Annotated in this window: 46 protein-coding genes and 1 pseudogene (1 of these 47 running past the window's edge); 24 read left to right on the plus strand and 23 right to left on the minus strand. The window is 57.7% G+C overall.

What is annotated here, in order from left to right; translation table 11 throughout:
• Positions 1–1,536: 1,536 nt before the first annotated feature.
• From VN622_16680 to rlmB, 3 genes are all read right to left on the minus strand, one after another.
• Positions 1,537–2,970 carry an MBL fold metallo-hydrolase gene (locus VN622_16680; GenBank protein ID HWR37500.1) on the minus strand — a complete coding sequence of 478 codons (1,434 nt, stop codon included), beginning with the start codon at positions 2,968–2,970 and terminating at the stop codon, positions 1,537–1,539.
• Between the two features lie 104 nt (positions 2,971–3,074).
• On the minus strand, positions 3,075–4,823 hold the full coding sequence (locus VN622_16685; GenBank protein HWR37501.1) for a hypothetical protein: 1,749 nt from the start codon (positions 4,821–4,823) through the stop codon (positions 3,075–3,077).
• Entirely contained in the window at positions 4,820–5,578 is a 759-nt protein-coding gene (rlmB, locus tag VN622_16690; GenBank protein ID HWR37502.1) for a 23S rRNA (guanosine(2251)-2'-O)-methyltransferase RlmB, read from the minus strand. Before rlmB ends, VN622_16685 begins: the two co-directional genes overlap by 4 nt.
• Before the next feature lie 163 nt (positions 5,579–5,741).
• On the opposite strand from rlmB, the gene VN622_16695 reads away from it, so the two are divergent.
• The 5 genes from VN622_16695 to glmS all read left to right on the plus strand — a co-directional run bounded on the left by VN622_16695 (position 5,742) and on the right by glmS (position 11,200).
• Positions 5,742–6,926, plus strand: a complete 1,185-nt coding sequence (locus VN622_16695) for a thiolase family protein (GenBank protein ID HWR37503.1) — start codon at positions 5,742–5,744, stop codon at positions 6,924–6,926.
• 138 nt (positions 6,927–7,064) lie between these two features.
• Complete coding sequence (locus tag VN622_16700; protein HWR37504.1) at positions 7,065–7,835, plus strand: LytTR family DNA-binding domain-containing protein; 771 nt, start codon at positions 7,065–7,067, stop codon at positions 7,833–7,835.
• Between the two features lie 202 nt (positions 7,836–8,037).
• Complete coding sequence (locus tag VN622_16705) at positions 8,038–8,817, plus strand: hypothetical protein (protein HWR37505.1); 780 nt, start codon at positions 8,038–8,040, stop codon at positions 8,815–8,817.
• Positions 8,818–8,936: 119 nt separating this feature from the next.
• Entirely contained in the window at positions 8,937–9,182 is a 246-nt protein-coding gene (gene purS, locus VN622_16710; GenBank protein ID HWR37506.1) for a phosphoribosylformylglycinamidine synthase subunit PurS, read from the plus strand.
• Positions 9,183–9,325: 143 nt separating this feature from the next.
• Entirely contained in the window at positions 9,326–11,200 is a 1,875-nt protein-coding gene (gene glmS / locus VN622_16715) for a glutamine--fructose-6-phosphate transaminase (isomerizing) (GenBank protein ID HWR37507.1), read from the plus strand.
• 204 nt (positions 11,201–11,404) lie between these two features.
• Here the strand turns inward: glmS and VN622_16720 are convergent.
• Together VN622_16720 and VN622_16725 are read right to left on the minus strand one after the other, a co-directional pair.
• Positions 11,405–11,597 (minus strand): annotated as a pseudogene (locus VN622_16720) (site-specific DNA-methyltransferase).
• A gap of 332 nt (positions 11,598–11,929) precedes the next feature.
• Entirely contained in the window at positions 11,930–12,157 is a 228-nt protein-coding gene (locus VN622_16725; protein HWR37508.1) for a hypothetical protein, read from the minus strand.
• Positions 12,158–14,541: 2,384 nt separating this feature from the next.
• On the opposite strand from VN622_16725, the gene VN622_16730 reads away from it, so the two are divergent.
• Positions 14,542–15,645, plus strand: coding sequence for a cytochrome P450 (locus VN622_16730; GenBank protein HWR37509.1), 1,104 nt, complete (start codon positions 14,542–14,544; stop codon positions 15,643–15,645).
• 534 nt (positions 15,646–16,179) lie between these two features.
• Here the strand turns inward: VN622_16730 and VN622_16735 are convergent.
• Positions 16,180–20,748, minus strand: coding sequence for an IPT/TIG domain-containing protein (locus VN622_16735; GenBank protein HWR37510.1), 4,569 nt, complete (start codon positions 20,746–20,748; stop codon positions 16,180–16,182).
• Positions 20,749–22,417: 1,669 nt separating this feature from the next.
• On the opposite strand from VN622_16735, the gene VN622_16740 reads away from it, so the two are divergent.
• The 5 genes from VN622_16740 (at position 22,418) to VN622_16760 (ending at position 27,516) form a co-directional block, all read left to right on the plus strand.
• Complete coding sequence (locus VN622_16740; protein ID HWR37511.1) at positions 22,418–23,143, plus strand: FAD-dependent oxidoreductase; 726 nt, start codon at positions 22,418–22,420, stop codon at positions 23,141–23,143.
• Between the two features lie 195 nt (positions 23,144–23,338).
• Complete coding sequence (gene dnaK / locus VN622_16745) at positions 23,339–25,279, plus strand: molecular chaperone DnaK (GenBank protein HWR37512.1); 1,941 nt, start codon at positions 23,339–23,341, stop codon at positions 25,277–25,279.
• 188 nt (positions 25,280–25,467) lie between these two features.
• A complete protein-coding gene (locus VN622_16750; protein ID HWR37513.1) occupies positions 25,468–25,650 on the plus strand; it encodes a hypothetical protein in 183 nt (60 codons plus the stop codon).
• A 128-nt stretch (positions 25,651–25,778) separates the two neighbouring features.
• Positions 25,779–26,861, plus strand: a complete 1,083-nt coding sequence (locus tag VN622_16755; protein ID HWR37514.1) for a J domain-containing protein — start codon at positions 25,779–25,781, stop codon at positions 26,859–26,861.
• A 253-nt stretch (positions 26,862–27,114) separates the two neighbouring features.
• Positions 27,115–27,516: a helix-turn-helix transcriptional regulator gene (locus tag VN622_16760; GenBank protein ID HWR37515.1), complete on the plus strand. Its 402-nt coding sequence runs from the start codon at positions 27,115–27,117 to the stop codon at positions 27,514–27,516.
• Between the two features lie 86 nt (positions 27,517–27,602).
• On the opposite strand, the gene VN622_16765 is transcribed toward VN622_16760, so the two are convergent.
• Both VN622_16765 and VN622_16770 read right to left on the minus strand, forming a co-directional pair.
• On the minus strand, positions 27,603–28,046 hold the full coding sequence (locus VN622_16765) for an OsmC family protein (GenBank protein HWR37516.1): 444 nt from the start codon (positions 28,044–28,046) through the stop codon (positions 27,603–27,605).
• 83 nt (positions 28,047–28,129) lie between these two features.
• The gene (locus VN622_16770) at positions 28,130–28,558 is read right to left on the minus strand and encodes a hypothetical protein (GenBank protein HWR37517.1); all 429 of its coding nucleotides are present in this window, start codon (positions 28,556–28,558) and stop codon (positions 28,130–28,132) included.
• A gap of 425 nt (positions 28,559–28,983) precedes the next feature.
• Here VN622_16770 and VN622_16775 point away from each other — a divergent pair, with 425 nt between their 5' ends.
• Both VN622_16775 and VN622_16780 read left to right on the plus strand, forming a co-directional pair.
• On the plus strand, positions 28,984–30,765 hold the full coding sequence (locus tag VN622_16775; GenBank protein ID HWR37518.1) for a histidine kinase: 1,782 nt from the start codon (positions 28,984–28,986) through the stop codon (positions 30,763–30,765).
• Positions 30,758–31,441, plus strand: a complete 684-nt coding sequence (locus VN622_16780) for a response regulator transcription factor (GenBank protein HWR37519.1) — start codon at positions 30,758–30,760, stop codon at positions 31,439–31,441. The genes VN622_16775 and VN622_16780 overlap by 8 nt, the downstream gene beginning before the upstream one ends.
• Before the next feature lie 83 nt (positions 31,442–31,524).
• Here the strand turns inward: VN622_16780 and VN622_16785 are convergent, their stop codons facing one another.
• Positions 31,525–32,673, minus strand: coding sequence for a TIGR04053 family radical SAM/SPASM domain-containing protein (locus tag VN622_16785; protein ID HWR37520.1), 1,149 nt, complete (start codon positions 32,671–32,673; stop codon positions 31,525–31,527).
• Between the two features lie 235 nt (positions 32,674–32,908).
• Here VN622_16785 and VN622_16790 point away from each other — a divergent pair, with 235 nt between their 5' ends.
• The 5 genes from VN622_16790 (at position 32,909) to VN622_16810 (ending at position 36,228) form a co-directional block, all read left to right on the plus strand.
• The gene (locus VN622_16790; protein ID HWR37521.1) at positions 32,909–33,280 is read left to right on the plus strand and encodes a hypothetical protein; all 372 of its coding nucleotides are present in this window, start codon (positions 32,909–32,911) and stop codon (positions 33,278–33,280) included.
• A 66-nt stretch (positions 33,281–33,346) separates the two neighbouring features.
• On the plus strand, positions 33,347–33,619 hold the full coding sequence (locus VN622_16795) for a hypothetical protein (GenBank protein HWR37522.1): 273 nt from the start codon (positions 33,347–33,349) through the stop codon (positions 33,617–33,619).
• Positions 33,620–33,708: 89 nt separating this feature from the next.
• Positions 33,709–34,206, plus strand: a complete 498-nt coding sequence (gene nrfH, locus VN622_16800; protein HWR37523.1) for a cytochrome c nitrite reductase small subunit — start codon at positions 33,709–33,711, stop codon at positions 34,204–34,206.
• The gene (locus VN622_16805; GenBank protein ID HWR37524.1) at positions 34,203–35,606 is read left to right on the plus strand and encodes an ammonia-forming cytochrome c nitrite reductase subunit c552; all 1,404 of its coding nucleotides are present in this window, start codon (positions 34,203–34,205) and stop codon (positions 35,604–35,606) included. Before nrfH ends, VN622_16805 begins: the two co-directional genes overlap by 4 nt.
• Before the next feature lie 85 nt (positions 35,607–35,691).
• Entirely contained in the window at positions 35,692–36,228 is a 537-nt protein-coding gene (locus VN622_16810; protein ID HWR37525.1) for a ferritin family protein, read from the plus strand.
• 117 nt (positions 36,229–36,345) lie between these two features.
• Here the strand turns inward: VN622_16810 and VN622_16815 are convergent, their stop codons facing one another.
• The 5 genes from VN622_16815 to VN622_16835 all read right to left on the minus strand — a co-directional run bounded on the left by VN622_16815 (position 36,346) and on the right by VN622_16835 (position 41,810).
• Positions 36,346–37,338 carry an SDR family oxidoreductase gene (locus tag VN622_16815; GenBank protein ID HWR37526.1) on the minus strand — a complete coding sequence of 331 codons (993 nt, stop codon included), beginning with the start codon at positions 37,336–37,338 and terminating at the stop codon, positions 36,346–36,348.
• A gap of 93 nt (positions 37,339–37,431) precedes the next feature.
• The gene (locus VN622_16820; protein ID HWR37527.1) at positions 37,432–39,762 is read right to left on the minus strand and encodes a glycogen debranching N-terminal domain-containing protein; all 2,331 of its coding nucleotides are present in this window, start codon (positions 39,760–39,762) and stop codon (positions 37,432–37,434) included.
• A 14-nt stretch (positions 39,763–39,776) separates the two neighbouring features.
• Positions 39,777–40,538 carry a DUF72 domain-containing protein gene (locus VN622_16825; protein HWR37528.1) on the minus strand — a complete coding sequence of 254 codons (762 nt, stop codon included), beginning with the start codon at positions 40,536–40,538 and terminating at the stop codon, positions 39,777–39,779.
• A 17-nt stretch (positions 40,539–40,555) separates the two neighbouring features.
• The gene (locus VN622_16830; GenBank protein HWR37529.1) at positions 40,556–41,158 is read right to left on the minus strand and encodes a DUF1440 domain-containing protein; all 603 of its coding nucleotides are present in this window, start codon (positions 41,156–41,158) and stop codon (positions 40,556–40,558) included.
• Positions 41,142–41,810: a DUF4142 domain-containing protein gene (locus VN622_16835; GenBank protein ID HWR37530.1), complete on the minus strand. Its 669-nt coding sequence runs from the start codon at positions 41,808–41,810 to the stop codon at positions 41,142–41,144. The genes VN622_16830 and VN622_16835 overlap by 17 nt, the downstream gene beginning before the upstream one ends.
• A 247-nt stretch (positions 41,811–42,057) precedes the next feature.
• Between VN622_16835 and VN622_16840 the strand changes: the two genes are divergently transcribed.
• Positions 42,058–42,846 carry an SRPBCC family protein gene (locus VN622_16840; protein ID HWR37531.1) on the plus strand — a complete coding sequence of 263 codons (789 nt, stop codon included), beginning with the start codon at positions 42,058–42,060 and terminating at the stop codon, positions 42,844–42,846.
• 66 nt (positions 42,847–42,912) lie between these two features.
• Positions 42,913–43,311, plus strand: a complete 399-nt coding sequence (locus VN622_16845; GenBank protein HWR37532.1) for a hypothetical protein — start codon at positions 42,913–42,915, stop codon at positions 43,309–43,311.
• An 80-nt stretch (positions 43,312–43,391) separates the two neighbouring features.
• Here the strand turns inward: VN622_16845 and VN622_16850 are convergent, their stop codons facing one another.
• On the minus strand, positions 43,392–43,949 hold the full coding sequence (locus tag VN622_16850) for a hypothetical protein (protein HWR37533.1): 558 nt from the start codon (positions 43,947–43,949) through the stop codon (positions 43,392–43,394).
• Positions 43,950–44,069: 120 nt separating this feature from the next.
• Here VN622_16850 and VN622_16855 point away from each other — a divergent pair, with 120 nt between their 5' ends.
• Positions 44,070–45,839 (plus strand): TonB family protein, encoded by a 1,770-nt coding sequence (locus tag VN622_16855; GenBank protein ID HWR37534.1) that lies wholly within the window; start codon positions 44,070–44,072, stop codon positions 45,837–45,839.
• A 99-nt stretch (positions 45,840–45,938) separates the two neighbouring features.
• Here the strand turns inward: VN622_16855 and VN622_16860 are convergent, their stop codons facing one another.
• The 4 genes from VN622_16860 to VN622_16875 form a co-directional block, all read right to left on the minus strand.
• Positions 45,939–48,194: a hypothetical protein gene (locus tag VN622_16860; protein ID HWR37535.1), complete on the minus strand. Its 2,256-nt coding sequence runs from the start codon at positions 48,192–48,194 to the stop codon at positions 45,939–45,941.
• A 237-nt stretch (positions 48,195–48,431) separates the two neighbouring features.
• A complete protein-coding gene (locus VN622_16865) occupies positions 48,432–50,135 on the minus strand; it encodes a M28 family peptidase (protein HWR37536.1) in 1,704 nt (567 codons plus the stop codon).
• 184 nt (positions 50,136–50,319) lie between these two features.
• Positions 50,320–50,817: a TlpA disulfide reductase family protein gene (locus VN622_16870; GenBank protein HWR37537.1), complete on the minus strand. Its 498-nt coding sequence runs from the start codon at positions 50,815–50,817 to the stop codon at positions 50,320–50,322.
• An 81-nt stretch (positions 50,818–50,898) separates the two neighbouring features.
• Positions 50,899–51,882, minus strand: coding sequence for an A/G-specific adenine glycosylase (locus VN622_16875; GenBank protein HWR37538.1), 984 nt, complete (start codon positions 51,880–51,882; stop codon positions 50,899–50,901).
• A 102-nt stretch (positions 51,883–51,984) separates the two neighbouring features.
• Here VN622_16875 and VN622_16880 point away from each other — a divergent pair, with 102 nt between their 5' ends.
• The 3 genes from VN622_16880 to VN622_16890 are packed head-to-tail and all read left to right on the plus strand — an operon-like array spanning position 51,985 to position 54,094.
• Positions 51,985–52,530, plus strand: coding sequence for a hypothetical protein (locus tag VN622_16880; GenBank protein ID HWR37539.1), 546 nt, complete (start codon positions 51,985–51,987; stop codon positions 52,528–52,530).
• On the plus strand, positions 52,527–53,078 hold the full coding sequence (locus tag VN622_16885; GenBank protein ID HWR37540.1) for a hypothetical protein: 552 nt from the start codon (positions 52,527–52,529) through the stop codon (positions 53,076–53,078). The genes VN622_16880 and VN622_16885 overlap by 4 nt, the downstream gene beginning before the upstream one ends.
• Positions 53,075–54,094, plus strand: coding sequence for a matrixin family metalloprotease (locus VN622_16890; protein ID HWR37541.1), 1,020 nt, complete (start codon positions 53,075–53,077; stop codon positions 54,092–54,094). Before VN622_16885 ends, VN622_16890 begins: the two co-directional genes overlap by 4 nt.
• Positions 54,095–54,241: 147 nt before the next feature.
• Here the strand turns inward: VN622_16890 and VN622_16895 are convergent, their stop codons facing one another.
• The 4 genes in view from VN622_16895 to VN622_16910 are tightly spaced (at most 9 nt apart) and all read right to left on the minus strand, a layout consistent with a single transcriptional unit that may run on beyond the window.
• Positions 54,242–54,820, minus strand: a complete 579-nt coding sequence (locus VN622_16895) for a hypothetical protein (GenBank protein HWR37542.1) — start codon at positions 54,818–54,820, stop codon at positions 54,242–54,244.
• Positions 54,821–54,829: 9 nt separating this feature from the next.
• A complete protein-coding gene (locus tag VN622_16900) occupies positions 54,830–56,434 on the minus strand; it encodes a hypothetical protein (protein ID HWR37543.1) in 1,605 nt (534 codons plus the stop codon).
• 9 nt (positions 56,435–56,443) lie between these two features.
• Positions 56,444–57,244, minus strand: coding sequence for a prepilin-type N-terminal cleavage/methylation domain-containing protein (locus tag VN622_16905; protein HWR37544.1), 801 nt, complete (start codon positions 57,242–57,244; stop codon positions 56,444–56,446).
• Positions 57,245–57,250: 6 nt separating this feature from the next.
• Positions 57,251–57,671, minus strand: the 3' portion of a protein-coding gene (locus VN622_16910; protein HWR37545.1) for a hypothetical protein. The gene runs 116 nt beyond the window's last position; the window shows 421 of its 537 coding nt (coding positions 117–537); its start codon lies off the right edge, out of view; its stop codon occupies positions 57,251–57,253.

A 57,671-nucleotide genomic window follows, 5' to 3' on the forward strand; every position in this document is an offset into this window, starting at 1 on the left:
AGGTTACCTAAGTACCTTGACGATAGGTTACCAGTGTCACAGAATTACGTTCAATCAATTGTTCGCGGATTCGTAGTTCATTTGCAGTCCCGCGCTTTTCAGTCCGTAAGCATCCTTGGGCCGCAACGGAGGTCCTGATAAGGCGGTAGGAATGCCCCTCGTCTTAACCGAATATCTGCGACGTATGCGTGGCGGATCCCAGAGCCATTTGATGCGCGCAGAGGACGGCAAAGTCTACGTCGTTAAATTCCAAGGAAATCCGCAAGGGACCCACGTACTTTTCAATGAACTCTTTGCTGCACGGCTAGCTCAGAGACTCGGCCTCCCTACCGCGAACACTTGCGTGGTGCAACTTCCAGACACCCTGGCTGCCGACGACCGCTTACACTTTGAACTCGCCTCAGGTAAACAACAAATCCAACCTGGTCTTCACCTCGGTTCTGAAATAGTGCTTTCCACAATGCAGGGCCGTATATACGATATTCTCCCCATTACGCAATTTTGCAAACTGCGGAACGCGAGTGACCTTTTCGGCATCCTAGCGTTTGATAAGTGGGTCTGTAACATTGATGACAGACAATGTGTCTACTGGAGGCGCTCAGCAGACAAGAAATTCTCTATGACGTTCATTGATAACGGGCATTGCTTTGGCGGCCCAAATTGGATTTTTCGGGACGATCCGTTCAGGGGCATGTGTCGAAATCTTGATGTTTATCCCGAGATCCGTGGGTGGGATTGTTTTGAGCCTTGGTTGTGCCGTATAGAAGCGCTCAGTTCGGACGATTTGTGCGAGATCGCAAGTGAGATTCCGCCAGACTGGCACGACGAGAATCCCGTTTCTGTGCAGACGATCCTGAGTACTCTTCTGGAACGCCGCAGTCGAGTTCCAGAGCTGATTCGCGAGTTCCAGCGGGTCTGCGGTGCTAGGCTCAAGAGCGTGCAGTACTTGCCGATACACTCAAGATATGACGAAAGCTCAGTCGATCATGGGAGAACGGACGAGATGCAAGTACGTCTGTCTCAGCTACCAGCGTGACATCACGTCAGGCAGCTCTGTCCCTATTGCTGTCGTTTTGGTGGAAGAGCACCCTGGTAACTTCGCTTCCATTCGCGCAATCAGTGACTGGTCCACGGTCCTGGAGCATGACCCTGAGGCTGATCTAGAGTATCTGGTTAGTTTCATGGATCAACTCGCCAAGCAATTAAAACGCTCAGAGCCGCTCCTGATTGAGCAGCTTGCCGATTCCCTTTCAAACACCTTATGCTCGACTCCTCTCAAGCATTGCCTCTCCGAAAATCCCGAAGCTACACTCGAAAGTCTCGCAAGCGAGTTTTTTACCCAATCCAAGTAACTGACGTGCCGCATTCTCCGCACACGGGATCATACGGAACTTCTACTTGTTGACCATGAACTTGTCTGGCAGAACGCAGCCGCTCGCCGACTAATGTTGGACGCGTGAGTTACTTCCGGCCACGAAGAATAGACAAACCGACGTCGCGGGCGGCCACACGCTCGCGTCGTCGGTTTCGCATCAGCTACGCGGTTGTGACCTTCTGCATGTACTGAGCGATGTCAACGTTCCATCCGAGTTCCTTCTCGATGGCCGCCTTGAGCGCCGCTGCTGAGTCCGGTTCTCCGTGGACCAGGTGCGTCACTTCGGGCTGCTTCTTGAAGGTGCGGAGCCATTCCAGCAGCTCCGGCGTGTCGGCGTGATCGCTGAATTGTTCCAGTGCCGCAGTTTGCGCCCGCACGGGAACGATCTGTCCGAAGATCTTTACGGTTAGTGCGCCGTCCTTGATCTGGCGTCCGCGCGTTCCGACAGCCTGGAACCCGATGAACAGGACGAGGTTGCGTGGATCGGGCAGTCGCTGGAGCAGGTGATGCTGGATGCGTCCGCCCATGCACATGCCGTTCGACGAAACGATGACGCACGGTACGCGATGTTCGTTGATCTTCTTCGACTGCTCGGCCGTGATGGCGAATGAGAAGCCGGGCCACTCGAGTGGCGAGCCGTATTTCGCAATCAACTGATTCGTTTCATCGCTGAATTCTTCCGTGTGCTTGAGGAAAATCCTTACCGCCTGGATCGCCATGGGGCTGTCGGCGAAGACCGGCACACGCGGAATCATGCCTTGTTCCATCAATTCCTTGAGGAGGAACAGGAACTTCTGCGTGCGCTCGACGGCGAATGCCGGCACGACGACGCTGCCGCCGCGCTTGACGGTGTTGCTGATGAGTTGCGCCAGGCGCGGACGGGAATCTTCATGCGGATGCGTGCGGTTCCCGTAGGTGGACTCCATCACGAGCACGTCGGGCGACTCGCCCTCGGTTGGCCCGGAGTGAATAACCTTGCCGGGCGAGATGCCCTGGTTGCGAACCCGTCCGATATCGCCGGTGAAGAGCAGTTTGCGCGTCTGACCGTCGGCACGGACGGTGACCTCCGTCATGGCCGCACCGAGAATGTGCGCCGATCGCACAAAGCGGAAGCTAATTTCCGGACTCAGTTGGACGGTCTTGCCGAAGTCCACGGGCGTGAAGTGTTCGAGGCACTCGCGCGCTTCATCGAAGGTGTAAAGAGGCAACGCGGGAACGTGCTTCGATGATTTCCTCTTGTTGTGGAACTCGGCGTCTTCTTCCTGCAGGTGTCCGCTATCCGGCAGCAGAATGCCGCAGAGATCCACGGTAGCCGGTGTGGCATAAATGCGTCCGCGGAAACCCTCTTTCACCAGTTTGGGAACCCACCCGGAGTGATCGAGGTGCGCGTGCGTAAGCACGACGGCTTCGATGTCCCTGGCCGAAATTGGCGTCTCACGCCAGTTCCTTTCGCGCCACTCTTTGGGGCCCTGGAACATGCCGCAGTCTATGAGTGCCTGATATCCCTGTTTTCCGATGCCGTCCGAGGAAGTATTGACGAGGTGTTTGGAGCCCGAGACCGTACCAGCCGCGCCCAGGAATTGAATGTAACTCACCGGTTCGCCTTTCTCCGGACGCAGAGCGCGCGACCGGAAACCACTTGTGCTTGAAATCTAGGCTAGTTGTAGACCCGCGCGGCGCGCCGTGCAAGCTCAGAAGATCACTGCGAAGGCGCTGAGGTCTGTATCTTGAAGGTGTTGTTGTCCACGTTCATCTCCGGCACGCTGCCGTCATTCACGACGACTTCAATTGGTTCCTGTGGAAAAGGTATGCGTACGACACCTCTTCCCTTCGCGGGAACGCGCACCCTCGCCATGCGCTCGCCGCCCTTGCCGCGCACCAGCACCGGCACTTCGGCGGTTGCCGTGCCGATGTTCTCAACCGTCACAGTCACCGTGTAGGTCTTCAGCAGCGTTGCGCGAGCGTAGGCGGACTCGATGCGGAAGTCCGGCAAACCCTTGTCGCGATAGACCCAGTCGTCGAAAAACCACTCCAGGTCGCGCTTGGGCTGGCCAGCAAGAGCGGGAGCTTCCAGCAGAGACTGCACGTAGCCGGGTTGCAGGTCCTGATCAGCACGGTAGGCAGCGAAAGCACGTTTCAGCGCGTCATCGCCCACCAGGTCACGAAGCATCACCCAGACGAAGGCCGCTTTGCTTCGGTAGAAAAGCTCGTCGTTCGTGGACGCCAACGGTTGCGGCTGCATTTGGCCCTGATTCGCCGCATCAGCGGGTGCCAGTGCAGCCTTCTCCACCTGAACCAGCTGCGGCTGGAACTGGTCGAGATAGCGAAGCGACTCCGCCCTGCCCGCTTGCTGTTCGCGTGTGACGACCTGCATTAAATGTGCCGTGCCTTCTTGTATCCAGCTTCGATTTGACACGAAAGATGTGTGTACGAGTTGGTGCGCAACGGTGAGTTGCAGCCCTGCGGGGTCCATCTGGCGCAATGGCGTAAACAGAAATGCCCCCGTATCGAACGGAGCAGTAGTTAGATCGGGAAGCTCGATGATGCGAAGCTTTTCCCGCTGCGGCCCAAACCAGTCGATGATCGCCGGAGCTTGCTTCTCGGCCGCGACAGCGTAGTCGCGCGCCAGCGAAGTATGTTCCGCGAGATGGCTGATGCTGACCGCCGGACGCTCTAGCGACTGGAATGCCGCGATCACAAATGTCGGGACATGCGCCGCCAGTCCGCGAAAGGTAAGCTTCGTCGCTCCCGCTTGCCCATCTGCCACGGCATCGGCGTTGCTGGCGACACTCACTCCCGGCCGGGGTGCGATGGCAACTTCGAGCACCGTACTGCCGTGCCGGTGTTTCCAGGCTGCAAGCGCGTCGAAAACCGCGGTGCCGTCGCTCAAACTGACGGCGTCCATCGAAACCGGAAACCACGTCACGTAGCCGACGGAACGTACGGCCGTGAAAGTTTCGCCGATTTGATCCCAATCACTGCGGGTTGCAAGTTCTTCCGGCGTGCCTATGCGCGTAAGCCTGGTCGAGACGCGAGGCACGGCTCCACCGTATTCGAGATCGAGCGTCGCCGTGGCGCGGGGAGCGATGGGCTCTGGCAGCGTGACAATCGCTTCCGACAAACTTCCGGCGTGGTCAATGTCTGACGTGTATTCCTGCCCCAGCCATTGCAAGGCATTGCCGCCAACCGTTATCGATTGCCATGCCAGCGTCGATGAGATTTGGAGCACGACCTGGCGCTGTGCAACGTTTGAGTCGTTCCGTACAGTGACCTTCCCCCTTACCTCCATGCCCTGCTTCGCCGGATCGAGAACGACGTGCAGATCGTAATGGGTAAAGGTGAACGCCTGGCGATCGACGGCCCACGCCGCCTGTGTGCAGCAGGCAAACAGGACAACGGCGGCGAGCAGGCGGGCTTTCACGATGCGGAAGCAGGCGCGAGCGCTCATTTCTTCTCTTTGCTTTTCTTTGCTCCCGTGCGGCGCTGGCGTCCCACTTCATACATCACGATGCCGCCGGCAACCGAGACGTTCAGCGAGGAAACCTGTCCTGCCATTGGCAGCGAGATGAGCATGTCGCACTTCTTGCGGACGAGTTCGTGCAGGCCCTTGCCTTCAGCACCCACCACGAGCGCGCAATCCATGTTGTAGTCCACCTCGTCGTAGCTCTGGGTAGCGCGTTCGTCCAGGCCTACGGTCCACACGTTGCGGTCTTTAAGTTCCTCAAGCGTGCGTGCGATGTTGACCACGCGGGCTACGGAGATGTGCTCCGAGGCACCGGCCGAGGCTTTCACGACTGCGCCGGTGACTCCGGCTGCACGGCGCTCGGGAATGATGACACCGTCAACGCCCGCACCGTCCGCCGAGCGCAACAGCGCGCCGAGGTTGTGAGGATCTTCAACGCCGTCGAGCACGAGCAGGAACGCGTACTTGCCGGCCTTGTTTTCCAGCATCTGGTCCACATCCGCGTACTTCTTGCGGGATGTGACGGCCATAACTCCCTGGTGGCCGCTGGTCTGCGTGGTGCGGTCGATCTCCTCGCGCGGAACGAATCGCACCGACACGCCGGAAGCGCGGCAGTCGTCGATGATCCTCTGCACGCGTGGATCGGTGCGGTCGCGTGATACGGCAACATAGTCGAAATTCCGTTCGCGAGATTTCAGCGCCTCGCTGACGGAGTGGATTCCATATATGACGTCGCTCATTGGTACTCTAGTTTACGTCAGATGGCCTCTGCAGTCCGCATTGCGCAACAACCAGATCGCACAGACCACTCCGGTGATGATATGTACGTTGCTTTGTTACACTGATCGCAAGTCGTGTCCCGTCACCTTCTCACCTTGGACGGCGTTTCCGGAGGTCCCAATCTTGCAGCGTGGAGCGGTATACATTATCTCCGCTGTACGAACGCCCATCGGCAAATTCGGCGGCTCGCTCGCGAAGATGACAGCCGCGGATATGGGCGTCGTAGCCGCAACGGCTGCCATCGAACGCGCCGGAGTGGAACCAGCGCAGATCGAGCAGACCATTTTCGGCAACGCTCGTCAGGCTGGGGGCGGTCCCAACCCCGCACGGCAGATTTCAATCGGCAGCAACATTCCGGAAACCGTGCCGGCTTTCACGGTGAACATGGCTTGCGCAAGCGGCATGAAGGCGATTGCGCTCGGCTATGACGAAATCGCGAACGGAACTCTGCAATGCGTCCTGACCGGCGGCACCGAATCTATGTCGCGCTTGCCCTACTATCTTGACGGGGCGCGCTGGGGTTATCGGCTCGGCAACCAGGAACTGGTGGACGGAATGTATCGCGACGGGTTCTTCTGCCCGATGTCGAAACTGCTCATGGGTGAGACTGCCGAAGTCCTGGCCCAGCAATACGCCATAACGCGCGAGGAACAGGACAAGTTCGCCCTCTGTTCACAGCAGCGCGCGGAGCACGCTATCAACACTGGCCGCTTCGATGAAGAGGTCGTAGCTGTAACGTTTGAGACCAAGAACGGCGTGTTCACGCTCTCACGCGATGAGCATCCGTTTGCGGGCTCCAGCCTGGAGAAACTGGCCAAACTGCCACCGGTGTTTTCGGAGACCGGCACCATCAGCGCGGGAAATTCCAGCGGTATTACCGACGGCGCAGCCGCTATCGTCCTCGCCTCCGAAGGGTTCGTGCGCGAGCACGATCTGAGGCCGCTGGCGCGCATCGTGGCCGCGACCTCCGCGGGGGTGAATCCGCGCATCATGGGGCTCGGGCCCGTACCGGCGATCAGAAAGCTCAAAGAGAAATGCGGCCTCAAGCTGAATGACTTTGATCTTGTCGAACTGAACGAAGCATTCGCCGCGCAGGTGCTCGCCTGCGATCGAGAACTGCACTTCGACCACGAGCGCCTGAACGTAAACGGAGGCGCGATCGCGCTCGGACATCCCATTGGCTGCACCGGCACGCGAATCACCGTCACGCTGTTGCACGAAATGCTGAAGCGCGGATCCAGACGCGGCCTGGCGACTCTATGCGTAAGCGGCGGCCTTGGCATGGCGCTGGCAGTGGAAAGCTGCTGAGTAAGAGGCTGAACTGCTGAGCCATCCGAGGTATATGAAGTAGGTCGCTGAAGCACGTCGCGGCTCTCCACTCTGGTCCGCTCTTTTCCACAACGTACCTTGCCGCTATACTCGTTTGACCAACAGAAGGTGAAGAGCATGGCGTTATCGGTTGTCATCGTGGACGACGAGCAGCTTGCACGCGACGAACTCGCGTACCTGCTAACTTCCGTAACCGATGTTGACGTAGTGGCGCAGGGTAAGAACGGCGTAGAGGCCGTCAACATTATCCGCGAGTTTTCGCCGGATGTCGTATTCCTTGACGTGCAGATGCCGGGCCTCGATGGCTTCGGTGTCATCAAGAAGCTGCTCGACCGCAAGGTTCCGATGCCGCAGATCGTCTTCACTACCGCTTTCGACCAATACGCCGTTAAGGCGTTTGAAGTGAATGTCGTCGATTACCTGCTGAAGCCAATCGACAAGAAGCGCGTGGAACTCGCCATTGAGAAGGCGCGCAAGAACCTGGAGCCGGCCGCGTCTCCGAATGACAAGTTGGAGACGCTGGTTCGAATGCTCGAACAGCAGAAGCCTCAGACATCGAAGGTTCTGCTCAAGGCGGGCGGGCGTCTTTTCCTGGTGGACCAGAAGGACATCTGCTATGCCTCCATCGAAGACGGCGTCATCACGGTTGTCGCTCACTCCATGGAAGGGCAGTCGAATTGCCGTACGCTCGAAGAGCTGTTGGCGTCATTGGACCCCGCACTCTTCTGGCGTGCACACCGCTCCTATCTGGTGAACATCAACCGGATTAAGGAAGTAGTGCCGTGGTTCAAGAGTTCCTACCAGATTCGCATGGACGACCGTAAGCAGACCGAAATCCCCGTGAGCCGCGCGCAGACCAGGCGTCTCCGCGACCTCTTCGGGCTGTAGTAGCGCTTGCAGTCATACGAGCGCGTAACTCGCATCACTGCCGCAATCCGCTGATGCGGATTCACTGCACTATTCGTGATACAAATCTCGTCTCCCCCTGAATTGAGGCGCTATGCGTTCGAAGGCCTTGTGTGTCGCACTTCTGGTGTCTCTGCTAGTTTTGTTCTCTGCTCCGCCCTGCAGGTCGCAGGAGAAGTTGACAGTGGAAGACTTGGTGGCGCGGCATCTGGAATCGATCGGTTCAGCGAAGCAGCGCAGCGACGCAAAATCGCGCACGGCCGAGGGGCGCGCCAAAGTGGATTCCATTCTCGCGGCCAGCACACACCTGGAAGGCCAGGCTGCAATGTTCTCCTCCGGCAGAAAATCTAAGACCGTCATTCGCTTCGGCGCACGGGACTACCCTGGCGAACAGTTTGTGTTCGATGGCTCCACGATCAAGGTGGCCTTGACTGGCGTAAACACCCGGTCCTCACTTGGCGACTTTGTCAATCGCGAGCAGGCATTGCTCAAAGAAGGGCTGCTCGGCGGATCGCTATTCACATCCTGGGCGTTGCTCGACCTGCCTGGGCGGAAAGCACAGTTGAGGTATGAGGGGTTAAAGAAGGTGGATGGCCGCGAATTGCATCGGCTGGACTACATTCCGAAGAAGTCTGGCGATGCCTCAATCCATCTCTATTTCGAGCAGGATACGTTCCGGCATGTAAAAACCGAATACCTGTTGCGAGTCGATGCGCCGATGGGCAGGGCATCGATAGCTGGCAGGGAGTCGCTGGCCAGCCGGCAAACTGTGCACACGGAGGCGACGAAGTTTCGGCTGGAGGAATGGTTCGACGATTTCCGGCAGATTGATGCACTTACGCTGCCGGTGCACTGGCGGCTTCGTATGACGATCGAGCCGGCGGCAACCGCTATGCTTGAGTGGGACATCAAGCTCGCTCAGATCGCGACCAATCCGCCGGTCGACGAAAAGTCCATTTTCTAAGTCTTCCTTCTTAATCTCCGCGGGGCAGCCTGCGCTCACACCGGCTGCCCAGTTTTCCTCCCTCACTCCCCCATCTCAGAGATGCCCTGGCGGCTGTATAATTCTGCTTTCCGACCATCATGAAAGCTTACGTGTACGTTTCGCTGAAGAAGAGCGTGCTTGACCCTCAGGGCAAGACAATTCAGGGCGCGCTAACGAAAATGGGCTACAAGGGCGTTGGTGACATCCGCCAGGGAAAGTACTTCGAACTGACCCTCGACGGCAGTCTCGAGCGCGACAAGGCCCGAGCAGAGATCGAGCGCATTGCGCGCGAGGTTCTCACCAACCCCGTCATAGAGGATTTCCGCTACACGATTGAGGAGTAGCCGAATCCACGAGCAAAATCCTGAGAATCGGGACGGCCCCACGGGCAATCTAATGAAGCGGGTATGAAGCGGGTACTTACCCACGAATCTCCGAAACAAAGCGTTCGTGCCGTCCGGTACGAACGCAACAGGGGGAGTTCCAAGTGTGCGGAATTGTTGGTTACGTAGGTAAGAAGCGCGTCGTCCCCGTCATCCTCGATGGACTGAAACGGCTTGAATATCGCGGCTATGACTCTGCCGGGATCGCCGTCGCCGGGAACGGCGCCGGTCTACAGATTCGCCGCGCAGAGGGAAAGCTCCGCAACCTGGAAGAGGTAATCCGCCTCAAGCCGCTCGACGGCACGTATGGCATTGGCCACACACGCTGGGCCACGCACGGGCGTCCGACGGAAGAGAACGCGCATCCGCACCGCGATTGCAGCGGCAAGATCGTGGTGGTGCACAACGGCATCGTCGAAAACTACATGCAGCTCAAGAAGAAGCTGCGCGAAGAAGGCCACAAGTTCTCGACCGAAACCGACACCGAAGTTATCGCCCACCTGGTCGAGAAGTACCTCATCACAGACAACGGCGATCACAAGGTCACGCTCGAAGAAGCGGTGCGCAAGACCGTCCGTCAGCTAACGGGCGTCTTCGCACTGGCGGTCATCTTCGTCGATGACCCGAACAAGATCGTGGCGGCACGCAATGGCCCTCCTGCTGTCATCGGCCTTGGCAAAGACGAGTACTTCGTCGCCTCCGACGTACCGGCGATCCTGTATCACACGCGCGATCTGTTTTTCCTCGGCGATGGCGACCTCGCGGTCATTACGCCTGAAGGCGTGCAGCTTACCGATTTCGACGGCAAGTCGATCACTCGCCAGGTGCAGCACATAACCTGGGACCCGATCATGGCGGAAAAGGGCGGCTTTAAGCACTTCATGCTCAAGGAGATTTATGAGCAGCCGCGCGCCGTGCGTGATACCTGGCTGGGCCGCCTATCGCAGGAGTCCGGCAAAGTTTTCCTCGAGGAAATGGAGATTACCGAGGCCGAGTTCAAGCAGGTGCGCAACATTCAAATAGCAGCCTGCGGAACCAGTTGGCATGCGGCGCTGGCCGGGAAGTTCATGATCGAGCGCCTCGCAAAGGTGCCCGTGGAAGTGGACTACGCCAGCGAGTATCGCTATCGCGACCCCATCACCGGACCCGATGAAATCGCGATGCTGATTACCCAGTCGGGCGAAACCGCCGACACCATCGCTGCGCAGCGGGAAGCGAAGGCGAAGGGCTGCAAGACGCTCGCGATCTGCAACGTCGTTGGCGCAATGATCGCCCGCGAAGCCGCCGGCACAATCTACACACACGCTGGCCCGGAAATCGGCGTCGCATCGTCCAAGGCGTTCACTGCCCAACTCACCGCTTTGTTCCTCTTCGCGCTTTACCTGGCCGAAGTTCGCGGCACTATCACGGCGGACCAGGCTCGCGAATACATCGCGGAACTCACGCTTATCCCCGGCAAGTTGGAAACACTGCTGACGCGCGAGGAAGACCTTGAAGATCTGGCGAAGGAGTTCAGTCGCGCCCAGGACTTCCTGTTCCTCGGACGCGGCATTCACTATCCGATCGCGCTTGAAGGCGCGCTCAAGCTGAAAGAAATCTCCTACATTCACGCCGAAGGTTATCCCGCGGGCGAAATGAAGCACGGCCCCAACGCGCTGATCGACGAGAACCTTCCGGTCGTCATCCTCGCGACCAAGGACGAGAACGATCCGAACTCTGTCTTGCGCTACGAGAAGACGATTTCAAATCTCAAGGAAGTGAAGGCTCGCTCCGGGCGCGTCATCGCAATCGCAACCGAAGGCGATGAAGAGATACGCGACTCGGCAGACCACGTGATCTACGTGCCGCAAGCGCCGGAGCTGTTATTGCCCATCCTGGAAATCGTGCCGCTGCAACTGCTGGCCTATCACATCGCAGTGCGCCGCGGATGCGACGTGGATCAACCGCGCAACCTGGCGAAGTCGGTGACCGTGGAATAGCACGGTGCGGGAAAATATTAGCTGGTAGTGGAGAGTCCGAATAGTGTGCTTAACTCTTGAATAGTTTTCTTAACTTTCGAATAGTTTCCTTAACTGCTGAACCCGACAAACTATCTCGGGTACTGGCAATCAAAGTTGGCTACTAGCCATCCTTCCTCCAACCTTTCTTAGATCGCTGGTCTAGGCCTAGTGGCCTTCTCACGGGAACTCCTGCGCCAGAGCCCAAAATACGAGCAGGTTGGCGCCGAAGAGCATCCGGTTGTCGAATATGTCGTTCTTCGCCACGCGCTGTTTGGCGTGGTCGGTCTTCTCTGGGTCCTCCAAATGCGAGGCTCCAACTTCGGCCGGGTCTCCTTACCAATCACGTCAACTCCAACTTCTGCTTCTTATTTTGCATGATCATTAACCGCACACACGGGGCAAAGATACTTACCTGGATTGTCAGACGATTCAACACGATCTTGCTTCGCGAATAGGTTGTAGCATTGCACACAGGGTTCCAGATTCCGAATAGTCCGGCACTGCATGCATATCGGTCTGAACCACGTGCCATCTACATCAATGTCGGGAGATCCGCAGTTCGTACACCCTTTGGTGGGGGAATTCGGTGTTGGGAACTGCGGGCGACTGTCGCGGGAATCCGCATTGTAGTAGGGCGGTTCGAAATCCCCCGATCTCAGTCTGCGGTAGACGTCATTCACAACAGGCCCTAGATCGTCATGGAGCCAGTCACGGAAAGGATGTGAACCTGAAAATCTCGACACCCTTGTCGCCCCAAGTATTTTTTATGTACTGCTCTGCTTCTTCATTGTGCCCCTGCTGCTCTCGATGATCAGGTCCTTTGGCGCCGTCGATGTAGCCATTGACCGCATTGAACAGGTCTTGATCGAACCGGTCACCCATTATGTATTTGGTGATTTTTTCGTGTTCACGCTTGATAAATGCAATCTTAGACAATGGCAATTTGTGTCCTCACCACGCCAGCTTTGGCCGGTTCTCGTTGCAATCTACCTCAGTTTTCGACTGCTGCTTTTACCCCCTGCGACGGCGCCCTTTGCGGCCTCCGGTTCAACGTAGTCGTCGCCCATCATCATTTTGTAATGCTCAAGATGTTTGGATTTATCGAAGATGGCCCGAAAGACTCGCAGGTAGCCTTTCGACCAATGCATCGTCGACTGTTTGGTGACTCTGTAACAGGTATACAGAGATTCACGTAATGTGGCTATCTTTGTCCAAATCTCAATTCGAGCCCTTGTCCAGTTGAGTTCGACCTTGATTGGCCAGTCTGCAACGCAGAGGTCTCGAGACAGCGATGAGTTGCGTTCCGAGTCTGGCAGAATCATCAGTGAAGCCGTGGCTTTCTGGCTGGCGCGGACAGATGACATGCCGCCAGAAACCAGCGAGCCAAGGCTCCTTGCGTGCGTTATTTCTCGTCATCGCATGTACTGACAACTCTGTCGTCATACGAAATATTCTGAGACGGCCGATAGCATTCGACGAGGGTACGACACAGACCACCCGTTGTTAATGTTCCGACATTCCTAGTGAAGAGAACTTTTCAAGGGGTACCGTTCGTGAACAGTCTGCCATACAATTTGGAAACTCACTATCCAGTTCAGTTGGTCCACCTCGACTTGCACCAACCACCTCGAGGTGTGATATGGAGCGCAATAGACGACTATTCTCATGAAGCTACCGTGCAAGTTATCAGAATGATTTCAGTTCCCGGTCCGAGACTTAGCTTCATAAACTTCTTGGCTGGGATTGGCAGAGAGTTTTCTTATCCGATTCACACTGCTGTTCTTCACCAATGTTTCCTTATCAACGATGCGGCCATGAAACTCGACGGGGTTGTTCTGCTTCTTGCGCGCCAGCAATGTCCTGACCACATCGAGAAAGCGCTCGGCGCTCTAATGGGCAGGGTACAAAAGCGCATCGCGGAAGGGTGGTTTACGCGGAGAATCAGTCTCGGTGGTAATCTGGCGCTACAATCACGAACAGACACAGACACAACTCGGCGGGCAGCACACCCGCCCAGATCCGGCAAGTGTTTTTCGAGCAAGCTTCCATGCGTCGCAAATCCCCAACTCACGTACGAACATTGCAGCATAATCACAGCACATTGACCGCTTGCTTTGGTCCCTATGGGGTGCTGCCACGCCCAACCATTCTGGTTTGGAGATCGGTGCGGTAGTTCTTCCTCGGTTCCGGGCAACGCATTGCTTCCCTCCCGCGCCTAATGGTCATTACCCATCCCATCGTATGCCGGGAGTTCAGTAGTGCTTGGACACTTTCCGCCACCTCAGCCACCTCATCCAGGTGAGTGGTTCTATAGCGTTTGCGGGAGATACAAAGATCGAATGGGAAGGTCGGACTGGGGCGTTTCAATAGACTTCTTCGGTCGACAAATGAAGGGTCTCGCTGTCGATTTCCCAAGAAGTCTCCAAGGCCGAGATTGATGGAGCAATTGAGACGCGGCCGGAAAGAGCAGCTCGAAAGTTGATCTGGCTTATTTCGCGATCGCGCGAGCAATTTCCAAGGCTTGAGCCTTAGGATGCTGCTTAAGAAAGCGACTGTTAAACCTGATTGGGAAACCCATCCTGCCGTCGCGAAGGCATTAACCGGGCAAAGTTGTGGCTGAAGTTGCGATAACCCGGCGCATGATTCGCCCAGCTGTGGGTATTAAGACTATGTAGTGGGTGCGAATGTGTCGCTGATGATACATGTTGGGATTCAGCCCAGATACATACTTAGCGGCGACAAACGTCGGAATATTTTGTCTCTTCGCAGAAACTGAACACGCTCCCCCGAGAACTTTCTCCGGGGGAAGTACTAGGATCCACTCCTCTTCGGTTCAGAGTCTTTCGTTTTTAACCTGGCTCGACGCGTGTCTAGTACCTTTAGCGCCTCGAAGACCTCTGTTCTCTTCCGAGGTTTCATTACGTCTAGTGCGCGCTCTCTAAATTGCCTTCTAAATGCTTTGAGCTGCCTGACGGTAATTGTTTCTTTGAGATTGATTCGGCATGTGAGCAGCGCGTAATCGCCCGGTTCCGGTTCACCTACCCACACTCTTCTCACGTCATCGGGATCCCTCCGTAACGTCACCGTCGCAGACTTCTCACCTCCTGATACTTTAGCTGCCGCGGACGCATAAGCATCCAGAATGGGTGATGATACTGGACTCCGTCAATCATCACGCCTTTTTCGCTTACCTTTCGCTCAACTGAGGGCATGAAATCAATTCGGACACGATCCTGAAATTCAGGATCTCTGAGACAATCGTGGAGTGCTCTTGTTTCAGGAACACTGCTCTCGAATAAGGTTGGCGCGCCGCGTGTCCGGTGGCCAGGTCGCCGCGTGGCGTCACGATATTCAGACATGGCGACGTGGTCGCGGCGGCGAACGACGCGGACACGTTCTCCTCGGCGGTGTCGGTCCATCGCATGGTGCCGAACTCCCTAAACCAGCCTGAGCACACCGCGTTTCGGGAGGCCATCGACTCTTTCTTCACGCCCGAGCGCATGGAAGCAATCGAACCGCGCGTCCAGAGAATCGCTCAGGAAATCGTTGCCGCTCTAGCGCGTGGCACTACGTTGGATGCCGTTAGTGAGATTGGGTACCCGCTTGCCGTACGCGGACAGGCCGACTGGCTGGGATGGCAGGGAATCGAAGACCAACTTCTCGCATGGATGGCTGAGAACTATTCTGCGACCCGTTCCGCCGACCGGTCACGAACGACCGCCATCGCCACCGCCTTCGACGAGATTGTTGCGGCACAGGTGCAACGCCGGCGGCAGATGGGCAGTGCCGCTCCGAAGGATCCTACGACCGAATTGCTCGGTATCGCCGTTAATGGAAGTCCATTGCCGGATGCCGACATCGTGTCGATCCTTCGCAACTGGACGGCGGGCGACCTCGGTTCCATAGCGGCGGCGCTTGGTGTCGTCGTGCATTTTCTTGCGACGCAACGCGAGGTGCAGGAGGAGCTTCGGGCACATCCTGCCGATGTGGCGGCCGGAATCGACGAGATGTTGCGGATCGACGACCCGTTCCTCGTTAGCCGTCGCGTGACCAAGGCCCAGGCCCGTGTGGACGGATTCGTGATCGAGCCTGGCACGCGAGTTTATCTGAACTGGACGTCGGCTAATCGCGATGAGACGGTGTTCGGCGACCCAGATGCCTATCAGCCTGAGGAACACGCGCAGCATAACTTGGTTTATGGCACCGGCATACACGTTTGCCCGGGTCGTCCGCTCGCAACGTTAGAACTGGTTGTGGCTGTACAGACGCTGCTGGGAATGACAGCCGGTGTCGAACTTGCGCCCGACGCCGAGGCCGTCCGAGAGACATACCCTTTGGGCGGCTGGCGGCGGATGCCCGGGCGGACAGGGTCTTCCTCCATACCATCGCATGGCAAGAGCACAACTGAAATCAAAATGGGGTGATTAAGATGGCCCACGGCGAACGTGCAAGTGCAAGGACGCAAGACCCACTGGATCCTGTTGAGTTGATCACGATTACTCCCATCGATCAAAAGCGGCGGGAGACCGCCCTGGACGAGACATTGGCGGAAACTCTCCCGTGCAGCGATCCACTCTCCTCGATCCCGAATCCGCTTGATACTTCGAAGTAAAGTATTGCGGACGCAATCGTGAGTTCAATTCGAGCGGGCTTGCTGGCTTCCACTCTTCACATGTTTTGACTTGTTGGATAAACTGGTCGCCCCACCGCAAATCCTAGCGAAAGTGGCCCCGACGCTCGATCAGCAGCCTTCGTCCCATCCTACCGACGAAGAAGTCTACGATAGCGAGCGAGAACAGGGCTTTCGTTTCGGTATCCCGAAATGGGTCTCATCATTACCGAGTTCGGAGGCTAGCTATAGGATATTGGGCACGGTGCCAGAGACCGCATCCATGAAGATATGCTGGGTGCAAGAGAAAGCCCGGGCGTTGTTCTGCCCGGGCGCAACGATAGCACCGCTACTGTGAGATCGTGAACGACACTGGCGCAGACGCCACTGCCGAACCCGGATTGATCACGGTTATGCTCGCCGTTCCAGCGGATGCGAGATCCGTTGCTGGAATTGCGACACTCAGATGTGTTGCATCGACGAAGTACGTTGTGCGGTCGGAACCGTTCCAACGGGCAAACGCTCCGGCAACAAAACCTGTGCCAGTTACCGTGAGGTACAGATTTCTGCTACCTGCAGCCAATTGGCTCGGCGTCACCGAAGCGACGTTCGGAATGCCATTCGCGACTCCAATTTGTGGGATGACGAATGGCCCACGCAGTATGAACAATTCGCCAGTTCCCGCCGACCCGGATGAACTCTGAGCCGTGAAGGCCAGTCCATCGCTCCCCCACCTGATCAGATTCTTTCCACTCTGAGTCGTCGGGACCGTTACGGAATCTGTCTGCCGGAACGTGCGCTGATCGAAAGCAAGAAGCGTGTTGTTCGATGAGCAGTAATAGTTAACACTCTGGGGGCAGCCCAAGAAGAAGCTGCGACCGAGCCATGCATCCGGTGCAACCGACCCGAAAGCAGAGAACTGGCCCAACATGGATGGTGGCGTCGTGGACGGATCCGCAACACCTCCGCCTCCACCAAAGACGAGTCCACGTGAAAGTTTGAACGAACCGCTGAATCCTCCTATGCCGTTCAAAGTGGAATTGTCCAGAGTGGCTAACCCACTGGCGCCAACAGTCCAGCGTGAGAACTCGGCACCAGAGGTATCCGAGTCATAGGAGTAGAGATGCGTACTGTCGCCGAATGCGACTGACGAACCTGTATACGGTCCGGTGAAGATCGCACGATGCGTGGCCGTCGAACCGCTGATGTCATAGATCCCGATACCCGTCCAGGATCCTGTATCGACTGCTAGGAGGTTGGCGTTACCAGGGGCGACGGCGAAGGTCCTCGGCTTGTAGGTGTCACCGTAACTGCTACTGCCAAGCGAGAAGCTGAAATCCGTCGTGTTCGTTGCTAGGTTAAATCGCGCAATCGAATTGCTTCCATCCAATCCGACAAACAAGTAGTTGCCGTCGTCGGAGAGCGCCAGTTGGTTCGGTTGACTGCCTATGTTGACCGGATTAGAGAGCGCCCCGGTGGCAGGGTCGATTGAGACGATACTGTTGCCCGTCACCTGCGTCGCGGTGCTCGGAACGCTCACGTAGATCTTGCGTCGGAACGGCTCATACGTGATCTGGTTCGCATCGAGATTGATCTGCCTGTAAATCATGAGCGGAATGCTCGCCGACGTACCTCCACCAGGCGAGGGCGAAGAGACTGATATCCACGCATAACCGAGATTGGTAATGTGCGAACTGTCAACCGTCGCTGTGAGCGTACTTCCGTCAGTGAACGTTGTTGGCAGCGCGTTTCCGTTCCACTGCACCGTGCTGGCCATGTTGAAGCCGCCGCCATTCACGGTTAGCGTGAATGTATCTGCGCCGACCGCCACCATCTTCGGGGAGATTGACGCAATCAGGGGCACGGGGTAATAGGGGTTACCTGTAGCTGTCACCGACGTAGTCGCCGAGTTGTTTGCAGGCGTTGGATCCCCTTCGGTTGCACTCACGGTCGTGGATGCAGCCAAGCTGCCGGCCGCATTTGGTATCACCGCCAGTTGCACCTGAACATTCGAGTTAGCGGCGACGCTGCCAAGGTTGCAGCGTGACACTACGCCGACCGAGCAAGTGCCTTGCGCTGGAGTTGCAGATAAAACCGTGACTTCCGCAGGCAAGCTAGTGATCAAGTCAATGTTGTTTGCGGCGTTTGGTCCATTGTTCGTGACCGTTGCCGTGTAGGTGAGGCTTGCACCTGTCGCTGCAGAGGCTGGAGCGCTAAGCGTGACGGCAACATCGGCCAGCGTTGCACTCGTGTCCTTAACGATGTTCGACTGCAGTACGTAGATCTGCGACTTGGTACGGAACGCCAGCCCCTGCTGTCCCCATCTGACCAGGGCACGTGGGTTCACGGAAGTGTCCAGTCCGGTAACCGGAATCGAGCCTGTCTTCACGAACGCGTTTGTATCAAATGCAAGTACCTCGCTGGAACTCGAGTAGCTGGAAGTGACGATGAAAGCTTTCCCGATCGTCGAATCCGGCGCGACTGCTCCACTCGCGACGGAGTTAGGTTGCGAATAGAAGGTTGAAACCAACGATCCGGTTTCGGCGTCCAGCATGGTGCCGTTGCTTGTATATACGCGGCCATTGTCGTACTTCAGACCGTTAGTGGTGACACTCTGACCAACTACAGTAGAGCTTGCAATGCCACTCGAGTCGATCGTCAGTACGGCGTATCCTGAGCCCCACCCGCTCGGGGAAGCCATTGTGTAAAGCTTGTTGCCCATCGAATTGAACGCGAGATAACCGCCGCCGGTATACGCATTCGCGCGTGCGACGCCTGAATCGAAAATCCTGATAGTCGCGTTCGGAAATGCCTGAGTGTAAACGGCCACAGCCTCGGGAGAACCAGGCATTACTGCCAAGTCCAGCGCCGTCGCAGGCGGGTTGTATACTCCTTGCCCACCTCCAAGTCCGAACTGGATGCCCGCGGTCATGGTGACCAGGTCGACTTTGCGAACTGCGCCCGCCCCGTTGATGCCGACCCACAGAACCTTACCGTCGCTCGAAAGAGCGAGTTTATTGGGCTCACTGCCGACATAGACGGAGTTCATCACATTGCCGGTCACCGGATCGACGCCCACGATACTGTTGCCCAAGCTTCCCGCAGTACTCGGCACCGAAGCATACAGCAGCTTCGACCACGCGCTATAGACGAGATCGTTGGACGGTAGCGGCAAGTACGTCGAGAAGACGAGTGCAGATGATGTGCCGCCTCCGCCCGGACCCGGATTCGTCACCGTGACGTTGTAAGTCCCGAGCTTTTGAAGCAGAGCCGCGCTTAAAGTCGCGCGAAGCTGGCCGCTGCTCAATGTCGTCGGTAACGGCTTTGAATCCCAGTAAGCCGTTGAAGCATTGGTAAAGCCGGTACCCATAAGTGTCAGATCGATACTCGCTGAACCTGCTGGAGCCGCGCGCGGAGACAGGGAGGAAAGCACCAGCACCGGGTTCGCGATCACACCGATTGCAACCGCAGCAGAAGTCACGCCGTCCGGGTTCGCGACTGTCACCTGTCCGGTTCCCAACTGCGTTAATGACGAGGCCGGAACCGCCGCCTGGATGTGCGTTGAGGTTCCGAACGTAGTAACGAGCGCCGCACCATTCCACTGGGCGACGCACCCCTGCTGGAAATTTCCACCGTAGATGTCAATGAGCGTGTCGCGAGATCCTACGTACAAATTCTGTGGGTGGATATCGGTGATCGCGATGTTGTCGATTCTGAAGTTCACCGGCGTGGAAGTCCCTCCGCCGGGGGCCGGACTCATCACCGTCACTTGCGCTGTTCCAGTAGTGGCTATGTCGGCGGGCATGATGGGCACGGTCAATTTCGTCGCGCTGACGTATTGAGTCGGCTTCGCGACACCATTCCACTGCACCGTCGATGTCGGAAAGAAGCCTGATCCTTGGACGGACAGTACGAACGAACCCGCTCCTGCCGTTGCAGCTGGCGGGTTAAGTGAGGAGATCGTCGGCACTGGATAGACGACCGCAACAGGCAATTCGGTCGTAGTGCCGCCGCCGGGAGCAGGATTCATTACTGATATCTGCAGTGTTGCAATCGCGGCGACATCGGCCGCGGTCGTCGCGAACCGAAGCTGCGTCGCGCCGACGTAAGTTGTCGCCCTTGGTGCGCCATTTACTTGCACTACGGAGTTCGCAGCAAATCCCGTTCCTGTCACGGTCAGCGTAGCAGGCGTGCCAGCACTCACACTGCCCTGGGATATGGATTGCAAGACCGGGACGGGATTGTTCACCGTTACTGTCGTTGCGGATGACGCGACGGAAGTCCCGCCGCCGGGAGCGGGATTCGTAACAATTATCTGAAGTGTGCCAGAACCGGAGAAGTCAGTGGTGGGTAGTGTCGCCTTCAATTGCGTTGAATTGACAAATGTCGTCACACGGCTCGCGCCATTCACATTTACAACCGACGAAGCATTGAAACCCGTCCCGGTGATGGTGACAGTCGTGTCCGGCTGGCCTGCGTTCGCCGTGGTCGGAGTAATGGCGGAAACGGTCGGTACCGGGTTGTTGATCGTGAATGATGCAGAGGCGGTGCCGCCTCCCGGCGCCGGGTTCGTGACTTTCACCTGAACCGTCGCAGCCGTCGCTGTATCTGCCTCAGTTAGTGAAACATTGATCTGGTTTGCACTCACGAGTGTTGAAGCGTGAGACGCCGAATTCCACTGAACGGTCGATGCCGCTATGAAGCCACTGCCGTTGATCGTCAGCGTTGTCGCACTCGAGCCGGCGATTACGGACATAGGTGATAAGGAGGAAATCTGCGGGGCGGTGTTCGACGGATCCGAGGGGGACCCTGATTGCGAGCCACCGCCGCCACCGCAGGACACAAAGAACAGAGTCATAAGAAGATACGACAGAAAGTAAGAGAGCTTTCTGCTTTGCATTGAGACCGCCCGGTACATGGTGAATTCAACGACGCCGCTCCAGTAGGCCTTGCGACCAGATTCGAGTTGGGGGTACTCAGAAAGCGGCGAATTAGTGTACGACGGGAACTCTCAACTAATGAACACAAAAATGGCGGGTGCATTTCTCAACAGCAATGACCCTTCTTTCGGGCAATCTCTGCGGGGGCAGCGGAATTTATCGTCTGCGGTTGCGGATAATCTCGCGGAGGCCATCCTTCAGATTGTGTCCGTATTATCGCTCTCTATCGGTACATCGTTCGCGCGGCTCTCCTTCGGTGGACTGCGACGTGTTCATGCCGGTCAGTCGGACTCGCACACATCCCCCGCTTGCGGCATTCAAACGGCTTGCGACTCCGTAACTTAGAAATGCGTTTCGAACTGCCATCCTTTGAAAAGGCGATGAGCTCCGTGTGGCACTCGAATTCTGATCCGGCCAGCAGAATCGGTCTGGGTAGCGTAACGTGAATGCGTACGTGCGGCTTCGACCCGAACGCGAGGAGATCCCGATGTTCCGATGTTTGTGTTGATGGCGCCATGAATGACACCGAAACCGCTACGATCGTTCCCGACCGCAACAACTTGATTTAAGACTGGGTGCGTTCGTTCAGTGGCCCCGAGTTTCCCCTGCCTACAGTACCCAGCCGCCGTCTTCTTTCGAAAAGGATATGAACAGAAGATACTTGCGACCTTGCTTCCATTGAAATCCAGCACGCTCGTGCCGTTTGCTTCGTAGACTCGAAACGTCTTCGGAACCGATCCGCGCAGGACCTCGTCGGTTCTCAACGTCTTATGAACTCTGCAAGTCCTTCTGAATCATCTTTGTCCCTAACAATATCCGTGCCAAACAGACTCGCTTTCACGAGCGCTTCTTCCGCAAAGAACTTCGCACACACCAAAACGCGGCTGGGGAGCGCGGCCTAACACCTGCGATACAAGCAAGAACTGAGAAGAAAGTCAGAGCGGCTAAATCCGGGGATCGAGCCGTGCAAAAGGAGACATGCCAAGATTGAAAATCAAGCCGAGACTGTACGCCTGGGCCGAAGGAAAATCCAGAGTATCGCGATTAACGGCGGCCAATTCAAAGCCTTCCTCTGGGTCGAGGAAGTCCAGAGCTAGGTAGCGAGCGCGAACAGGGCTTGTATTTCACTATTCTGGAATGGGAATCGCGCAGCGCCACTACCGCCTTCATTCCTGCTTAATGCCCCGCGCCGGGTGTCGTACTTGGTGTCCGGGTTCCGTTGCTAAGGAGAGCAAGTAGAAAGGGTATTTTTGGGACGAGTTAATGAAACTTTTTCGGCGTCTTGAGAGTTCCTGAAGACGGATGCCGCGCGAGAGTTAGAATATGGCACGTTTCGCTCCACATGCTGGCTCCGAATTAAAAGATTTAGCCTGGCCGAAGTTAAGGACACTATTTCGCCTCTCTAGGTAGTACTAGCCGCGGATAACACGGATGGATGCTGACTAAAGTCAGTCATTATCCCGACAACCCGCGGCTTTCGTTTGCCCTTAGTTTCGAAACGCTCTACTTCCCTGCCTTTAACTCGTTGTGCATCTTCGGTACCCACGCTGGCGGGCGGGTTCATTCTTCATCCGAAAGAGCGGGCATTCTCATTGCTGGCTCCAGCCCTGTACAATGAAAGCACACCACCGGAAAGTGAACTGAGCATTGGTCGAACGCGAACTGATCACCGCCAAGCTGAAGCTGTCGCTCCAGCTCTCGGAAAAGACAAAGCATCTCGAGTTTGAAATCCCCGCTTTGACAAGGTTTGACTTCGCACCCGGACAGTTCATCTCCGTGCGCGAGCCTAAGCCAGACGGGAAAGAGATCACGCGCGCGTATTCCCTCGCTTCACCTCCGCGGAACGACAACACCTTCGACCTCTGCCTGAACCGCGTGGATGAAGGCTTCATGTCCAACTATCTTTGCGACGTGCCGCCGGGAACCGCTGTCCATCTTCACGGCCCGCACGGACACTTCGTCCTGCGCGAACCCCGCCGTGACGCAGTTTTCATTGCAACCGGCACCGGAATCGCACCCTTCCGTGGCATGGTGCAGTGGCTCTTTGCGGATCCCTCGCGTCACCATGGACACCATTTCTGGCTCGTTTACGGCACCCGCTACGCTGATGACATCTACTATCGCGAAGAATTCGAACAGATCGCGGCCGCGAATCCCAACTTCCACTACATCGTTACGCTGAGCCGAGGGGATGACGCATGGGCCGGCGCGCGCGGGTACGTGCAGCACCACGTGCGCGAGATTGTGGATGGCAGCAAGGATATGGAAGCCTACATCTGCGGACTCAATGATATGGTGTCCGCGAATCGCGCCATGCTGAAAGACGAGCTTGGCTGGGATCGGAAGCAGATCGTTTACGAACGCTACGACTGAGCCGCCCTGCCCAGCAACAACCCCGTCCGGCGCCACATGTCCCAGATATCTGCATCCTAGCCTGTAAAATCGCATCTAAAACGTTGACAGCAATGCACTCAATTTCTATTATAATCGCGTAGTTAAGGCTAAGCTGGATTGTAAGTTGTTAAGCAGCAAAGCTTTATTTGGTATTCAACGCAGGAGGCAGGTTCAATGGGAAAGATTATCGGTATTGACCTTGGCACCACCAACTCGGTCGTAGCTGTCATGGAAGGCGGCGAATCCAAGGTTATCCCCAACGAGGAGGGTGGCCGCACTACCCCTTCTGTCGTTGGATTCACGAAGTCCGGCGAACGCCTAGTCGGCCAGGTTGCCAAGCGCCAGGCCATCACCAATCCCGAAAACACGGTTTATTCGATCAAGCGGTTTATGGGCCGCCGATTTGACGAAGTTAGCGAAGAAATGAAGATGGTGCCCTACAAGGTCGTGCAATCGGGCGATCACGTGGCCATTGTCGCGCAGGGAAAGGAGCACACGCCTCCGCAGGTTTCGGCCATGATTCTGCAAAAACTGAAGAAGTCGGCGGAAGACTACCTTGGCCAACCCGTCTCGGAAGCTGTCATCACCGTGCCCGCGTACTTCAACGACGCGCAGCGACAGGCCACGAAGGACGCCGGACGCATTGCCGGACTCGATGTCAAGCGCATCATCAACGAGCCTACCGCAGCCGCGCTCGCCTACGGTCTGGACAAGAAGAAGGATGAGACCATCGCCGTGTACGACTTCGGCGGTGGAACCTTCGACATCTCGATTCTTGAAGTTGGCGAAGGCGTAATCGAAGTGAAGTCCACGAATGGCGACACGCACCTTGGCGGTGACAACATCGACCAGCGAATCGTCGATTGGCTCGTGGAAGAGTTCAAAAAGGACGAAGGGCTGGACCTTCGCGGCAAGGGTAACGAAATGGCATTGCAGCGTCTGCGCGACGCCGCAGAGCGTGCCAAGATCGAGCTCTCCACCACGATGGAAACCGAGATCAATTTGCCGTTTATTACGGCCGACGCAACCGGGCCGAAGCATTTGGTGAAGCGTCTCACGCGCTCCAAGCTGGAAGAGATGGTGCGAGACATCGTTGAGCGCTCCATGGCTCCCTGCAGGCAGGCACTCAAAGACGCAGGCGTCACGCCCGACAAGATCGATGAGGTTGTCCTTGTTGGCGGGCAGACGCGCATGCCGGTAATCCAGAAGTTGGTAAAGGATCTCTTCGGCAAGGAACCTCACCGTGGCGTGAACCCGGACGAGGTTGTCGCAATCGGCGCGGCGCTACAGGGCGGTGTGCTCGGCGGCGAGGTGAAGGATCTGCTGCTGCTGGACGTTACTCCACTGACGCTCGCTATCGAAACGCTGGGTGGCGTGGCTACGCCGATGATCCCGCGCAACACCACGATTCCAACGAAGAAGACCGAAATCTTCTCCACCGCGGCCGATAACCAGAACTCGGTCGAGATCAACGTGTTGCAGGGTGAGCGCCCCATGGCCGCTCAAAATCGGACGCTCGGCAAGTTCCACCTGACGGGCATTCCGATGGCGCCGCGCGGCGTACCGCAGATCGAAGTCACTTTCGACATCGACGCGAACGGAATCCTCAACGTCATGGCCAAGGACACCGCCACGAACAAAGACCAGAAGATCACGATTACGTCGTCTTCCGGGCTTTCCAAGGACGAAGTCGACAAGATGGCCAAGGAAGCCGAAGCGCACGCGGCAGAAGACAAGACGAAGCGCGAAGAGATAGAGACCCGCAATCAGCTCGACGGCATGGTGTACCAGATCGAAAAGATGCTGCGCGAGAATGGCGACAAGATTTCCGGCTCCGAACGCGGCGACGTTGAGAACGCAATCGCTGACGCCAAGAAGGCACTGGAAGGCGGCGAACTCAGCGCCATGAATACGGCGCGCGATCGCTTGCAACAGGCCTCGCACAAGCTTGCGGAAGCCATGTACAAGCAGGCAGCTCCGCAGGGTGAACCGGCGGGCGCTTCCGGCGCTGCCGGCGCAGCCCAGGCCGACGCCTCCGGCGCTGCCGGCGGCGCGAAGAAAGACGAGGGCGTGATCGACGCCGAGTACGTTGACGTGGACGAAAAGAAGAACTAAGGGCAGGTGCCGGTGGCCAGTTGCCAGTGGGCAGCTCAAGACAGTCGGCTCACGTCACCAGTCAACATCGGCTATCCACGGAGGGGCGCCCGACGGTGCCCCTTCCGCGCATAATGCCGCGGTGATTACGGGCGGGGGTCAACCCTGTGCTGGGTCCGAAAACGGGTCTGGCAGGTGAGGTAAACGTAGTGCAATTCGAGGTAAACGGTACGACATACTTTTTGAACTTTGTTCCGGACGATGACAAGTGGTATCTCTTGTCTCCAACAAAGCAGGGATTTAAGCAGGTACCGGTGGTGGACGCCGATACGGCTCCGTTCTTTGGCCCAATGATTTTCGCCGATGAAGAACAGGGCACAATCATCAATTAATTCTGTGCGCACTGATTCGTAAGAATTACTGACGTGTAAGAACTGATTGTAAGAACTAATGTGCAAAATACGTACGCGTCGGATCGCCTTGATTGGCGTTCGGCGGCACTGAACCCGAGAACCGATCAATGGCAACGACGCAGACCAACAAAGATTATTACGCGATGCTCGGCGTCAAGAAGGACGCCTCCTCGGATGAGATACGGAAGGCGTTCCGAAAGCTTGCGCGCAAGTATCACCCGGACGTGAACCCGGGTAACAAGCAGGCGGAAGAAAAGTTCAAGCAGATATCCGAGGCCAATGACGTTCTCAGCGACCCGAAAAAGCGCAAGATCTACGACCAGGTCGGCTTCTACTCCGACAATATCGACCCGGCCACGGCTGAGGCTTACGCACGCGCGGGTGGCGGCAACGCCAACAGCGGTCCGGGATTTGGCGCGGGCGGGTTCGGTGGCTTTCCGGGCGGAGGCCCGTACGGCGCTGGTCGCCGTACTCAACATCAGGACATCCCAATCGACTTTGAGAACTTCGACTTCAGTCAGGCCGGACAGGCCGGCGGAGGCGGAGGCAGGGGCTTTCGCGATATCTTCTCCAGCATCTTCAGCGGTGGAGGCTTCACGACGGAACCGCAGGGCCCCACGCCCGGCAGCGATCTTGAGTACCAGGTACCCGTCAGTTTCTGGGACGCTATTCGCGGACGCGAACTGAGCTTTAACATTCAGCGACCAGACGCACGCGGCTCCATGCGCACCGATACAATCCGGGTCAATCTGAAGCCCGGAACCCGCGACGGCCAACGCATACGGCTTGCTGGACGCGGCAATCCCGGGCCGCGCGGCGGGCAACCCGGAGACCTCTACCTGATCGTCAAGATAGAGCCGCACCCGGTTTTCCATCGCGACGGCGATGACATTCACATCACTGTACCGGTCACCGTGACCGAAGCTGCGCTGGGCGCTAAGGCCGAAGTGCCCACCATCGACGGACGCGCACAATTGCGGATTCCGCCGGGCACGCAGAGCGGCCAAAAACTCCGCATGCGCGAAAAAGGCGTGAAGTCGCCAACTCTACAGGGCAAGACGGGTGACCAGATTGTCACCATCAAGGTCGTGGTCCCACAGGTACACGATGAGAAGTCGAAGGAGATACTGCGCGAATTGCAGAAGCTGAATCCGGAAGACCCGAGGACGGAGTTATTCAGAAACGTGTAAGAAGGATGTCAGAAGAGTCAAGCTGGCAAAAGGGATCCTTCGACTCGGGCTTGCGCCCTCGCTCAGGAAGACAATTTCAAGCTGGCGAGGGAAGCGGAGCCTAGTGCAGCTGGCCAACTTGCGCGAGCAGAAAAGCCCTCCTAACGGGCAGCAGCCCTGAGCCCAGCACGTGAGTGCTGGGTCAACGCGAGAAAGAGAACAGTCCCGCAGGGACGGCACCTGAACGGACGGACTGGGCAACTGAGCAACTCTTATGACGAAGCGAAAAGGCAAAGGCGCATACATGATCTCGGTCGTCGCGGAGATGTACGACATCCATCCGCAGACGCTCCGGCTGTACGAACGAGAGGGCCTTCTGAAGCCGTCGCGCAGCGAAGGCAATACTCGTCTCTACACAGAGGAAGACCTGAAGCGGCTGGAGTTCATCCTGTCGCTGGCGCGCGACCTCGGTGTGAACATCGCGGGAATTGCCATCATTCTCAATATGCGAGAGCGTATGGAGCAGATGCAGGGACAGATGCAGGAGTTCGTGCGCTACGTGCAGCAGGAGGTTGCAGCTCGCGCCGCCGCACAGATGCACACCTCCGATGCGATTGTTCCCCTGCGCCGCGGTCCAGTCGTCGTCCCGCCTGATGGCAAAGAGCGCAGGCGGTGAACCGAGTGTCGCAAATGCAAGAAAGGCAGCCCATCGCGGCTGCCTTCCTTTCGCTGACACAAGGCCTTCAACTGCTAAGTTCCCTCTTACACAGCGGTAGTTACTTGAATCTTCGGTTGCAGCCTGACTGTGCTGTTCAGTGAACGCGATACCAAACAAGCGCGCTCCGCTTTCTCCAGCAGCTTGAGCCCGCGTTCTTTCTCGTCCTCATGCATGACCGTCAACACCGGCTGGATACGTACATTCGTGAAGCGGTACCCGCCCGGCTCTTTCTCTAATACACCCTGCACCGAGACGTCGAGCGAAACGGTATCGAATTTCGAATGCTCGGCAATTGCGCGAAACGTTGACAGATAGCATGATGCGATTGCCGAGAGCAGAAAGTGTTCGGGCGTCCACATATTCCCTTCGCCGCCGAACTCGGGAGGCGAGGAAAACTCGATAGCCTGTGGCACGTCTTCGGCAGAGACGATGCCTCGTTGCGCTAAGACCCAGTAGGCCGTGGCCCTGTACTCATACCTGTTCTCCATGGCATCTCCTTGCAAGCGCTATAGACGCCTGCTAGCGCGGTCCAGAGAATCGCGTTAGGCCAGAGTGCTGCTGGCGGACTACGCTATCGCTTCTCCGGCTCCCAGCCTTGCCACACAGGCGTTCCCTTCCTGTCGCGCAAGATGAGCGTGTTCGCGCCTATCGCAATTTCTCTCGCGAGCACCTCATCGACTCCGTCGATCTTCAGCTTCGAGCCCATGACCTGAACCTGGTCGCCTGTCTTGAAGGCGACTTCCAGCTCTTGCAGGAACTTCTCTGGCGCAACGTGGACAAGCATAACGCCGGCGCCGGATTTTACCAGCAGATGGGTGCCCTCCGCCGAACCTGGCACGAGTTTCACCTCTTCAACCGTTCCTTTCAATTTTGTTTCCGTCGTAAGGTCATACTTGGGGCCAGTCGTGCCCGCTGGTTTTTGGGCCCACAGCATTGGCGCCAGCAGGACCGCGAATAGAGCAGTGACGAACGAAGCTGTCAAAAAGCGCTGTCGTTTCATGATTCTCTTCTCCTTTCGAGCAGGGGTGGGAAGAGCGGAAGCGCGGGATCTCACGGGCTGTTATCGCACTGTCGTGCTGGGCTTGCCGGTTTGGCCGCATACTACCCTCCTGCTGAAGCATCCAAGTCTGGCCGGAGTCCGGGAGGTTGAGGAAGCCCTTGGCTGCTCACCGAAGATGGTTTCGCGAAGCCAACGGCACATGGCCTTTGCTGTCGCGGAAGGCCATTTTCGGCACTACCAGCGTAGGTCTGCTTCACGATGCATTCAGTGAGCGTAGTCACACGCGCCCGTGACTGTCGTCGCTTCAGCAACACAGGGATGCGGCGGCTACTGCCGCTTTTGGGCCTGTGCGATGCACGAAGGTTGCGGTTCCAGCGAGTTTGGGGAATAATCTCCCACCGGTTCATTTCAGGATTTCCGGATTCGTGCGCTGGCCCAAATCAAAACGTTTCCTCAAGCGACTCCACTCTCCGCTGCATCAAGCCGAACGCGATGCGGTCGAAGGCTTTCTAGGTGTCGCGCGCGCCTTCCTGGCGCTGCTCTCCTTCGTTGCCGTCCTCGTCGACGCTCCCGACCCGCCTGGTTACGCCAGGCTTGCCCACGTGCTGCTCATCTTTTGGGTCCTGTACAGCCTGGGAGTCGTCGTATGGTTGCGCTATCGCTCCGTTGGGCCTCGGGCAATTTTGGGCTTGCACGGTCTTGATGTTCTCTGGCCCCTCCTGATCACGCTTTTCACCGAAGGTCCCAACAGTCCATTCGTCACCTACTTTGTGTTCGCCCTGGTTGCGGCAGGTTTCCGCTGGGGTTTCTACGAATGCGTGGCGACAGCGCTCGCCGGGGTTGGCCTGCTCAATTTAGAAGCGTTGCTGCTCAGCGACGGGCCTCCGGCCTTGCAGCAGCTCGCGCTTGAAGGACAATTCGACGTAAAACACCTCATCATCCGATGCTCTTACCTGATCGCGCTCGGATTCATGATTGGCTATCTTGCCGAGAACGAGAAAGAACGGCGAGCGGAGAGCGCGCTCATTAACCGTGTTCTTCTCTCCGTGCAGGCCAACGCTGGCCTCTCCGGCAGCATGCAAGCCACACTTACGGCATTCATTCACGTATACGGCGCTTCACATGCCTGCGTGCTGATGAAAAACCTGAGCAGCAATCGCCTGTACCTGTGGCAGACGCCGAACGGAACAGCGCAGACTCCCCGCCCTTTTGTGCGCGAGATCCCAGCCGAGGAAGCGGCAGCGTACGAATTGCAGGGTGAGCCTCGGACATTCTTTTATACGGCCGGAAAATATGGCCCCGAGTTGATCGCTTTGGCCGGTGACGTGGTGACGCGCGAACCGGGACGCCGCCTTCAGCCGCTCCCCTGTTGGACTCAGCAGCCGACTTCAGTTGTTTCGACTTTTCACGAACTTGGCAACGATTGGTCCTGCCGTATTCTGCTGCTGAATGCGCAACTCGGTTACGGAATCACTCGTGAACTTCGGTTCGCCGAGAAGCTGCTGCGGCGCACCGGTCCAGCGATTTACAGCATTTATCTCATCCGCCGGCTACGCTCGCATATTGGAGCGATTGAGCGCGCTCGCGTTGCGCGTGAACTTCATGACGGTGCCATACAGTCGCTCATTTCGGTGGAGATGCAGGTTGACGTGCTGCGGCGCCAGGCCGAACGCAGCGCCATCCCCATGGCGGGCGAACTAGACCGCATCCAGCAACTGCTTCAGCTTGAAGTGCTGAACATGCGGGAACTCATGCAGCACATGAAACCAGTTGATATGGGACCGCAGCAACTCCTTGATTTCCTTTTCGACACCGTGGACCGCTTCCGCCGGGATACCGGGATATCGGCCACCTTCAGTTCCGACCTGCAGGAGGTCGAAATCTCCCCGCACGCATGCCGCGAACTCGCCCGAATCCTTCAGGAAGCTCTCGTGAATATCCGCAAACATGCGGGCGCTCGCAACGTCATGGTGCGTCTCGCCCTGGAGAATGGGGGGTGGAAGCTCATCATCGACGATGACGGCTGCGGGTTCCAGTTTGCTGGGCGGCTGAGCTTTGAAGAACTGAACACACAGCGTACAGGGCCAAGTATTATCAAAGAGCGCGTTCGCAACATCGGCGCGGAGTTGTGGATCGAATCGACTCCCGGACGCGGCGCACGCCTTGAAATTTTTCTACCCCATAAAGGACAGGCATTCCATGGATAAGAATGACAAAGTCCGAATCCTCATCGCTGACGACCACACCATCTTTCGGGATGGCCTGCGGCGCTTGCTTGAGTCGGAGGGAGAATTTACCGTCGTGGGCGAAGCAGCCGATGGTGCTGAAGCTCTCACTCTAGTTGAGAAAACAAATCCCGACGTCCTCCTGCTCGACCTTGCCATGCCTCGCGTGCCCGGCCTGGAGACACTTCGCGCGCTTTCGACCCAGAAGTCTCCGGTTCGCGTCATCCTGCTTACTGCCGCGATTGACAAGCGCCAGATTGTAGAAGCATTGCAGATGGGCGCCAGTGGCGTGGTCATGAAGGATGCCGCGACGCAATTGCTGATGAAAAGCATTCGCACCGTGATGTCGGGCCAGTTCTGGGTAGGACGGGAGGCCGTGGCAAACATGGTGCAGTACCTGCGCGATCGGGCCGCCAACGAGCCTCCATCACCGGCGAAGAGCTACGGTCTCACTCGCCGTGAGACCGACATTCTCTCTGCCATCGTCTCTGGCCTCAGCAACAAAGAGATCGCGCAGAAGTTCGCGCTCAGCGAAGACACGGTAAAGCATCACCTGACGAACATTTTCGATAAGGTTGGCGTGTCAAGCCGTCTCGAACTGGCACTCTTCGCCATAAACAACAGCCTCGTAGACCTTAGAAGTAGCGCCCCGAAGTAACACCGCTCTAGATCGCGGCCAAAAGTGGGGCGGCGAACCCGGCAGGATTCGCCGCCCGCGACAACTTGGACTGAGTTCCGCGCCTACTCGGCCTTGGCCATTGCGGCTTCTCGTCCGGCTTTACGCTTCTCTGCGCTGCTCTTCGGCTGGTAAACGCAACAAGGTTCTTCGGCGAACAGGTCGCCTGTCATTGCGTACGAGCGGGCGCGAGAGCCTCCGCACACATTCCTAAACTCGCAGTCGCCGCACTTGCCCTTCAGGTTGTCGCTATCTCGCAGCGACTTGAACAACGGAGAATTGCGATATAGATCGGATAACGATTCCTTCCGCACGTTCCCTGCACTCATCGGCAGGAACCCGCTGGGGAAAACTTCTCCCATGTGCGAAATGAACACGAAGCCTTTGCCGTCATTGATGCCGCTTGCGCGACCGATGCCATCCGGTGTACTCACGCCGATGAACGACGGCATCTTGCTTGCCGAACTTCCCGCCCTGCTCTCCCGATTCGCTTCCGTTCGGCGCTGCATCAGGTATCGGCGATAGTGCTGTGCCTCGGTGCTCTTGATATCGAACGGCACACGCATGGAAGTCTCGTACATTTTTTCGAATACCTGTTCGAACTCTTCCGCTGAAATCAAATCGATATTCTGCCCGCGTCCCGTGGGCACAAGGAAGAACACGCTCCAAAGAACGATATCGAGCGTCTCCAGCAATGCGATCATCTCGTCCAAATATTGCAGGTTGTGGCGAGTGATTGTGGTATTGATCTGTACGGGCAAGCCGATCTCGCGCGCCCAGCGCACGGCGTTCAATGTCCATTGGTATGAGCCCGGGACACGCCGAAAGGCATCGTGAATCTCAGCTCTCGGACCGTCCAGGCTGACAGCTAGCCGCGATAGACCAGCCTCTTTCAATTGCACGATTGCTTCGCGGGTGAGCAGCGGTGTCGCACTCGGCGTCAGGGACGTCCGCACGCCGTGCTCCGCTCCATAACGCACCAGGTCGAAGATGTCGGGACGCTTAAGAGGATCGCCCCCGGTCATGACGAAGACGGGCGCCTGCATTTCGGCGATTTCATCGATCAGCCGCTTTGCCTCCACGGTGCTCAACTCCAGCGCATTCCGCAGTGGCTGCGCGCAGGCCCGGCAGTGTAAACATGCCAGGTCGCAAGCCTGCGTCGTTTCCCATATAACGATGAATGGCCGCTCGTCGAAGTTCACCTTCATGTCCATGACCTTCAGGCTGCCAGAGGGGCTTCCCCCAGGCTGTGATTTCAGTCACACTTCCTGAAATTGTTTTTCAAGATCAGTTGAGCGAACTCCCCTGGAACCCCGTTTTCCAAGCGGTTCGATATCACCAGTCCGCGTGCCCCACGTCACTTCGGCCGCTTCCAGCCAGCGGCACAATAAAGGCAATCGCCCGGCGCGTTTTGCCGCGCGCCTCTGCACTGAGCGTGGAGGTGCAGCCATGAGCCACGATTCTCGCGACGTGCTGGCCGTCCTCAGATACGAACTCAATTTCCTTGAGCAGGGCGGCTACGAGCGTCTGCGGCACTCACGCCAGGCGGCTTCGCCATTCAAGGGCTCCCTTACGTGCCTCAACCACGGGCAGCCGCTGCGCCCTCATGCTTGCCACGAATGCTTTTTGTACGAGTTCGTCCCAACTGCCAGCCAGGTGGAGGATGTGCCCTGCGAGCATATCCCACTGAAATCTTCAGGCCAGACCATTGCCGATTTTCTGAAAAGTGAACAGTTCGAAGAGCTTGAGAACGCATTGAAGGAGTGGCTTCAAAGCACGATCGCGCAACTGGAGGAACAGCCATCACGAAGGGTGAGCTGATCAGTTCCGTTCCCCCAACTCGGTTCAGAACTTAGTGGTTTGCTCCTCCCAATTTGGAGACGCAACATGATTACGACCTGTGCGAATGCGCAATGCAACGCTTCATTCGGATTGATGCAGTCAGGCCGGATATTTCGGATCGAACGTCCCAGTCCTTCCGCGTCGAAGGTCGCGCAAGACTTACTCTGGGATAGCAGTAGGCCGCGCATAGAGCACTATTGGCTTTGCGACAAGTGTGCCGGGCAGTTCACGGTGGTGGTCGATGCCGAGGGCGGCATCATTATTTCCCGCATTGGAACCACCTCTGGAATATCCAACACCAACTCTGGCTTATCCTGACGGGCGCGTGCGACAATGCGCAACTCACCTTGCAACTGGGTGTAAGCAGAGTTGTGTGTAAGCAAAGTTGTTGGGAGCCCGCTCGCATTATGACGAATCGAAATTTGCTTGCAATCCTGCTCGGGGTTCTCGTCGGCCTGACGGTGGGTGTGGGCGGCTACACTTTCATTTACGCAAAAGGCTATTCGTACCTGACAAACAACCCCGCCGCCTGCGCCAACTGCCACGTAATGCAGGATTACTACTCCGGTTGGATCAACTCCAGCCACCGCTCTGTGGCCGTTTGCAATGATTGCCACACACCTTCGGGACTGATTCCTAAGTACGCGGTCAAAGCCAATAATGGATTCTGGCATTCGTTTTACTTCACGACTGGCCGCTTCCCGGACCCCATTCAGATCACCAGGCGCAACCACCAGGTAACGGAAGACGCCTGCCGCAAGTGCCACCAGGAGATTGTTTCTGCCATTGAAGGTGCGCATAGCGACGAGGCAAAACGATTTTCCTGCGTGCGTTGCCACAGCAGTGTGGGACACCTCGGCGCCATCGGCGCCGTTGCCATAAACAGTATCGAGGACCAGCCATGACCGAACAACGCTCCGATAAGCCGGCGCGCTTCACGCTTCGTATCGTAATCGTCGTCGCGGTCGTTGCCGCGCTTGCTACGGCCGGACTTACCGCTCTACTCGTGAACATCTTCGAACACAAGCAGGAGGCGCGGAATCCGTTTTATCGCGTCGTAGAACTCACCGATGAAACCGTGGACCCGGCTATCTGGGCCAAGAACTTCCCGCAGCAGTACGACCTTTATCTGCGAACCGTAGACCAGGAGCGCACGAAGTTCGGCGGTAGCGAAGCCCTGCCGCGCACGCCAACGGAGGCCGATCCGCGATCAGTGGTATCGCAGTCACGGCTGGAAGAAGACCCGCGCCTGAAAACCATGTGGGCCGGCTACTCGTTCTCGGCGGACTATCGCAAGAAGCGCGGCCATGCCTACATGCTGGACGATCAGGCTTTCACCGGACGCCAGCAGGCGGCGCAACAGCCCGGAACGTGCCTTCACTGCCACGGGTCCGTTTACGTGCCGTACAAGCAACTGGGCGACGGAGACCTCATCAAGGGCTTCGAGAAGATGAACCAGATGCACTACTCCGACGCCCGCAAGAAGGTCCAGTTCCCAATTGCCTGCATCGATTGCCACGATCCCAAGACGATGCAGTTGCGGGTCACGCGTCCCGGCTTTATCGAAGGCATCCGCGCTCTCAAAGCCTCGCAAGGCGTTAAGGACTATGACGTGAATACGATGGCTACGCGTCAGGAGATGCGCACCTTCGTCTGTGGACAGTGCCACGTCGAGTATTGCTTCAAGGGACCGGAAAAGCGCCTGACCTATCCCTGGGCCAAGGGCATCAAGGTCGAGAACATCATGGCGTACTACGACGAGCAGAAGTTCACGACGTGGACTCATGCCGACACCGGTGCGTCTGTAATTAAGGCGCATCATCCCGAGTTCGAGATGTGGAACCAGGGCATCCATGCGCGTTCCGGCGTGGCGTGCGCCGATTGCCACATGCCCTACATGCGTCAAGGTGCTCTCAAGATCAGCGACCACAACGTACGCAGCCCTGTGCTCAATATCAATCGCGCCTGCCAGACCTGCCATAAATGGTCTGAGGCGGAGCTGAAGCTGCGCGTCGAAACCCTTCAGGAACGCGTCTTCGGACTTCGCAACCAGGCGATGGACGCACTGATGGCGCTTATCGCCGATTTGAAAGCTGCCAAGGCAGCCGGCTACTCCGATGCCGACCTCGCCACGGCACGCGATTTCCAGCGCCGCGCGCAGTTCTATCTTGACTTCGTGGAGGCCGAGAACTCGAGCGGATTCCACGCGCCGGAAGAAGCTGGACGGATCCTGGCGGACTCCATCAACATGTCGCGACAGGGTCAGCTCTCGCTTCGGCCACTGAGGGCGGCCGCGAAGCCATAAAGCGCGACTCACAGTCGTACCGCATTCGTGCCGCTTTTCTGGTACAAGCGGCGTCTAATGATAAGGAGAAGGGACCGGTACTAACATGAGCAAGCGTTCATTCACCTCGCTTACGCCGCAGGAAGCGCTGCATGTTGCCGTGTTCATTGAGGAGCGCAACGCCGAGCTCTACCACCGCTTTGCCGAGATGTTCGTCGAATTTCGCGACCTTGAGTCACTGGAAATTGCCGGCGTCTTCTGGGACATGGCGGTGGAAGAACGGCAGCATAGTACGTTGCTTCAACAGCGCTATACCGAGCGGTATGGCAACTCCGCTTGCGCGCTCACCGAAGACGATTTGCAGGAGATGATCGAAGTGCCGCACCTTGAAGATGGCGACGTGTTTAGCGCCGAACCTTCCGCGCTTGGACCTTCGCCTCGGGAACGAGCGCTGCATGTGGCGCTCTTCGCGGAACAGAATGCGCGCAGGTTTTACTCCGGAATCTCGGAAACCGCGGCCGATCCGGTGATGCGCAAGTTCTATCGCGAACTCTCCGAATTCGAAGCCGACCACGTCGCCTTTCTCGAGAAGAGACTCACCGGAGCAGAGGCTAATGGGAAGCAATCGAGTGGCCCGGTGTAGTTGAGTCGCGGGTCTTGAGTCGCAGCAGCTATTGACCGATCAGCAACTCCATGCTTTTCTTAGGCACGGCATTACGCCGTGCCTGTTCTCATGCGCGATGCACGAGCAAATGAGCGCTTACGCGGCCGTTGTTTCCCCGCCTAGCAACGTCAGCACCTCGCCCGTGATGTAGCTTGAGTCCCCTTCGGAGGCGAAGAACACGAATGCCGGAGCTATCTCCTCGGGTTGTGCCGCCCGCCCCATCGGAGTTTGCTTCCCATGCTCGGCTACGTCTTCAGCTTCCTTGTCGGCAACATTGAGCGGCGTCCACACCGGTCCCGGAGAAACGCAGTTGACGCGAATCCCTCTCTCCACCAACTGCTGTGCGAGTGATTTTGTGAAGGCGTGGATTGCGCCTTTTGTCGCCGAATAATCCAGAAGTTTCTTGCTGCCCTGCAATCCTGTAATCGAACCGCAGTTTACGATTGCCGAGCCCGGGTTCATATGCGCGATTGCAGCCTTTGCCATCCGAAAGTAGCCGTAGATATTCGTCTTGAACGTGCGGTCAAACTGCTCGTCCGTGATCTCCTGAATGTCTTCCTGGTGCTCCTGAGAAGCCGCGTTGTTCACCAGAATGTCGAGCTTGCCATATTCGTCCACGGTGCGCTCGACAGACTCCAGGCAGAACTCCGGTTGGGTTATGTCGCCCGGGATGAGCAAGCAACTCTGGGCCTCCGCCTCCACCGCATCGCGCGTCTCCTCGGCATCACGCTGCTCCTCTGGCAAATACACGATTGCCACATCAGCGCCTTCCTTGGCGTAGAACACAGCCACGGCCCGCCCGATGCCGGAATCACCGCCGGTTATCAGCGCCACTTTACCTTCCAGCTTGCTTGCCGGTTTGTAAGCCCCGCCCTCGTACTTCGGACGCGGTTCGATCTCTGCCTCAATGCCGGGCCTGGGCTGCATCTGTTTGGGATAAGGTGGCCGCGGTTCTTCCAGCTTGCGTATTTCACCATCGACTGGGAACTCATGCACGCGCGCTTGTTTCCTCGCCGTGGTCGCCTGCTTCGCCGCGCTCTCCTTCAGCGCGTTCGCTCCACGAGTACTTCCTGCTGATTTTCTAGCCATGGCTGCTCCCCGAGTATTTCGAATGTGCACATAGATGTTTCGGCGGAAGATCACGCTGTCCACCGGAAGGTTGCGCCAGCAAGGGGGAGGAGTTCAGACATGCCGGGGCAAGAAGCTTGTGAGCAGATCGACGATACGCCCGGCAAAACCGTCGGTTGTCGACCAGGGGCTCGGCTGCCGTACGATGTGCAGAGTTCCGCGCTTGCTCAACACCTCGTAGTCGCTGCCTCCATCCTCACGACGCCAAAAGCGCAGACCCACAACTGCTTCGCCCACGTGCAGGTTTCGAAGAGTGATTTCCGGCAGCCACTCCGGGAGATGCGGATCCACGATGAGCACTTTCAGCGGCGCGTAAGGATAAAGGCCCAACATCGACTGCACCATCGCGAAGATCGCAGAAGCCGACCACGCCTGCGGCCAGCAGGTCTTGGGATACAACGCCGGAAACGGATGCTGCGCATCCCGTTGATGTCCAGAAAACACTTCCGGCAAGCGTTCGAAGTCGAACATGCCAGCGGCTTCGAACATCCCCTTGCATACCCGTTCAACATAGTCGTACAGACCGAACCGCATCATGCCGATCGCAAACGTTCCGTGTTCGACAGGCCACACCGACCCCCGATGGTAGCTGTACGGATTGAACGCCGGATGCTTCGAGGAGAGCGTCCGTATCCCCCAACCCGTGAACAGGTCGTCCTGCATAAAGCGTTTGGCCGTTGGCTGCACCAGCGCGTGATCGACGATGCCCGCCGCAAGCAGGTGTCCAACATTCGACCCCACGGAGTCGATCGGTTCATCCTTCGGACCCAGCCCCATGTAGAAGAACTGTTCCTGCTCCCACCAGAACCTCTCATTAAATCGCTTCTTGAATTCCTGTGCCTGGTGGAACAATTGCCTCGCTTCATCTTTTCGATCCAGCCACCACAACAGCTCAGACATATGCAGCTTTGCGATATACGCATATGCCTGCTCCTCGCACGTTGAGACCGGCGGCGACACTTGCGAGCCATCAGCCCACACTATGGCGTCGCGAGAGTCTTTCCACCCCTGGTGAATCGTCCCCTGCTCGGAGTGCGTCCGGTATTCGTAAAAACCGTCGCGGTCGAAGTCGGCATATTCGTCCATCCATTGCAGGCACTTCATAGCCGGCTCGATGAACGGCTGGACGAGCGCCTTGTCGCCCGTCCAGTGCCAGAGCTCCGCCAGTGCGACCGGATAGAATTTGCTGGTCGTGGCCGAACCGTAGTAGCGCACGCGAGGGTTGTAGCGCAGGGTTGCGAGTGGGCCAGTGTGCGCTTCGTGGATCATGCGTCCGGGTTCTTCATCGAGCCAGTCGTTGACGGTCGTGCCTTGTGTCTTCGGCAACTCGGCCAGAGCGCCTACCATCATCGACGCGCTGACCGACGCCGCTTCCCACGAAGCGGTCAGCGTGTCGCGGCCGAAGAGCGCGATGTAAAGCGGCAACCCAGCCGCCATCGTCCATTCGCGCGGGCTACGGTCCATGTCATACAGGCGAAGTGCCGCGAGGTCGCGCTTTGCCTGTTCGCACGCTGTCGATACCACGTGCGCCAGCGTATCGCTCTCGATTGTGCTGAAGTGCGTGGACTCGGCAAAGAACAACTCACGACGCCGGTCAAGCAGGTTTTCCTCTCCTCCAAATGCAGCACACTCATACAGCGAAGGCATCGCTTCGCCCTCTATGTACGGAACAAGTTCTATGCAGGCGTTCCAATGCTGCAGCGGCCCAATCTTTATGGGAAAACGTATCTGCCCGCCCTCGTAACCCGGCTCTGCGTCACTGCGCGCAATGCGAACGGCGAGTCCGCGGTGCATGGTGGCATCGCCGATGTTGCCCTGGTGGTCGAAGTGGTGTTGCGCGCGATAGTCGAAGCGCAACTCATGAGCGCCATCGTCTGCGCGTCTCCACTCGCGAAGCAGTTCACCGCATTGCTGGCGGCTCTCTGAACTTTCCAGTTGATCCAGAAAGTCGCCATCGCACTCGAGCACCAGTTCGAACTCTACTTCCACTTGCGAGAAGTTCGTCAGCTCCACGTCTTCATGCACGCCCAATCCGACGAAACGCGACAGTCGCAGTTCGATCGTTTCCTCCGAGATGGGCTGTACCTGGCCACTGCCGCGATCGGGATTGCTGTCCTGCTCGCGCCCGGGCCGAGCCTGTATGTAGTAGCCCATCCACGAATGTTGTTCAACGTTCGACAGCGCCACCGACATTGGCTCTTTGCCATTGACCTTGTAGCGATAGCAGGACAGCATCCGCGTCTGGTGTACAAACAGCCCCTGGTCGGGGTCCGGACGAATGAAACCGTCCAGTCCCGTTGCCATCACCGTCCTGTTCTGACTTACGTAACCGGAGTCGGAACGCGGATGCAAGCGGATGAGGTTGAAGCGCCGGTTCTCGATCATGCGCCGCTTCTCATTTACGCCGCCTCCTCGCGACCGCGTTGCACGGTCGCCTGTCCCACGAGGCGCTTCAACTCAAGCGCGTTCTGCGCGGCGTAACCTGCCTGATCGTTATCGAAGTAGACGAACACCGCTCTCATTTTTCTGCTCCAGTTAACGATGCGGTCGGCCCATTCGCGCAGCTTCGCATGTTCGTAGCTGCCCTGGTACTTCCCTCCAGGCCCGTGCAGTCGCACGTATGCCCAGTCCGCAGTGATATGCATTGGCGTATGAAAGCCAGCCAGTTCATAGATGCAGTACGCCGCATTCGACTTCTGCAGCAACTCGTAGACTCTCTGTTCATTCCAAGACGGCTCACGGAATTCAAAGCTGTAGCGGTGGTAGCTCGGCAATTCGGACAGAAACTCCTCCAGTCTTTCCAGGTTCAGCTTCCACCGCGGCGGAAGCTGGAAAAGAATCGGCCCGAGCTTCGGACCCAATACTTCTGCGCGCGGCAGAAAGTTGCCGAGCGCGTTCTGCGGATCCTTCAACTTCTTGTTATGTGTGATGAAGCGACTGGCTTTCACCGCGAAAAGGAATTTGCTTGGCGTGGCATCGCGCCAGCACACAAACGTATCGGTCTTGGGAAGCTTGTAGAAACTGTTGTTCAACTCGACGGTGTCGAAGTGCTGCATGTAAAACTCCAGCATTTTCGAGCCAGCCATCTTTTCCGGATAGAAGTTGCCAAGCCAGTGCTTGTAGTGCCAGCCCGATGTCCCTATCCAAATCTCTCCCATCATTTCGTCCGGTTACGAATTTATGCGACCCGCCCGATATTTGCGGAAAACGCGTACCGCTGGGATGGTTTGCGGCGCAGCATCCGGCGCACTCCCTCCAGGCTTGCGCCGTATAACACGTGAGACGCGAACATTGCCGCGTGCGCTTCCGCCGGGACCTCAGTCGGCCAGGGTGAAAGTCCGAGCGCCGGGACCGCAATCTCATCGCCCACGGCCCAGACCGCCACGCCGAAAGGGGCGCCCATTCCTTTCGTCATCATGGGAGCGACTTCCGCCGCCGCTCCGTACGCCGCGCCCAGCAGCGCTCCGAACGCATAATGCACTACAGGACCGGCCTTCCGCCGCTGCTCAGGCGTCAGTTCATGCCCGGAAATCTTCCACCATGCGCGTTGCGATGCTTCTCCTGTTGGGTCCGCCAACTGCTGGAAATACGTTACTCGTTCCCGCATTAATTGCTTGTCGCGCTGCGGATCGTTCCACATGCCTTCGCGCTTCGCATTTGTGCCACGAGCAGCGACGCTCATGAGCATGTTCATCGCAAAAGAAGCGACGAGCCCTCCAAGCAGACCCGCCGCCAATCCTTTTGCTATCGCTTTTGCGTCAGCATTAGTGTGGTTGCGCATCACTGGTCTTCGCTTCCGACTTAGCCTTCTCAGACTTTTTGCTCGCCATCGTTCCGCCGGTCGTACCTGCTACCTGCGTGGCCTGCTTCAGGTGATCTTCCAGTGTCGGCAGCGTCGTTCCTGCCCACGACTTCAGGTCCGAATCGCTCGCCGATTTCGAAGCCCTGCGGAACTCGGCGACGTCTTTCGTGTGATCAGTGACCATGTGATGCATGTAAGCCTTGTCGAAAGCGTCGCCAGAAAGTTTCTCTAACCTCTGCTGCTCCGCTTTCTGTTTTGCGCTGGGCTCGGTAGGCAGTGTCCAGTTCTTCTGTTGGGCCAGGCTCTTGAGTTCATCGTTCGCCTTGGTGTGGTCGGTGACCATGCGCTGACCAAACTGCTTCACTTCGTCCTTCGAAGCCTTCTGTTGTGCCAGTGTGCCGAGTGCGACCTCCGAGAGGCCGCCCTGAGCCGCTTCCATCACGAACCTCTTATCCATGCTCCCGGCCTTTGCACCCGTGGGCTTGGCGGCCGCCTTGTCCATGTCACTGGACTGCGCCTTGTTCTCTTGTGCTTTCGCGCCCTTGTCTCCGGTGGTGCTGCTACCCTGCGTTTCCTGCGCGTATCCGAACAACCCAAGGCAGAGCATCACGGCTAATACCATCGAATGCATGAGCAAACGTCGAACATTCACAGCGTGCATCTCAAGTCTCCTTGACGATTGGATCGAGAAACGAAGCGGCTGTATACCTAGGACTCCCACGGACGCTGCGAAGTTGCTTAGTCAACCAGAGTGTCTGATTTGTCATCAGGCGAACTCGCCAGTTCGCGCCATGCTCAGTGGCAACTAAACCTCTACCCGCCGGTTCCAACCACCGTGATAACCCTCTGTTCGCGCCAGCACTTAAAAGGAGAAACGCATGGCAACGAAGGTTTTTTGGGGCGGGTTCGCAGCGGGCGCTGCCGCCGGGCTTGGAACTCTTTGGGCCGTCAGCTTCATCGGACGCGGTGGCAAAAGCCGCATCATTCGCTTCGAGAAAGCGGTTCAGATAGGACGTCCCGTACACGAGGTCTTTGACGCCTGGTCGGATTACAGCCGTTTGCCGCAATATTCGAGCTTGATCCAGAGCGTCACTCGCTCTGGCGACCGCTCCCACTGGGTCATTAACCTGGACGGGAAACCCTTCGAATGGGACGCCGAGATAACACAACTCATCCCTAATGAAGCCATCGGATGGAAATCTGTGGCTGGCGCCAAGAACACCGGCCGCATAAGCTTCTCCCCCATCGGCAATGACACTCTCATGAATGTGGTCATGAACTACGCGCCGCCCGCGCGGATGCTTCGCCCCTTCTTCTCTGCCATGTCAGGCAGAATCGAAGGTCGCATCGACCAGGCAGTTCGGGACTTCAAGGCCGCACTCGAAGGCAAAGGACAGGAAAACGTGACTAGACCCCTGGCAGGCGGCAGCAGTTCCGGTTCAACCGACAGGCAGCCCTCGCAGGCAACTGCACATATGGGCCGGGTCCGGAGTTGCTCACGGAAAATCAAAATGCGCGCTACGGCTCACCTTCGGTTCCCGTCGAGTACACGCGCCCTCCCGACGCGAAGCGATAACGCTTCGCGGGGCGTCGATTCACAATTGCCGAGCCGAAGTCTCAACCCGTTTTTTGGACCCCTGCCGGTTGGGAGGCTGCTCCGATTTTGAGACTTGCATCTATCTAGACAAGCCGCGTCGCATCGTCAACTCAATCGAAGTTTGCAGGAGAAACGTATGAGAAAGATTGTGATCACCATCCTGGCGCTCGTGTTGACGTTCGCCTTCTCCGCTGCTGCACAGAATCAGGCCGCCGGTGGCGCAACCGACAAGTCCGGCAAGAAGGTTGCAAAAGCTGAAAAGCAGGAGGCAAGCGCAGCGGCAAAGAATAAGGAGATGAGGCTTACCGGGTGGGTAAAAAGCGAAGGTGACAAGGTTACCTTTGTGAACGACAAGGATAAGCAGACTTGGAGCGTTCAAAACCCCGACGTTTTGAAACCGCTTGATGGCAAGCACGTGAAAGTGAAAGCGGCGATTCACGAATCCGATAAGTCTCTGACCATCGCCAGCGTGAAAGAGATGCGTAAGAGCAAGCAGGCCGGCGAAATGGCCCAACACAAATCCCAACACAAATAAGGTAGCGCCGACACTCCCACGCAGAAACGACTGTGAAGGTTAAACCTTCGCAGTCGTTTTTTCAGGCAAAATTCCGCGAACTATTGGTCGAGTTCCTGCGGAAACGATTTCAGTTCTACCTCGCGTGACTTCGCTAATGGTTGCTTGTCCACGCTAATGCTGTGTTGAGTCAGCTTACCTTTAAGCACCACGAAGCCCTCTTGGGCCTGCGTCTTCCCCGAAGGATGTTCGACAGCGCCGTCGAACTCGAACCACACATCGTGGATCGGTTTCGTCACCCAGGTCAGCTTGTCGCCCACAAGCGATGCCTTGCTGAAGAACTGGTCGAGGAACGTGTCTTTGTCACTCCCAGTGTCGCCATAACGCGACACGAATCCGGTGACCACGTTTCCTTCTTCTATATTGATCTGTACGAATTCGCCATCGCGCAGAAACGAATACATGCCCGAGATATCTTCGGCCGCGCTCTGCTCCCTCGCAGCGCCTGCTGGATTCTGTGCTGGAGGCTGTTTCTGTTCCTGAGCCGGACCGTTCTTCTGCTCACGAGATGCAGCCTGAACCTCGACTCCAACGGCGAGCAAGCTCCACCCGGCCGTGCAACCCGCCATCACGAGCGACACCAAAACTTTTTTTCTCATGTGAGTATCCGTGAAAGTATAACTTGAATCCATACTGCCCCCGAAAGTGGCCGAGCAGTTTTGGACGGTTCGTCCGTTTACTCAGATATAATCAGCCACCGCTGTTGTGGGCCCGGTGCAATGCCGTACAGCATTCTTGTCCCTCACGAACTCGCGGAAACTCCGTCGCCGCACGATGGCCCCGGGCTACTTCCTGTCATCGAGTCATGGCCTCGCGTGTTCCTGACGAATCTTCGGGATCTTCTACTCAGGCGTAAACAGCCGCCTTTCGAACTCACCTGTTCGCCGGCGGAGTTCTGGCCAGATGTTTTCGTGCCATCGCCTCTGCCGCGTCGTGGACTGTTTGACTCGGTAATTATTCACACACTTGTGGTCATTGCGCTTTACGGAATTTCGGTATCGGCGCTTTTTCGGCAGCGCCAGCCACAAGCGGTTCTCAACCCCTTCGACCACGCGACAATTTCTTATTATCCCGTGTCCGAGTATTTACCGCCTATTGAGAGCCCTGGCAAGCCAGCGCAGATCGCGCGTCGCGGCGAGCCTGAGCACGCGCGCCAGCAAATCATCTCCGTCCCGCCAGAGCCCGACAACTCGCGTCAGACCATTGTCACGCCCATGCCAGTGAAGTTGACGCGGGACATAGCGCTACCGAATGTCATAATCTCCACGCCCGTGCTGGCTGCGCAACCAGTGGCGCCACGCGATGTCTCCGAGCATAGACTGCCGAAGCTTACCCCCGATGTTGTCGGACCGGCACCCGATGCCGTGCCTAACTCGCCCCGCTCTTTGTATCTTCCGACAGACGTTATCGCGCCCGCGCCGGACCCAATCTCCAGCGTGCGCAAACTTTCGACGAGCATGCAGCCGTCTGCCGTGGAACCGCCGCCCTCAACAGATGAGATCAAGCGTCGCACCGGCCAGTTCAACATGGCGCGCCTCACCGCCAAGATCGCGGAGCCTAGGCTCGCGGTTAATGAGCAGCGCGCGACCGGCGCGGCACCGCCACCGGATGTCGGCGCAAAGGCAAGCGCAACGGCGGTTCCCGCCAGCCCAAGTCTGCACGGACTTGCAGGCACGCGCGCCGCCGGCCAACTTATCGCGTTAAGCGTTCAACCGGGCCAGCCGACAGGTCCCATCGAAGTGCCCGCCGGTAATCGTCACGGAGTTTTCGCCGTCGGCCCCGAAGGCAAGCCCGGAGCGCCCGGAACGCCGAACATTGTTGGCGGCGCGCTCGAAAAAGGCAGCGGTGGCACATCGACGGCGGGGAATGGCACCGGCTCGAACCCGAGCGACGTGCCCGCGGGCATCAGCGTTGGCAAGCCACCCGCAGGAACTGTCACGGGACCAGTTGCTGGAGACGTTCCTTTGTCGAATGCGCAGGCGCCTTCCACCTCCTTGCGCGACAAACTAATCGCAGCGGCACGCATGCCTGACATTGGACGACAGCCTCTGCCAGGCACCACTCCCAAAGCGGATCGCAGAATTGAAGACAAGGTTTTCAACGGAAAAAAGTACTACTCGCTCACGCTGAACATGCCAAACCTCTCCTCGGCGTCCGGAACCTGGATCATCCGTTTCGCCGAACTTAGGCCGACCCGCGACCAGTCTGACCTGAGCGCGCCCGTCGCCCTCACCAAGTCCGATCCTGCATATCCTCCCGACCTGATTCGCGATCGAATCGAAGGTACGGTCGTGCTTTACGCCATCATTCATGCGGATGGCACGGTTACAGACATGCGCGTGCTCAACAGCGTTGACCAGCGTCTGGACGAGAATGCCATGAAGGCTCTCGCCCGGTGGCATTTTCGGCCCGGGACAAAGCACGGCGAACCCGTCGATATCGAAGCCGTTGTGCAGATTCCCTTCCGCGCCCGCCGAGCGTCTTTCTAATCAGGCCCGCATGGAAAAGCTGCGTAGCGCAGGCTGTTACAGCGTCGCACTTAAATGAACATCGTTAGCAGAAGCTAGATTCTCGATGAGGGTCAGTCTCTAAGAAGTCGAACCGGAACGGGCGGCCGCTCGCACCAAGTCATACACTGCTGTGTTTGCGCATACTTCGTAGTACTTGCGGTCAGTCCAATCCTTCACGGCGAAATCGCGCGCGTCGATATGCGCAACCCTCGCTTCGCGTACCACGATGGGATGGAATACGCCAGATCCCAACGGTACGAGTCCGCTGTAGAGCCGAACCCGCTCTTGGCCCCAGAGCATTGGCAACAACACATCGCGTGTCTCGAGCGAGATTTCCTGCTGCAGCTTGGTGAACGCCGCTGCGTTAATGTGTATGCCGCCAATGTTGTAGCGCAGCAGGAACTCTTCCGGAATCCCAGCGGTGTCGGCATCGTCGACGGTCTGGAACGAGAACACGTTGAACAGGCTGCCTGCGTTCGCAAGATACTTCCGCGCACCTTTGCTGCACGACGACAGCCGGTCGCTTTCATTCAGCGCCTTGGAGATCATGATGCGGCTCGATCCGTCCATCAGGTACATCGGCGGAGAATCCTGGTAACAGATGCCGAGCCCAAGTTCCAGCACGGGCAGGCCGGACTTCTGCGACTGTTCGTTGTAGCCGCGCACGACGTCGATCATCTCGCGCGCCAGCATGCACGTGCGCGCGACCCCGAAGTTCTGCTCGCCCTCACGCTCGAACATGGCGAGGATGACCGCATCACCCTCGATGAATACCTTCGACGCGCCATACTTGGGCAGTAATTTGTTGATCGGCTCGTAGAAGTTCAGGCTGAAGTACGACGCCGGATTCAAACCGCGTTCGTACAACGTGCGCGTGAGCATTGTTGAATCGCGAATGTCGGCCTTCAAGATGATATGGTCGATGACTTTGTCTTCTGCCGGCTTCTGTTCCTCCGGCAACAGGAACTCGTAGAGAGTGCTGTTGATGGACGAGAGCTCGCGCAGCTTCTCATTGGCAATGACGTTGACCGAATCGCTCGCCGAGTTCAGCGCTTCCAGCCTGCGCAAGTCGCGGTGGTAGCGCATGAAGTCGGAAAGGAACCTGCCCGCAAACTTCGCCCGGTCCGCTCCGCCGTAGGCTTCCACTCGCTTGACCGCCGCCTGCAACTTTTCCGGCGAGACTTTGCCGTGCTCGTCCAGCAACTGCTCCACCCGTTTGCGCTCGGTACGCGAGATCAGCGCGTTCTTCAACTGTTGCGGATTGATCAGCGGAGAATACTCCCCAAGCAGCGGGCTGACTTCGTAGCTTGCAATCACGTGCGCGATGACGTCGGCTCGCTCAAGTTCCTGCAACCATGCCACCAGGAGTGCACGTTGTCCTTTTCCCCGTGGTGTACCGTCCTCGGGGACGCCGCTACCCACCAGTTCCTGCGCATTCTCTGGCACGCTCAGCAACCCATCGATTGCCGAATCGGCGTCGCTGCCATTCGTAAGCTCCAGCGCTTGCAGGAACCCGGTGGCGATTTCCAGCATGAGTTGAAACCGGTCGGGATCGCGCTCGTAATTACCAAGCATGACGTACTGCTCGGCGTTGAGATAATCGTCGCGTCCGTCATCGGTGAAGAGCAACCGGTTGAGAAACAGTTCGTAGGTGCCGGTGCTCACGTCCCCGAACAGCGAGCGACGCATACGCAGCAGTGATTCCTTTTCCACCTCTCGTAAAGTCTCGAAGAGGTCCTGCCCGGCCTTGCGCAGGACTATCTTCTTCGCGACCTGGAGTTTTAGAAAACGGTCGCGCAACTCAATTCCCTTTGGAGACGTCCGCGGCCCCTCGTACGATTTCAGCTTGGCGCGGCAGCGCTCTAACACCTGCAGGAATTGCGCAGCCAACTCGTTCCGGAGCATCTTCAGTACGGCTACGCGCGCCAAAAGATCGATCGCGATATTGCCCTGGGCCTTCGCCTGATTCAGTGCGGAAAGTTGCAGTTCGACCAGTCCACGCTTGAATTCCGCTCCGGAGTCGAGTGGCTTGGCTGGGATTGGTTGCGGCGGGCCTTGTGCCCTGCCCACAAAGTTGGAGACGCGAGGCTGCGGTACGCGCACCAGCGGATCTTCCTGCACCAGGTCTTCGACATTGCCGTACTGGACGATCAGTCGCGCGATGTGCGCACGAGCCATCTCTGCGAACCTGGGACTTAGGTATACATCGGTTCGGAGATTATCAACCCCTGTGACCAGCCCTTCGAGCGCGATCTCGGGCGTATACGAGGCGAGGTTCGCCTGCTTCGCGACTTCGGATATATCGACGCGTTCGAAGAATGAGAAACGAGCCATATCGGTTTACGAGCGCTAGCCTTCGCTTCCGTGCGGTGTTATCGGTTCCATGCGCGTGACTCTACCACAGAAGAACCATCCCAGAATCCAGTTACGCTCTCACCGGACGTTACCACCGCGGAACCGCATCGCCAAGTTACCAAGGAATCGATTGCCTCGTCATTCGCAAGTATTCGTCAAACAACAAGGGCGGCAAAGGTATCTTTCCTTTGCCGCCCACCGGCTCCATGCATTTGACTACTTGCTGCCGACCTGTGGCTTGCGTTTAGCTTCGAACTCATCCCCACTCTTCCACTGCACCATCGTGGGAAGTTCGGCAGCCTTGTATCCGAGCGCCAAACCGAAACGCGCCATCACGGCATCGGCACGATAGTCGAAGTCGTCGCGGAACTCGTCATTCGGCTCATGATAGTTCTTGCCCATCTCCTGCCGGCGAGCGTTCACCCACTCCTCGGGCTGGCCTTCATACTTCTCACCCGTATTCACGGAGAAGGCTGGTACGCCCACGCGCGCAAAGCTGAAGTGGTCCGAACGATAGTAGCCACCAGCTTCGGGACGTCCCGGTGCAAGGATCTTGAATCCGAAATCTGAGGCTGTCTTGTCGAAGATGGGAGCGAAGTTTGTGCGATCGTACCCTCCGGCAGATACCTGCTTGGGTATTCCGAGCGGTGCGATCGAATCGAAATTCAGGTTCAGGCTGATGCGGTCCGCCGGGATTGGCGGATGCTTACCGAGGTACTCCGAGCCACACAATCCCTGTTCTTCCGCCGTCACCGCGGCGAAGTACAACGAGCGCTTCGGCTTCTTTTGCGACGTGGCGGCTGCGCGCGCCATTTCGATAATCATCGCCGTTCCGGTCGCGTTATCGAGCGCGCCGTTATAGATGTTGTCTCCCGGGATATCTGGACGAATGCCAAGGTGATCGTAATGCGCCGTGTAGATGACCCCTTCTTTCTTCAACTCGGGATCAGAGCCTTCGAGCACGCCAACCACGTTCTGCGACTCGAACGGCCGCACGCTGCTCACAATATGCGCCGTCACTTTAACTGGAAGAGGAATCGGCTTAAATCCCGGCTGCCCGGCCGCCTGCAGCAACTTGTCCAGGTCCTGTCCTGCATCGGCCAGAACTTTTCGCGCCAGCTCCAGTTGTATCCACGACGACATCGGCAGTTTCGGGCTGGGATCATCGCGCAATGATGAACGCTCGCCCGACCACGAATTGCGGACCACATTCCATCCATAGCTCGCCATGTCCGCCTTGTGCACGAGGATGACGCCGGCTGCGCCCATTTCCGCCGCGTGCTCGAATTTGTACGTCCAGCGGCCGTAGTACGTGAGCGCCTTTCCCTTGAAGAAGTTCTCATTCTGCGAGGGCGGCTCATTGACGAACATGAGCAGTACCTTGCCCTTCACGTTGATACCGGCATAGTCGTCCCAGTTGTATTCGGGAGCCGTGATGCCGTACCCAACGAACACTACGTCCCCACTCACGTCGGCAGTGGGCAGCTGTGATTCGTTCATCAGCACCATGTCTTCCAGCAGCCGTAACTTCATCGGCTCGCCCTTGCCGGTCGAGATCTCCAACGTACTCTCCGGCTTCGTCGAGACGCCAACCATCGGAACTTTCTGCAGGAAGCCGCCGTCATCGCCAGCCGGCTTCAACCCAGCCAGCGCAAACTGTGTGGCAATGTATTGCGCCGCAAGATCACCGCCGCGCGCGCCCGTGCCACGTCCCTCAAGCAGGTCGCTTGAGAGAAAGCGCACGTCGGCACGAATACGGTCCGCGCTGACGCTTTGCATGGCGGCTGCAGCGCCGACCGGCAGCGATCCAATCTTGGGTTGCGCTTTCGCTCTGGTCTTACTATGCCGCTTCGTCTTTTGAGCCGAGGCAGCCCCAACGCACAACAGCACGGACAGCAGGACAACAAGTGTTCTCCGCATATAACTCCTGAGAATTGGCTGGTAGGTACGGACCTGACATTCTACCCGCTATCGCGGCCCGTTTCGAGTGCGTTGCTCGTCGTTTGCCAGACCTGTTCTGACGGGTAGAAAACGGTCACGAGCTGGCGTGCAAATGACTGGCGGTCTTGTTCGATCCGCAAACTGCGGATCAGTTCTTGGAGCCTCAACCAGCTTTGAAATTTTCTAACCGCTCACTCGCCTGGAACAGCGGAACTGTCAGCGCATCATCCGCATTTACATATTTCCGATGAAGCGCTTCGACGTCGCTACGCGACCAGCCTACAACCGTGGCTTCCACTTGACCATCGGGCGATATCTCAAACATTGTCGGGACATTCGTCAGGCCATAGCCGTTCGAAACTTTGTAGCTTGTCGTGTCATCGAGCGCGACGGTGAACGTAATGCCAAACTCACGCATGAAACTCGCAGTGTCTTCGAGGCTGTCCTGCGACACGCCGATTACGCCGACGCCCGTCCCCTTGAGTTGCCGAGCCAGGCGCTCGTAGAGCGGAAACGCGTACTGGCACACGGGACAACTGATCTTGAAAAACGCCAGGATCACGGGGCCAGTGCGAAGCGCCTCGGTGAGGGAAAACTCGGTGCCATCCATCGTGGGAAGTTTGAAGTCCGGGGCCAGAACCCCTGGAGGGAGTGCAGCCATTCGTCAACTCCTCATCAAAGGTGAAATGTTGGTCTAACCTATTGGATTCCGTGCGACATCACTGCGATTCGCCCGTCTTCATTATTGCTGCAATATCACGCCTGCCTTGCGTAACACCTTTCGCGTTAGACCTGTAAGCGGCAATTGCAAAAGACGCTCTGCGCGAATCCACTTCCCCGTTCCCTGCGCTCTCGGCAACTCCACGACCGTAACCTCGTAATCGGTGTTGGTGATGGAGTGCTTGTGTTTTGCGAGCACGCGTTCGCCATTGCGACGTACGATTGCCGGAAGCTCCCACATACCCGGCATCAACCCTGAGCTTTCCGAACGGCGCACCAGGTACACTCTGTCGGCTTTGCGCGCAAGTCCGTAAGCAACCTGCTTTCGCTGCCGTGCCGGCTGTGGCCGCGCCGGTACGCCGCCCGGAAGCTTGCACCACGCACGCAGCGGACAAGCCTGGCAGTGCGGCTGCGCAGGTGTGCATACGGTCGCGCCCAGTTCCATCATGGCCTGGTTCCAGTTGCCCGCGTGGCGCGCGTGCAATAGCGACTGCGCAAGCTCCGCAAACATTCCGGCCGACGGAGTCTGAAGGGCGAACATCCGAGTCAGCACGCGCTCGACGTTGCCATCCACTACCGCCGAGTCATGCTCGAAGGCTATGCTCGCGATCGCGGCACTCGTGTATTTGCCAATGCCCGGAAGTTTAGCCAGCTCTTCCGGCGTTCGCGGCAACTCCCCGCAGAAGTCCTGCACCAGCACCTTCGCGCACTCATGCATTGCACGCGCACGTCGGTAGTACCCCAGGCCGCTCCACACGGCGAGGACGCTCGACAGATCCGCCTTAGCCAGCGCCTGCACCGTCGGAAAAGCGCTCAGAAAAAGCGCGTAATGTTCCAGCACCGCATTCACCCGCGTCTGCTGTAACATGATTTCGGAAACCCATATCCTGTACGGAACCTGGGTCCGGCGCCAAGGCAAGTCTCGATGGTTCTCCGCATACCAGCGGAGCAAGCGCGAGCGGAGCCGCCGCAACTCGGGCGCAGAGATATCCAGTTTTTCAGGCATCAACGAAGCGATTCTAAGTTGCCCCGCGTCACAGCGCAAACCGACGGGTGCAACACGGCCCTACACGTGAGCATCTTTCTCAATCCAAAAGCAGGAGTCCGCGTGAGAATCCTTTTGCCTATTGCAGCGCTGTTCACGGCAGCAATGCTGATTGCGTGTGGCGGCGGGAGTTCGTCGTCCACTCCGGCGCAACCACCCGGAACAGGCGGTGGAGGCACCACGAATCCAACCGGAGCGCTGGTGACGCCGACACCGGTTACACCGGCTGCAGGCGGCAGTGTTACGGGAGTCGACATCACCGTCCCGGCCAAAAGCCCTACCCTCAATGTCACCGTGTTGGGAGTTGCCGAGTCCTCCTCCAGCGGCGGCACCGCTTCGAATACCGGCGGTCTCATCCACCGTGGCAGCTCCATGCGCATCATCATGTTTGGCCCCGGACTTTCTGCCAATTCACAGATCAGCATTTCCGGTCCTCCCGACATTTCGATTGGCACCGTGCAGGCGATCACTTCCACAAAGGGCACTCCCGGCGCCGCGTTTCTGGCAACAGTGGATGGGGCAGCCGCACTCGGCGCCAGGACCGTGATCGTGCGCGACAGCAATGACAACGTGTCAACCTTCACCGGTGGATTGGAGGTCATTCCGTGAGAACCATGACATGCCTGCGAATTCTGTGTGGGTTGGCCGCCGTGGCCGGCACTGCGTTTGCGACAACGGTCATCCCGCTCTCCATTGAGAAGTTAACAACGGAATCGGCCGCTGTCGTGGAAGCGCGCGCCATCGATGCCCGCTCCGCCTGGAATGCTGAACACACGCGCATTTACACCTACACGCGCTTTCAGGTCGGACGCGTCCTTAAGGGCAAGGCTTCCCAAACCATCACCGTGAAGCAGATCGGCGGCAGCGCCGGCGGGTACACGCAGAAGGTTGCAGGCGTGCGCCACTGGAACCCCGGTGATGAAGCCGTGCTCTTTCTGCATCCCAGCGCGGAAAAGGACGGAACATTGGCCGTGACTGGGCTCATGCAAGGAAACTTCAGTATGCGCCACTTGCCTTCTGGAGAGGTCGTCGTCAGCAATGGCGCTCCAGACGTTTCTGCTTTCCAGACGGAGAAACGCTCGGTTGATGCGTACCGCGGCGCTCACTTGTCGCTACGCGAACTTGAGTCGCGCGTAGAAAAGGCGGAGGGACGATGACCGAGCCAGGCAGAGACGCGCGCCCCATCAGCACCGTACGCCGAATATCCTCCGTAGCCTCGATCGCCGCCATCGTGCTGCTCGGTCTCTTGATCACGATACCGACCTTCTCCTATGTCTCCATGTATACGCATGGCACCGGAGGAGCACAGCCTGACCACTGGGATTTCACCGCTTTCCCCGTCACGTGGAGTTTGCGCCCGGGCACGGGCAGTAATGTGACGGGCAATCGTCCCGCCGCGGATGTGATCCAGGCATCGTTCGCTACCTGGCAAGCGGCGCCCAACACATCTATCTCCGTCGCACGTGGCCCCGATACTATGGCCTCGGGCGGCTTCGATGGCGTGAACGTAGTCTGTTTCATCTGCACCGATAGCGCCCTCAACGAAGCGGGGACGCTCGCCGTTACTATCACCACTACAGCGGACAGAGCCGGCCAGGACACGAAGCACGGCCAGACCTCCCGATTCGTTGGGCAGATCCTCGATGCCGACATCCTCTTCGGACCTTCCGTGAGCTACACCACGGGAGGCACCAGCGGCCACGATCTGCAAACGATTGCGACCCACGAGATGGGTCATTTCCTCGGACTCGACCACTCGGCGGTGGTGCGCGCCGTCATGTTCCCCTTCGCACCGGGTACTCCGTTGCAGACGCTTGGGTATGACGACGTCGCCGGCGTTTCCAGCATTTATCCAAAGTCCACACCGGACACTCCAACCGGTGGGATATCCGGCACCGTGCGTTTCGCCTCCAGCGGGCCTGTCTTCGGCGCACATGTATTCGCAGATTCGGATACGACCTTAACGGCATTCGGCAGCAACATCCGCAAAACGCCGATAGGAGCCCTCACGCGCCCCGACGGGACTTACTCCATCCAAGGCGTTCCGATTGACACCTACACCGTTATTGCCGAACCCATCGACGAGCCGATGACCAATAGCGACCTGGAAGGCTACGCTTCGGCATTCGGGAAAACTTCCGTGCAGACCGACTTCAATACCCGCTGGCACTGAATTCGCTGCGGTCGTGAACCAAAACAAAAAGGGCCGCAAGGCCCTTTTCAAGTTGCTGACTAACTCACACACGCAGAAGATCACACACCGAAAAAGAACCTGAGCGAAGCGAAGTATCTGCTTGTATCGCAGCCGGAAAACACTGTCCTACTTCGAATCTTTGTCCTTGGCCTTTTGTTTTTCGCTTGCGATTTCCTTCTCGACTTCGCGGATCACTTTGTCCAACTCCGCCATGGTGGTCTGCTGGTTAGAGAGTGCGTCGCGGTACATGTTTCGGCGGAATTCGCTTTCGGCCGCATTAATGTCCTCCGCTAGAGTCTTCAGCTTCTTATTAAGAAGCTCCTTGTCGCGTTTTGCGATCTGGAGTTTGTTGTCGAGTTCTTTCAACTTCTCGGTTTCCGATTGCGGCTGCGCACCGGCGACACCGCCCGTGTCACCTGCCGGCTTCCCCGTGTTGGGCCCCGTTTCAGTAGAAGATGCGGGTGCCCCCGAACTGCCGGAACTTGCCGAAGCTCCACCGGAGGATGCACCCGCAGAGCTGGCTGCGGGCTCCGGCGTGCGCTGCGGCATATCGTCGTCGGTGATGATGCGCCGCGCCTTCTTCGTCGAGGACTTCTGCTTCGCCACCTCACCCAGCGAAGGTTGAGATTGCCCGGTCGAGACGATGCTGAAGAGGCACACAAGGGCGACAGTCGCGAACAGCAGCATAGGACATCGGCGAAGCATATCTCTCTCCTAGAACGTCAATTCGTGCAGGTTCAGCATCATCGGTGGTTGTGGTGTCTGTTTCTGGGCCAGCGCGCAGGCGTTGAAGTTGATGGCGGCGCTGCCGCCGAGGGTATTGTCTACAAGCGATCTTTTCCCGGCAAGAACCGCCCCATAGATGTTCGTCTTTTCAGAGCCGCCACCCGTAAACTTGACGACACCCCTGACGATGATCAGCCCGTAAAACTCCATGCCGCCGTGGATGTCGAGATCGCCGTCAACGATCAATATGCCGTTTCCGGACGCGCTCGATGTCAGCATCGCATCCCCAGGTATATAGGTTATCTGGGGGTTTGCTTGGCCGAGTGCGGGATCCGACACGGGAACATCATACTCATCGTACTCGGGCGGAAACTTCGGACGTATCCCAAATACCTGGTTTGAATGAGTGCCGCACTCATCACTCGCACCGGGGGTGGTAGAGGGCGTGCAGGTCCAGTTATAGGAGGGAGTTCTCGCCACATTCACTGCCCCATCCTTGTATCTCTCGATCATGGCCGGAATGTCGTGCTCCCAGTTCTGCCCTTCCGCCACCGGCGGCGTCCTTCCCGAAGTGAGAGTTTCCGAACTGTTTGGCGCCTCGACTGTGCTGCTAGAGAAAATCGCCCACTTCGTGTTATCGCAGACCTTGCCTTCACGACTCGGGCACGTCGTACTCTTTACCGTGACCGCATTGCTGCCGCTGCCGGTCGTTGTAGTGGTCGTCACGCACTTGTCCATCTGGCACGAGCAATAATCAAAACCGTTAATATCCAGCTTTCCGTTCAGAGTAACGTGATCTTCAGAGTCCACTGCGGCATTTGTCATGATCGGCGGGCTCTGTGCTACTTCCATCTGGAGCATTCGCCGCGAACCGAGCGGCGTCACTGCCAGCGACGTTAGCCGCCAGACGCTCTGGTAATACTTGCCGATTCCCCGATCTTCACAATTGGCCATACCAGCGGGCTTTAAAATCTGCCGGGTGCCATCCCAGCACACGGGGGTATTGTTGTTAACGCCCGCGACGGGCGTCTCGACATAGTGCGGCGAAGCCGACTCATTCCCCTTCAGAGTGATTCGCACCCATTTGTAATCGATTGCATTGCTCGTTCCGGTTAATGGATCGAAGTTGGTTGGCTCCGTCCGGTACCAGCCAGCTGCTCCCTGGGTCGTCGTGCAAGGCAAGCTTGGCAACGAGACCGCGGGATCGCCGCTTATCGCGCCGAGGCCAGAGAATTTCTCGTGACAGAGCTGGTCATCGAAGTACTTGCTGGAGAGAGTCCAAGGTTCGACCGCATCCGTTCCGTTCGAATTCAGGATGTAGTACACGCCCGTCGCATTCCCGGCAGCCGGCATACCGGCCGGTGTCACCGTCGGAACCGCCCCCTCCATCAACCGAACTCGCGCTTCCTGCAAGCCAGCCGAAGCGGCGAAATACGCGCGCTGAGTGTCGCGGTAATTACTGTTGATCGACGTCTCGGTGTCGGTCATGAACATGAGTGCCATCGCGATGGCCGTAATCAGCAGCAGCGCGAACATGCACATCAGCAAAGCCACGCCCCGCTGGCTGGCTGTAACCTTCGTTGAGTTCATCATGCTCATCTCCTAATTTCCAGGAATGCGCGCGCTGCCAGCCAATGTGATCGCCGGACGCATACCGGTCTGCATATCAGCCTGGCTCCCAAGAACATTGATATTGATCTTGATGGTGCGAATCGACTTCAGTACCGCACGGCCCGCTGGCGTGCTGAAATCGGCTGGTCCCACGGCATTCCCCAGCGCATCATAGGCCGTGAAGACGTTGGCGGTTTTGTAAGCCGCGTACACCGTGTTGTTAGGAGAGGTGCCTGTGTACCCACCGATGGTGTAGCCGGCGACGTCCGTCCCCGAGCCGTTCGCGCCACCGCTGTTCACGACGTCCAGTAGTTCGGAATTTGGAGATACAAGTTGTGCGGTCGGCGCAGTCGCGTCCGCTTTGGGAACCTGGCTCCGCTCGACGCGGCAAGGACAATTGCCATCCGCATCCTGCACGAGCCTGTAATCCACGCTGTCCACCGTGCCGTCCCCATCGACATCGCCTTCAAACTGGATCTCGTCGTACGCAAACCTCACCAAGCCCACGGCGTTCCTGAGATCATTCGCCGGAGTCGCGGCGAGGATACCCGCGCCAAACATCTTGGAATTCGGATACCCGGCCTGGTGCAGGTCGCGGATGACCTGGTCGAGGAATTCGCGCGACTCCTGGGTCAGGTCGAGCTTTTGCTCTTCCGCCTTGTAGCGCTTCTGCACCGTGTTGACTTGCTGGAATACGGCGCCCATCACCACAACCAGGATGCCCACCACGACCATCATTTCCAGCAGTGAGAAACCGGCTTGCGAAGCACTTGCCTTCAGCCTGCGTGTCATAGTCCCTCAGTTCCCCGCCACGGCGATTGTGCGCAAGGTCACAGGCGGCGTGAAAAAGCGAAGGTTGTTCCCATTCGCCGCGGCGCTTAGGTTTGCCTGGCGGGCGGAAACCGTGACTACCTTCGAGTAAGGATTGTTCGTCCGCACGTTCCAGCGCACATCGTAGGTCATTTGCCTTCCACCGCTGCCGCAAGCGACGTATTGCATTCCGTACCCTAACGGCACATTGGCGACTGTCTGGGTGAAATCGATTTTTCCATCGACCAGCGCCGCGCCGGCCGACGTCCCCGGCGCTCCTCCTCCGGCTGTATTGATGTTGAAGGATGTGCCACCAGCAACCGTCGAGTTGCAATCATGGATGGTAACGATCGTGTCCCCCGGCTGTGCTGCGATCGTCTCGATGACCATCTGCGCCGCCAGCGTCGCA

The sequence above is a fragment of the Clostridia bacterium genome (genome assembly GCA_035561135.1).
Taxonomy (GTDB): Bacteria; Acidobacteriota; Terriglobia; order Terriglobales; family Acidobacteriaceae; genus DATMYA01.

Bases quoted from the DNA above. Each gene is read 5' to 3' on its own strand.
- VN622_16860 (HWR37535.1), bottom strand. From the start codon at position 48,194: ATGGCTCGTTTCTCATTCTTCGAACGCGTCGATATATCCGAAGTCGCG.
- VN622_16820 (HWR37527.1), bottom strand. From the start codon at position 39,762: ATGATCGAGAACCGGCGCTTCAACCTCATCCGCTTGCATCCGCGTTCC.
- VN622_16765 (HWR37516.1), bottom strand. From the start codon at position 28,046: ATGGAGAACAGGTATGAGTACAGGGCCACGGCCTACTGGGTCTTAGCG.
- VN622_16865 (HWR37536.1), bottom strand. From the start codon at position 50,135: ATGCGGAGAACACTTGTTGTCCTGCTGTCCGTGCTGTTGTGCGTTGGG.
- VN622_16870 (HWR37537.1), bottom strand. From the start codon at position 50,817: ATGGCTGCACTCCCTCCAGGGGTTCTGGCCCCGGACTTCAAACTTCCC.
- VN622_16840 (HWR37531.1), top strand. From the start codon at position 42,058: ATGGCAACGAAGGTTTTTTGGGGCGGGTTCGCAGCGGGCGCTGCCGCC.
- VN622_16780 (HWR37519.1), top strand. From the start codon at position 30,758: ATGGATAAGAATGACAAAGTCCGAATCCTCATCGCTGACGACCACACC.
- VN622_16825 (HWR37528.1), bottom strand. From the start codon at position 40,538: ATGATGGGAGAGATTTGGATAGGGACATCGGGCTGGCACTACAAGCAC.
- VN622_16815 (HWR37526.1), bottom strand. From the start codon at position 37,338: ATGGCTAGAAAATCAGCAGGAAGTACTCGTGGAGCGAACGCGCTGAAG.
- VN622_16895 (HWR37542.1), bottom strand. From the start codon at position 54,820: ATGCTTCGCCGATGTCCTATGCTGCTGTTCGCGACTGTCGCCCTTGTG.
- VN622_16760 (HWR37515.1), top strand. From the start codon at position 27,115: ATGACGAAGCGAAAAGGCAAAGGCGCATACATGATCTCGGTCGTCGCG.
- VN622_16850 (HWR37533.1), bottom strand. From the start codon at position 43,949: ATGAGAAAAAAAGTTTTGGTGTCGCTCGTGATGGCGGGTTGCACGGCC.
- VN622_16755 (HWR37514.1), top strand. From the start codon at position 25,779: ATGGCAACGACGCAGACCAACAAAGATTATTACGCGATGCTCGGCGTC.
- VN622_16830 (HWR37529.1), bottom strand. From the start codon at position 41,158: ATGCGCAACCACACTAATGCTGACGCAAAAGCGATAGCAAAAGGATTG.
- VN622_16810 (HWR37525.1), top strand. From the start codon at position 35,692: ATGAGCAAGCGTTCATTCACCTCGCTTACGCCGCAGGAAGCGCTGCAT.
- VN622_16900 (HWR37543.1), bottom strand. From the start codon at position 56,434: ATGATGAACTCAACGAAGGTTACAGCCAGCCAGCGGGGCGTGGCTTTG.
- nrfH (HWR37523.1), top strand. From the start codon at position 33,709: ATGACGAATCGAAATTTGCTTGCAATCCTGCTCGGGGTTCTCGTCGGC.
- VN622_16855 (HWR37534.1), top strand. From the start codon at position 44,070: ATGCCGTACAGCATTCTTGTCCCTCACGAACTCGCGGAAACTCCGTCG.
- VN622_16875 (HWR37538.1), bottom strand. From the start codon at position 51,882: ATGCCTGAAAAACTGGATATCTCTGCGCCCGAGTTGCGGCGGCTCCGC.
- VN622_16785 (HWR37520.1), bottom strand. From the start codon at position 32,673: ATGGACATGAAGGTGAACTTCGACGAGCGGCCATTCATCGTTATATGG.
- VN622_16905 (HWR37544.1), bottom strand. From the start codon at position 57,244: ATGACACGCAGGCTGAAGGCAAGTGCTTCGCAAGCCGGTTTCTCACTG.
- VN622_16735 (HWR37510.1), bottom strand. From the start codon at position 20,748: ATGTACCGGGCGGTCTCAATGCAAAGCAGAAAGCTCTCTTACTTTCTG.
- VN622_16795 (HWR37522.1), top strand. From the start codon at position 33,347: ATGATTACGACCTGTGCGAATGCGCAATGCAACGCTTCATTCGGATTG.
- purS (HWR37506.1), top strand. From the start codon at position 8,937: ATGAAAGCTTACGTGTACGTTTCGCTGAAGAAGAGCGTGCTTGACCCT.
- VN622_16805 (HWR37524.1), top strand. From the start codon at position 34,203: ATGACCGAACAACGCTCCGATAAGCCGGCGCGCTTCACGCTTCGTATC.
- VN622_16835 (HWR37530.1), bottom strand. From the start codon at position 41,810: ATGCATTCGATGGTATTAGCCGTGATGCTCTGCCTTGGGTTGTTCGGA.
- rlmB (HWR37502.1), bottom strand. From the start codon at position 5,578: ATGAGCGACGTCATATATGGAATCCACTCCGTCAGCGAGGCGCTGAAA.
- dnaK (HWR37512.1), top strand. From the start codon at position 23,339: ATGGGAAAGATTATCGGTATTGACCTTGGCACCACCAACTCGGTCGTA.
- VN622_16685 (HWR37501.1), bottom strand. From the start codon at position 4,823: ATGAGCGCTCGCGCCTGCTTCCGCATCGTGAAAGCCCGCCTGCTCGCC.
- VN622_16790 (HWR37521.1), top strand. From the start codon at position 32,909: ATGAGCCACGATTCTCGCGACGTGCTGGCCGTCCTCAGATACGAACTC.
- VN622_16845 (HWR37532.1), top strand. From the start codon at position 42,913: ATGAGAAAGATTGTGATCACCATCCTGGCGCTCGTGTTGACGTTCGCC.
- VN622_16770 (HWR37517.1), bottom strand. From the start codon at position 28,558: ATGAAACGACAGCGCTTTTTGACAGCTTCGTTCGTCACTGCTCTATTC.
- VN622_16700 (HWR37504.1), top strand. From the start codon at position 7,065: ATGGCGTTATCGGTTGTCATCGTGGACGACGAGCAGCTTGCACGCGAC.
- VN622_16890 (HWR37541.1), top strand. From the start codon at position 53,075: ATGACCGAGCCAGGCAGAGACGCGCGCCCCATCAGCACCGTACGCCGA.